Annotated in this window: 55 protein-coding genes (2 of these 55 cut by a window edge); 27 read left to right on the plus strand and 28 right to left on the minus strand. The window is 58.9% G+C overall.

Annotation, left to right across the window (positions count from 1 at the left end):
* The 3 genes from ACP15U_RS01715 to gloB all read right to left on the minus strand — a co-directional run.
* Positions 1 to 194: the start of a M23 family metallopeptidase gene (locus tag ACP15U_RS01715; protein ID WP_425043391.1), read on the minus strand. Its footprint begins 772 nt before the window's first position; only the first 194 of its 966 coding nucleotides appear in the window; the start codon lies at positions 192 to 194; its stop codon lies off the left edge, out of view.
* Positions 194 to 2,518 carry an ATP-dependent Clp protease ATP-binding subunit ClpA gene (clpA, locus tag ACP15U_RS01720; protein WP_425043392.1) on the minus strand — a complete coding sequence of 775 codons (2,325 nt, stop codon included), beginning with the start codon at positions 2,516 to 2,518 and terminating at the stop codon, positions 194 to 196. The genes ACP15U_RS01715 and clpA overlap by 1 nt, the downstream gene beginning before the upstream one ends.
* Before the next feature lie 166 nt (positions 2,519 to 2,684).
* Positions 2,685 to 3,452, minus strand: a complete 768-nt coding sequence (gene gloB, locus ACP15U_RS01725) for a hydroxyacylglutathione hydrolase (protein ID WP_425043393.1) — start codon at positions 3,450 to 3,452, stop codon at positions 2,685 to 2,687.
* Between the two features lie 61 nt (positions 3,453 to 3,513).
* On the opposite strand from gloB, the gene ACP15U_RS01730 reads away from it, so the two are divergent.
* The 7 genes from ACP15U_RS01730 to ACP15U_RS01760 all read left to right on the plus strand — a co-directional run bounded on the left by ACP15U_RS01730 (position 3,514) and on the right by ACP15U_RS01760 (position 9,988).
* A complete protein-coding gene (locus ACP15U_RS01730; protein WP_425043394.1) occupies positions 3,514 to 4,293 on the plus strand; it encodes a class I SAM-dependent methyltransferase in 780 nt (259 codons plus the stop codon).
* 343 nt (positions 4,294 to 4,636) lie between these two features.
* Positions 4,637 to 5,197, plus strand: a complete 561-nt coding sequence (locus ACP15U_RS01735) for a F0F1 ATP synthase subunit delta (protein ID WP_425043395.1) — start codon at positions 4,637 to 4,639, stop codon at positions 5,195 to 5,197.
* Positions 5,198 to 6,736, plus strand: a complete 1,539-nt coding sequence (gene atpA, locus ACP15U_RS01740) for a F0F1 ATP synthase subunit alpha (RefSeq protein WP_425043396.1) — start codon at positions 5,198 to 5,200, stop codon at positions 6,734 to 6,736.
* Between the two features lie 12 nt (positions 6,737 to 6,748).
* Positions 6,749 to 7,624: a F0F1 ATP synthase subunit gamma gene (locus ACP15U_RS01745; protein ID WP_425043397.1), complete on the plus strand. Its 876-nt coding sequence runs from the start codon at positions 6,749 to 6,751 to the stop codon at positions 7,622 to 7,624.
* Positions 7,625 to 7,642: 18 nt separating this feature from the next.
* Positions 7,643 to 9,067: a F0F1 ATP synthase subunit beta gene (gene atpD, locus ACP15U_RS01750; protein WP_425043398.1), complete on the plus strand. Its 1,425-nt coding sequence runs from the start codon at positions 7,643 to 7,645 to the stop codon at positions 9,065 to 9,067.
* A gap of 12 nt (positions 9,068 to 9,079) precedes the next feature.
* Entirely contained in the window at positions 9,080 to 9,493 is a 414-nt protein-coding gene (locus ACP15U_RS01755) for a F0F1 ATP synthase subunit epsilon (RefSeq protein WP_425043399.1), read from the plus strand.
* Positions 9,494 to 9,637: 144 nt separating this feature from the next.
* Positions 9,638 to 9,988, plus strand: a complete 351-nt coding sequence (locus tag ACP15U_RS01760) for an H-type lectin domain-containing protein (protein WP_425043400.1) — start codon at positions 9,638 to 9,640, stop codon at positions 9,986 to 9,988.
* Between the two features lie 142 nt (positions 9,989 to 10,130).
* Here ACP15U_RS01760 and ACP15U_RS01765 read toward each other — a convergent pair whose 3' ends face one another.
* Together ACP15U_RS01765 and ACP15U_RS01770 are read right to left on the minus strand one after the other, a co-directional pair.
* Positions 10,131 to 12,110, minus strand: a complete 1,980-nt coding sequence (locus tag ACP15U_RS01765) for a bifunctional 2',3'-cyclic-nucleotide 2'-phosphodiesterase/3'-nucleotidase (protein WP_425043401.1) — start codon at positions 12,108 to 12,110, stop codon at positions 10,131 to 10,133.
* Between the two features lie 312 nt (positions 12,111 to 12,422).
* The gene (locus tag ACP15U_RS01770) at positions 12,423 to 13,442 is read right to left on the minus strand and encodes a ribose-phosphate pyrophosphokinase (RefSeq protein ID WP_425043402.1); all 1,020 of its coding nucleotides are present in this window, start codon (positions 13,440 to 13,442) and stop codon (positions 12,423 to 12,425) included.
* Positions 13,443 to 13,549: 107 nt separating this feature from the next.
* Between ACP15U_RS01770 and ACP15U_RS01775 the strand changes: the two genes are divergently transcribed.
* Together ACP15U_RS01775 and ACP15U_RS01780 are read left to right on the plus strand one after the other, a co-directional pair.
* Complete coding sequence (locus ACP15U_RS01775; protein WP_425043403.1) at positions 13,550 to 14,152, plus strand: 2-hydroxychromene-2-carboxylate isomerase; 603 nt, start codon at positions 13,550 to 13,552, stop codon at positions 14,150 to 14,152.
* Positions 14,149 to 14,982, plus strand: coding sequence for an alpha/beta fold hydrolase (locus ACP15U_RS01780; RefSeq protein WP_425043404.1), 834 nt, complete (start codon positions 14,149 to 14,151; stop codon positions 14,980 to 14,982). The genes ACP15U_RS01775 and ACP15U_RS01780 overlap by 4 nt, the downstream gene beginning before the upstream one ends.
* A gap of 75 nt (positions 14,983 to 15,057) precedes the next feature.
* Here the strand turns inward: ACP15U_RS01780 and ACP15U_RS01785 are convergent, their stop codons facing one another.
* From ACP15U_RS01785 to ACP15U_RS01815, 7 genes are all read right to left on the minus strand, one after another.
* Positions 15,058 to 16,095 (minus strand): threonine aldolase family protein, encoded by a 1,038-nt coding sequence (locus ACP15U_RS01785; protein WP_425043405.1) that lies wholly within the window; start codon positions 16,093 to 16,095, stop codon positions 15,058 to 15,060.
* Between the two features lie 13 nt (positions 16,096 to 16,108).
* On the minus strand, positions 16,109 to 16,579 hold the full coding sequence (locus tag ACP15U_RS01790; protein ID WP_425043406.1) for a YcgN family cysteine cluster protein: 471 nt from the start codon (positions 16,577 to 16,579) through the stop codon (positions 16,109 to 16,111).
* Positions 16,576 to 17,553: a bifunctional riboflavin kinase/FAD synthetase gene (locus ACP15U_RS01795; protein ID WP_425043407.1), complete on the minus strand. Its 978-nt coding sequence runs from the start codon at positions 17,551 to 17,553 to the stop codon at positions 16,576 to 16,578. The genes ACP15U_RS01790 and ACP15U_RS01795 overlap by 4 nt, the downstream gene beginning before the upstream one ends.
* Before the next feature lie 146 nt (positions 17,554 to 17,699).
* On the minus strand, positions 17,700 to 18,143 hold the full coding sequence (locus tag ACP15U_RS01800; protein ID WP_425043408.1) for a MaoC family dehydratase: 444 nt from the start codon (positions 18,141 to 18,143) through the stop codon (positions 17,700 to 17,702).
* Between the two features lie 114 nt (positions 18,144 to 18,257).
* Positions 18,258 to 19,133, minus strand: coding sequence for a TIGR01459 family HAD-type hydrolase (locus ACP15U_RS01805; RefSeq protein ID WP_425043409.1), 876 nt, complete (start codon positions 19,131 to 19,133; stop codon positions 18,258 to 18,260).
* An 89-nt stretch (positions 19,134 to 19,222) separates the two neighbouring features.
* Entirely contained in the window at positions 19,223 to 20,146 is a 924-nt protein-coding gene (locus tag ACP15U_RS01810; RefSeq protein ID WP_425043410.1) for a PLP-dependent cysteine synthase family protein, read from the minus strand.
* A 158-nt stretch (positions 20,147 to 20,304) separates the two neighbouring features.
* Complete coding sequence (locus ACP15U_RS01815) at positions 20,305 to 21,225, minus strand: manganese-dependent inorganic pyrophosphatase (RefSeq protein WP_425043411.1); 921 nt, start codon at positions 21,223 to 21,225, stop codon at positions 20,305 to 20,307.
* A 141-nt stretch (positions 21,226 to 21,366) separates the two neighbouring features.
* Between ACP15U_RS01815 and ACP15U_RS01820 the strand changes: the two genes are divergently transcribed.
* The 3 genes from ACP15U_RS01820 to groL all read left to right on the plus strand — a co-directional run bounded on the left by ACP15U_RS01820 (position 21,367) and on the right by groL (position 24,176).
* Entirely contained in the window at positions 21,367 to 22,038 is a 672-nt protein-coding gene (locus tag ACP15U_RS01820; protein ID WP_425043412.1) for a DUF2161 domain-containing phosphodiesterase, read from the plus strand.
* A gap of 154 nt (positions 22,039 to 22,192) precedes the next feature.
* Positions 22,193 to 22,480 carry a co-chaperone GroES gene (locus ACP15U_RS01825; protein WP_425043413.1) on the plus strand — a complete coding sequence of 96 codons (288 nt, stop codon included), beginning with the start codon at positions 22,193 to 22,195 and terminating at the stop codon, positions 22,478 to 22,480.
* 55 nt (positions 22,481 to 22,535) lie between these two features.
* Positions 22,536 to 24,176: a chaperonin GroEL gene (gene groL, locus ACP15U_RS01830; protein WP_425043414.1), complete on the plus strand. Its 1,641-nt coding sequence runs from the start codon at positions 22,536 to 22,538 to the stop codon at positions 24,174 to 24,176.
* 152 nt (positions 24,177 to 24,328) lie between these two features.
* Here the strand turns inward: groL and ACP15U_RS01835 are convergent, their stop codons facing one another.
* On the minus strand, positions 24,329 to 25,240 hold the full coding sequence (locus tag ACP15U_RS01835; protein ID WP_425043415.1) for a hydrogen peroxide-inducible genes activator: 912 nt from the start codon (positions 25,238 to 25,240) through the stop codon (positions 24,329 to 24,331).
* Positions 25,241 to 25,505: 265 nt separating this feature from the next.
* On the opposite strand from ACP15U_RS01835, the gene katG reads away from it, so the two are divergent.
* The 4 genes from katG (at position 25,506) to ACP15U_RS01855 (ending at position 30,621) form a co-directional block, all read left to right on the plus strand.
* Positions 25,506 to 27,692, plus strand: coding sequence for a catalase/peroxidase HPI (gene katG / locus ACP15U_RS01840; protein ID WP_425043416.1), 2,187 nt, complete (start codon positions 25,506 to 25,508; stop codon positions 27,690 to 27,692).
* A 130-nt stretch (positions 27,693 to 27,822) separates the two neighbouring features.
* Positions 27,823 to 28,671, plus strand: coding sequence for a DMT family transporter (locus ACP15U_RS01845; protein WP_425043417.1), 849 nt, complete (start codon positions 27,823 to 27,825; stop codon positions 28,669 to 28,671).
* Positions 28,672 to 28,702: 31 nt separating this feature from the next.
* Positions 28,703 to 29,476: an esterase/lipase family protein gene (locus tag ACP15U_RS01850; protein WP_425043418.1), complete on the plus strand. Its 774-nt coding sequence runs from the start codon at positions 28,703 to 28,705 to the stop codon at positions 29,474 to 29,476.
* Entirely contained in the window at positions 29,473 to 30,621 is a 1,149-nt protein-coding gene (locus ACP15U_RS01855) for an alpha-D-ribose 1-methylphosphonate 5-triphosphate diphosphatase (RefSeq protein WP_425043419.1), read from the plus strand. Before ACP15U_RS01850 ends, ACP15U_RS01855 begins: the two co-directional genes overlap by 4 nt.
* Before the next feature lie 40 nt (positions 30,622 to 30,661).
* Here ACP15U_RS01855 and ACP15U_RS01860 read toward each other — a convergent pair whose 3' ends face one another.
* The 3 genes from ACP15U_RS01860 to ACP15U_RS01870 form a co-directional block, all read right to left on the minus strand.
* A complete protein-coding gene (locus ACP15U_RS01860; protein ID WP_425043420.1) occupies positions 30,662 to 31,732 on the minus strand; it encodes a 5-(carboxyamino)imidazole ribonucleotide synthase in 1,071 nt (356 codons plus the stop codon).
* The gene (gene purE, locus ACP15U_RS01865) at positions 31,725 to 32,213 is read right to left on the minus strand and encodes a 5-(carboxyamino)imidazole ribonucleotide mutase (RefSeq protein ID WP_425043421.1); all 489 of its coding nucleotides are present in this window, start codon (positions 32,211 to 32,213) and stop codon (positions 31,725 to 31,727) included. The genes ACP15U_RS01860 and purE overlap by 8 nt, the downstream gene beginning before the upstream one ends.
* 193 nt (positions 32,214 to 32,406) lie before the next feature.
* On the minus strand, positions 32,407 to 32,631 hold the full coding sequence (locus ACP15U_RS01870; protein ID WP_425043422.1) for a YdcH family protein: 225 nt from the start codon (positions 32,629 to 32,631) through the stop codon (positions 32,407 to 32,409).
* Positions 32,632 to 32,796: 165 nt separating this feature from the next.
* Here ACP15U_RS01870 and ACP15U_RS01875 point away from each other — a divergent pair, with 165 nt between their 5' ends.
* From ACP15U_RS01875 to ACP15U_RS01885, 3 genes are all read left to right on the plus strand, one after another.
* Positions 32,797 to 33,210 carry an Hsp20 family protein gene (locus ACP15U_RS01875; protein ID WP_425043423.1) on the plus strand — a complete coding sequence of 138 codons (414 nt, stop codon included), beginning with the start codon at positions 32,797 to 32,799 and terminating at the stop codon, positions 33,208 to 33,210.
* A 6-nt stretch (positions 33,211 to 33,216) separates the two neighbouring features.
* Complete coding sequence (locus ACP15U_RS01880) at positions 33,217 to 33,441, plus strand: DUF1150 family protein (protein WP_425043424.1); 225 nt, start codon at positions 33,217 to 33,219, stop codon at positions 33,439 to 33,441.
* Between the two features lie 90 nt (positions 33,442 to 33,531).
* Positions 33,532 to 34,392 (plus strand): hypothetical protein, encoded by an 861-nt coding sequence (locus ACP15U_RS01885; RefSeq protein WP_425043425.1) that lies wholly within the window; start codon positions 33,532 to 33,534, stop codon positions 34,390 to 34,392.
* A 127-nt stretch (positions 34,393 to 34,519) separates the two neighbouring features.
* Here the strand turns inward: ACP15U_RS01885 and ACP15U_RS01890 are convergent, their stop codons facing one another.
* The 3 genes from ACP15U_RS01890 to trxB form a co-directional block, all read right to left on the minus strand.
* Positions 34,520 to 36,235, minus strand: a complete 1,716-nt coding sequence (locus ACP15U_RS01890) for a bifunctional sulfate adenylyltransferase/adenylylsulfate kinase (protein ID WP_425043426.1) — start codon at positions 36,233 to 36,235, stop codon at positions 34,520 to 34,522.
* Between the two features lie 221 nt (positions 36,236 to 36,456).
* A complete protein-coding gene (locus ACP15U_RS01895) occupies positions 36,457 to 38,142 on the minus strand; it encodes an adenylate/guanylate cyclase domain-containing protein (RefSeq protein WP_425043427.1) in 1,686 nt (561 codons plus the stop codon).
* Between the two features lie 218 nt (positions 38,143 to 38,360).
* Positions 38,361 to 39,305, minus strand: a complete 945-nt coding sequence (gene trxB, locus ACP15U_RS01900; protein ID WP_425043428.1) for a thioredoxin-disulfide reductase — start codon at positions 39,303 to 39,305, stop codon at positions 38,361 to 38,363.
* 213 nt (positions 39,306 to 39,518) lie between these two features.
* On the opposite strand from trxB, the gene ACP15U_RS01905 reads away from it, so the two are divergent.
* Positions 39,519 to 40,019, plus strand: coding sequence for an Lrp/AsnC family transcriptional regulator (locus ACP15U_RS01905; protein ID WP_425043429.1), 501 nt, complete (start codon positions 39,519 to 39,521; stop codon positions 40,017 to 40,019).
* Here the strand turns inward: ACP15U_RS01905 and ACP15U_RS01910 are convergent.
* The 5 genes from ACP15U_RS01910 to lgt all read right to left on the minus strand — a co-directional run bounded on the left by ACP15U_RS01910 (position 40,016) and on the right by lgt (position 44,314).
* A complete protein-coding gene (locus ACP15U_RS01910; RefSeq protein WP_425043430.1) occupies positions 40,016 to 40,798 on the minus strand; it encodes a Hint domain-containing protein in 783 nt (260 codons plus the stop codon). The two genes, ACP15U_RS01905 and ACP15U_RS01910, sit on opposite strands and share 4 nt — an antisense overlap.
* Positions 40,799 to 41,162: 364 nt before the next feature.
* Entirely contained in the window at positions 41,163 to 41,306 is a 144-nt protein-coding gene (locus ACP15U_RS01915) for a hypothetical protein (protein ID WP_425043431.1), read from the minus strand.
* A 290-nt stretch (positions 41,307 to 41,596) separates the two neighbouring features.
* The gene (pgeF, locus tag ACP15U_RS01920; RefSeq protein ID WP_425043432.1) at positions 41,597 to 42,352 is read right to left on the minus strand and encodes a peptidoglycan editing factor PgeF; all 756 of its coding nucleotides are present in this window, start codon (positions 42,350 to 42,352) and stop codon (positions 41,597 to 41,599) included.
* Complete coding sequence (locus ACP15U_RS01925) at positions 42,349 to 43,416, minus strand: class I SAM-dependent methyltransferase (RefSeq protein WP_425043433.1); 1,068 nt, start codon at positions 43,414 to 43,416, stop codon at positions 42,349 to 42,351. Before ACP15U_RS01925 ends, pgeF begins: the two co-directional genes overlap by 4 nt.
* A 1-nt stretch (position 43,417) precedes the next feature.
* Complete coding sequence (gene lgt, locus ACP15U_RS01930; protein WP_425043434.1) at positions 43,418 to 44,314, minus strand: prolipoprotein diacylglyceryl transferase; 897 nt, start codon at positions 44,312 to 44,314, stop codon at positions 43,418 to 43,420.
* 96 nt (positions 44,315 to 44,410) lie between these two features.
* Here lgt and ACP15U_RS01935 point away from each other — a divergent pair, with 96 nt between their 5' ends.
* The 5 genes from ACP15U_RS01935 to ACP15U_RS01955 all read left to right on the plus strand — a co-directional run bounded on the left by ACP15U_RS01935 (position 44,411) and on the right by ACP15U_RS01955 (position 47,597).
* The gene (locus ACP15U_RS01935) at positions 44,411 to 44,659 is read left to right on the plus strand and encodes an accessory factor UbiK family protein (RefSeq protein WP_425043435.1); all 249 of its coding nucleotides are present in this window, start codon (positions 44,411 to 44,413) and stop codon (positions 44,657 to 44,659) included.
* 302 nt (positions 44,660 to 44,961) lie between these two features.
* Positions 44,962 to 45,462 (plus strand): YbjN domain-containing protein, encoded by a 501-nt coding sequence (locus ACP15U_RS01940; RefSeq protein WP_425043436.1) that lies wholly within the window; start codon positions 44,962 to 44,964, stop codon positions 45,460 to 45,462.
* Between the two features lie 41 nt (positions 45,463 to 45,503).
* Complete coding sequence (proC, locus tag ACP15U_RS01945; protein WP_425043437.1) at positions 45,504 to 46,319, plus strand: pyrroline-5-carboxylate reductase; 816 nt, start codon at positions 45,504 to 45,506, stop codon at positions 46,317 to 46,319.
* Positions 46,312 to 46,650 carry a tRNA-binding protein gene (locus ACP15U_RS01950; protein WP_425043438.1) on the plus strand — a complete coding sequence of 113 codons (339 nt, stop codon included), beginning with the start codon at positions 46,312 to 46,314 and terminating at the stop codon, positions 46,648 to 46,650. Before proC ends, ACP15U_RS01950 begins: the two co-directional genes overlap by 8 nt.
* Complete coding sequence (locus ACP15U_RS01955) at positions 46,650 to 47,597, plus strand: 2-hydroxyacid dehydrogenase (RefSeq protein WP_425043439.1); 948 nt, start codon at positions 46,650 to 46,652, stop codon at positions 47,595 to 47,597. The genes ACP15U_RS01950 and ACP15U_RS01955 overlap by 1 nt, the downstream gene beginning before the upstream one ends.
* Positions 47,598 to 47,600: 3 nt before the next feature.
* Here ACP15U_RS01955 and ACP15U_RS01960 read toward each other — a convergent pair whose 3' ends face one another.
* Positions 47,601 to 48,188: a thymidine kinase gene (locus tag ACP15U_RS01960; protein ID WP_425043440.1), complete on the minus strand. Its 588-nt coding sequence runs from the start codon at positions 48,186 to 48,188 to the stop codon at positions 47,601 to 47,603.
* Positions 48,189 to 48,582: 394 nt separating this feature from the next.
* Between ACP15U_RS01960 and ACP15U_RS01965 the strand changes: the two genes are divergently transcribed.
* Positions 48,583 to 49,041 carry a hypothetical protein gene (locus tag ACP15U_RS01965; RefSeq protein ID WP_425043441.1) on the plus strand — a complete coding sequence of 153 codons (459 nt, stop codon included), beginning with the start codon at positions 48,583 to 48,585 and terminating at the stop codon, positions 49,039 to 49,041.
* 99 nt (positions 49,042 to 49,140) lie between these two features.
* Here ACP15U_RS01965 and ACP15U_RS01970 read toward each other — a convergent pair whose 3' ends face one another.
* Positions 49,141 to 50,265: a beta-ketoacyl-ACP synthase III gene (locus tag ACP15U_RS01970; protein WP_425043442.1), complete on the minus strand. Its 1,125-nt coding sequence runs from the start codon at positions 50,263 to 50,265 to the stop codon at positions 49,141 to 49,143.
* Positions 50,266 to 50,451: 186 nt separating this feature from the next.
* A complete protein-coding gene (carB, locus tag ACP15U_RS01975) occupies positions 50,452 to 53,796 on the minus strand; it encodes a carbamoyl-phosphate synthase large subunit (protein WP_425043443.1) in 3,345 nt (1,114 codons plus the stop codon).
* A 542-nt stretch (positions 53,797 to 54,338) separates the two neighbouring features.
* Here carB and aspS point away from each other — a divergent pair.
* Positions 54,339 to 56,117 carry an aspartate--tRNA ligase gene (gene aspS, locus ACP15U_RS01980; protein WP_425043444.1) on the plus strand — a complete coding sequence of 593 codons (1,779 nt, stop codon included), beginning with the start codon at positions 54,339 to 54,341 and terminating at the stop codon, positions 56,115 to 56,117.
* A 119-nt stretch (positions 56,118 to 56,236) separates the two neighbouring features.
* On the opposite strand, the gene ACP15U_RS01985 is transcribed toward aspS, so the two are convergent.
* Positions 56,237 to 56,362, minus strand: partial view of a hypothetical protein gene (locus ACP15U_RS01985; protein ID WP_425043445.1) — the 3' portion only. The gene runs 24 nt beyond the window's last position; the window shows 126 of its 150 coding nt (coding positions 25-150); the start codon falls outside the window, past its right edge; it ends in the stop codon at positions 56,237 to 56,239.

Consider the following 56,362-nt stretch of genomic DNA (forward strand, 5'->3'; position numbering starts at 1 on the left):
CCCTTGTGCCCATCATATGAAAGTGGGCCGCATGTGTGGTCCCGGTAGCCGCTGCCGGGATCCCGGTCGACATAATTCTGGATGTGACAGGTTTCTCCCAATGTGCAGTCGATGGGCAGGCTCAGCACGGGTTCGCCCGCCGCAGGAAGCGCGGCGAGCGCCAGAATGCTTTGCAGCAATAGGGCAGGGCGCATCAATCAGCCGTCAGCAATGGCGGCTTGTCACCCGGTATGCGCGGATTCCCGGGGCCTTCGATACGCAGATCCAGTTCACCATTCTTGACGCCGACCTTGACCACACCACCCTTAGCGAGCTTGCCAAACAGCAGTTCTTCGGCCAGCGGTTTCTTGATGTTCTCCTGAATGACGCGCCCCAGAGGACGTGCGCCCATCTTGTCATCATACCCCTTGTCGGCGATCCACTCTGCCGCCGGTCGGGTGAGCTCGATCGACACGCCACGGTCCAGAAGCTGGGCTTCGAGTTGGAGAACGAACTTCTCAACCACCTGAAGAATAACCTCCTTCGGAAGCGGTGCGAACGAGATCACGGCGTCCAGCCTGTTGCGGAACTCCGGAGTGAAGGTGCGCTCGATGGCGGCGGTATCCTCACCCTCGCGGCGGTCACGGCCAAAGCCTATAGCCGCTTTGGCCTGTTCCTGCGCGCCGGCGTTCGACGTCATGATCAGCACCACATTGCGGAAATTGACGGTGCGACCATTGTGGTCTGTCAGCTCGCCGTGGTCCATGACCTGCAGCAGGATGTTAAAAACATCCGGGTGGGCCTTTTCGATCTCGTCAAGGAGCAGCACGCAATGCGGATGCTGGTCGACGCCATCTGTCAGCATGCCGCCCTGATCAAAGCCGACATAGCCCGGCGGTGCGCCGATCAGGCGGGAAACCGCATGTTTCTCCATGTATTCAGACATGTCGAAGCGTAGAAGCTCAACACCCAGCTGATCTGCCAGTTGCTTGGCCACCTCGGTTTTGCCAACACCAGTCGGGCCTGCAAACAGGTAGTTGCCGATAGGTTTCTCAGGTTCGCGGAGCCCCGCCCGGGCCAGTTTGATCGCAGACGACAGGGCTTCGATAGCATCGTCCTGCCCGAACACGACGCGCTTGAGGCTGGCTTCGAGATCCTTGAGCACCTCGGCGTCGTCCTTGGACACACTCTTGGGAGGAATTCGGGCGATTTTGGCAACCACCGCTTCGATTTCCTTGACGCCAATGGTCTTGCGGCGTTTGCTTTCCGCAACGAGGTGTTGTGCCGCCCCCGCTTCATCGATCACGTCAATTGCTTTGTCGGGCAATTTCCGGTCGTTGATGTAGCGTGCCGACAATTCCACAGCCGTCTTGATCGCGTCGGCGGTGTATTTGATGTCGTGGTGCTTTTCGAAATACGGTTTCAGACCGCGCAGGATCTTGACAGAATCTTCGACCGTTGGCTCGTTCACATCGATTTTCTGGAACCGGCGCGACAGGGCCCGATCCTTTTCGAAATGCTGGCGGAACTCTTTGTAAGTGGTTGATCCCATTGTACGCAGCTTGCCGCCCTGAAGCGCGGGTTTCAGCAGGTTCGACGCATCCATCGCGCCGCCAGAGGTTGCACCGGCACCGATCACCGTGTGAATCTCGTCGATGAACAGCACCGCGTCCGGATGGTCCTCCAGCTCGGTTACAACAGCCTTAAGCCGCTCCTCGAAATCCCCGCGATACCGGGTGCCGGCAAGCAGCGCGCCCATGTCGAGGGAATAGATCGTGGTTTCACGCAGAACCTCGGGCGTTTCACCGGCCACGATTTTGCGGGCCAGTCCTTCGGCGATTGCGGTCTTGCCGACACCGGGGTCACCAACCAGCAGCGGGTTGTTCTTGCGTCGACGGCACAGAACCTGAATGCAGCGTTCCACCTCGGAATCGCGGCCGATAAGCGGATCGATATCGCCGTCGCGCGATTTGGCGTTCAGGTCGATGCAATACTTGGCAAGCGCGCTTTCCTTCTGCTCTGCTTCAGGAGCGCTTGACTGTGTTTCCTCTTCGGCCTGCTCGGCACCCGAAATCGGGCGGTTCTCACCATAGGCCGGGTCCTTGGCCACGCCGTGGGCAATGAAGTTCACAGCGTCATAACGCGTCATGTCCTGTTCCTGAAGGAAGTAGGCCGCGTTGCTTTCACGTTCAGCGAAAATGGCAACCAGAACATTGGCGCCGGTCACTTCGGTTCGACCCGAACTCTGAACGTGGATCGCAGCGCGCTGGATCACACGCTGGAAGGCAGCGGTTGGCACAGCCTCGGAGCCATCGATATCCGTTACTAGGTTAGACAGGTCTTCGTCGATGAACTCGAGCAGAGTGCTGCGAAGTTCGTCCAAATCGACGCTGCATGCTTTCATGACCCGCGTTGCATCGGGTTCGTCCAGCAACGCCAGCAGCAGATGCTCCAGCGTTGCGAATTCGTGACGCCTTTCGTTGGCAGCCGCAAGGGCCGCGTGGATAGCGTGTTCCAGTGTGCTCGAGAATGAAGGCACGCGCGTGCTCCTCTGTCTTGGGGCGGAAGGGGGGAGCGTGTTGGGGTGCACCCCCGGACCAACCATGTCCTCATAGTATTAGAGTTTGGTTGATCGATCCGGGGCTTCAAGGCTTTTCTTTGGTTTTTGGGTCATATTTCCCAAAACCGTGACATCCGGTGAGGCATCAGAACCTGTCTTTGCGGCCACGTATCTCTGCGAACACCTCGGCAGCAGCGGCCTGTTCCAAACCCAGATTTCGTCTTATGTTCGCGTCATTTGCCCTCAAAAACGGATTTGTGGCCTTTTCCAGCGACAGGAGCGAGGGAACGGTCGGGCGGCCGGCAGCGCGGTCATCGGCAATTTCAGCTATTCTTGTTTTCAATGCTGGGTTGTTCGGGTCAATTGTTTCCGCAAACTGGCCGTTCGCCTGTGTGTATTCATGTCCTGAGCACACCAGAGTGTCGTCTGGCAGCGCAGCAAGCTTGCTCAGAGAGGCCCACATCTGCGGCGCAGTTCCCTCAAACAACCGCCCGCATCCGAGCGCCATCAGGCTGTCAGCGGTGAACACGGCCTTGCTGAGCGGGAAATGAAAGGCCACATGACCGACGGTATGGCCGGACACATCGAGAACGTCGCACTGTTCGCCGCAGATGGTCAGGTTGTCGCCGTCACGAACCTTATCATCCAGAGGCGGAAGGCGATGGGCGTCCGCCGCGGCGCCGATCACCCTGGCAGGGTGGGCCTCGAGAATTTCTGGCACCGCGTCGATATGATCACCGTGGTGATGGGTCAGCAGAATGTGGCTAAGCTTCCAGCCACGCTGCGACAGATCTTTGAGTATTGGGGCGGCTTCGGGGGCGTCCACCAGTGCCGTCTCTCCGCTTTGGGCGTTATGGACGAGAAAGGCATAATTGTCTGAAAGACATGGAATGGTTACGATTTCAAGAGGCATGGTCTTTTGAACCTTGATTGCTAGACTGTCCTCAGATTGGCCGATCGGACGGGCAGCTGCAATGCATCTTGATGTGCAGGATCTTCGCAACTTCTATTATCGCAGCACGCTGGGGCGGGCGGCGCAGGCGGCTATTCGCGGACGGATGCTTGGCCTTTGGCCTGAAGCCAAGGGATTGACAGTCGCCGGTTTCGGTTTCGCTGTGCCGCTGCTCAGGCCCTATCTGAAGGATGCCCGTCGGGTAATCGGTGTGATGCCCGGCCCGCAGGGCGTTATGGCGTGGCCTGCGGGAATGCCCAACGTGTCGGTCCTGGCCGAAGAAACCTTGTGGCCAATTGAGACAGGCCAGTTGGACCGGCTGGTGGTCATGCACGGGTTGGAGACGTCTGAGCGACCGTCGCAATTGCTTCGGGAGTGTTGGCGGGTTCTTGGTCCGGGGGGCAAGGCGATGTTCATCGTACCGAACCGGGCCGGGCTCTGGTCACGGTCGGACAAGACCCCGTTCGGCTTTGGCCGGCCCTATACGCTCGGGCAGTTGGAGAACCAGCTGCGCGAGCATGACTTTACCACAGAAAGTCATTGCGCGGCTTTGTATCAGCCACCGTCGTCACGAAGGTTCTGGCTAAAATCTGGCACATTGATGGAGCGTGCCGGAACGCGACTGCCGGCAATTTTGGCCGGCGGCGTCTTCATGGTCGAGGTTTCAAAGCGCGTGCACCCGCAGAATGGGCAGAAGAGCCGCGAAGCGCCGCCTAAGCGGATCCGCGTTCTCGAAGGGCTGTCGAACCCACGTCCCGAGCCTGCATGGCGGGCGGGCCGACAGGGGGACAGCGCGATATGACCGGCGTCTGGCGACGGCACCTTTTTAGCATTGGTTGCTTACCGCCGCGTAAGCCGGAATGCGGGCTGATTTGCCGAATTGTGCTTCAAGGAATCGCTAAAAACCACGAACCCGTAACATTTTTCGACCGGCAATTCGGGTGCAAAGGGTCGCAGTTCTTCTAGTGCGTTGAAATCAATATATTTTAGATGAGACCTGTTACCGTTATACTATATTGCGGGGTCGCACCTGCTCTGCTACATCCCCGGTGATTTTGATGGCCTGCCGTCCTGGCGGGTCTTCTTCACGCCCCCCGCACGCGCCAACCGGCGTAAACCGGGGCCAAAATATCGGAAGGGTGGACGTGTCCGAACCAGCTTCGATTTCCGCAGGCATCGCCGAGCGATATGCCACCGCGATCTTTGATATCGCAAAAGAGAACAAGAACCTTGATGGGCTGGAAACCAGCATCAACGATCTCTCGGCTGCGTTGGCCGAAAGCGATGATCTGAAAAGCCTGATTGCGTCCCCGCTTGTGTCGCGGACCGAGCAGGAAGCAGCGATCACCGCCATCGCTGAAAAAATTAACTTGGCACCGGTGATGCGCAATTCGCTGGGTCTGATGGCGCAGAAGCGCCGCCTGTTTGTTGTGCCGCAGCTGCTGGCCGCCCTCCGTGAGGCGCTGGCCGACGAGCGCGGTGAAGTGACTGCCGAGGTGGCCTCGGCCAAGGCGCTGACCAAAACGCAGGTCGAAAAGCTTTCCAAAACGCTGACAAAACGTGTTGGCAAAACCGTTACGATTAATGCGACCGTTGATGAAAGCCTCATCGGCGGTCTTGTTGTCAAAGTGGGCTCGAAGATGATCGACAGCTCGATCCGCTCCAAGCTCAACTCCCTCCAGAATGCAATGAAAGAGGTCGGATAAATGGGTATCCAAGCTGCAGAGATTTCTGCAATCCTGAAGGACCAGATCAAGAATTTTGGTCAGGAAGCAGAAGTGGCCGAAATCGGCCGCGTGCTGAGTGTCGGCGACGGTATCGCCCGTGTCTATGGTCTCGACAATGTTCAGGCCGGTGAGATGGTCGAATTCCCCGGCGGTATCATGGGCATGGCGCTGAACCTGGAAAGCGACAACGTCGGCGTCGTGATCTTCGGCTCGGACCGGGACATTAAAGAAGGCGACACCGTCAAGCGCACCAACTCGATCGTGGACGTGCCGATCGGTGACGAACTGCTGGGCCGCGTTGTTGACGGTCTGGGCAACCCGATCGACGGCAAGGGTCCGATCAAAGCCAAGGCGCGCGGCGTGGCCGACGTCAAGGCACCGGGCATCATTCCGCGTAAGTCGGTGCACGAACCGATGGCGACTGGCCTGAAGTCGGTTGACGCGATGATCCCGATCGGCCGTGGCCAGCGGGAATTGATCATTGGTGACCGTCAGACGGGTAAAACTGCCGTCGCTCTGGACACCATCCTGAACCAGAAGTCGGTTAACGATGCGGCAGGTGACGACGAATCCAAGAAACTCTACTGCGTCTACGTAGCGGTTGGTCAGAAGCGGTCGACTGTTGCCCAGTTGGTGAAAAAGCTCGAAGAGTCCGGCGCCATCGAATACTCGATCGTCGTGGCCGCAACTGCCTCCGACCCGGCACCGATGCAGTTCCTTGCACCCTATGCCGCAACCGCGATGGCTGAATTCTTCCGCGACAACGGTCGCCATGCTCTGATCATCTATGATGACCTGTCCAAGCAGGCCGTGTCCTATCGTCAGATGTCGCTGCTGCTGCGCCGCCCGCCGGGACGTGAAGCCTATCCGGGCGACGTTTTCTATCTTCACTCGCGCCTGCTGGAGCGTTCGGCCAAGCTGAACGAAGATTTCGGCGCTGGCTCGCTGACCGCTCTGCCGGTCATCGAAACTCAGGGCGGCGACGTGTCGGCCTTTATTCCGACCAACGTGATCTCGATCACCGACGGCCAGATCTTCCTCGAAACCGAACTGTTCTACCAGGGTATCCGCCCCGCCGTGAACACCGGTCTGTCGGTTTCGCGTGTGGGCTCCTCGGCTCAGACCGACTCGATGAAATCGGTTGCTGGTCCAGTTAAACTGGAATTGGCCCAGTATCGCGAGATGGCGGCCTTTGCCCAGTTCGGTTCAGACCTTGATGCCGCGACCCAGCAGCTGCTGAACCGTGGTGCGCGCCTGACCGAGCTGATGAAGCAGCCGCAGTATTCGCCGCTGACCAACGCCGAGATCGTCTGCGTCATCTTCGCCGGCACCAACGGTTATCTCGACAAGATCGAGGTCACAGAAGTGGGCCGTTACGAAGCCGGCCTGCTGGCGCATTTGCGCGGCAAGCACGCCGACCTTCTTCAGTGGATCACTAACGAAGATCCCAAGATCAAGGGCGAGGCTTCGGACAAGATCAAGGCTGCGCTGGACGAATACGCCGCAACCTTCGCTTAAGGAGACGCGGCAATGCCAAGTCTTAAGGACCTAAAAAACAGGATCGAGTCGGTCAAATCGACCCGCAAGATCACCAAGGCCATGCAGATGGTCGCGGCCGCGAAACTGCGCCGCGCCCAGGAATCTGCCGAAGCCTCCCGGCCTTATGCCGAACGGTTCAATGCCGTGATGGCGGGGCTGGCTGCCGCGGTCGAGGGGAGCGATAGCGCCCCCCTCCTGCTCCGCGGGACGGGGAGCGATCAGGTTCAGTTGCTGATCGTCATGACGGCCGAACGTGGTCTTTGTGGTGGCTTCAACTCGAACATCGCCAAGCTGGCCCGTCAAAAGGCTGACGCGCTCAAGGCCCAAGGCAAGACGGTCAAAATTCTGACCGTCGGTAAGAAGGGCCGGGACGCGATGAAGCGTGAATACGGCGATCTTTTCGTCGGTCACGTGGATCTGAGCGAAGTAAAGTCGCTGGGCTACTCGAATGCTCAGGACATCGCCAAGGACATCTTGTCCCGTTTCGACGGCGGTGAGTTTGACGTGGCGACGATCTTCTACGCGAAGTTCCAGAACGTCGTGACCCAGATCCCGACTGCCCAGCAGGTCATCCCGGCTTCGTTCGGGGAGGTCGAAGCTGATACCGGGGGCGCGGTCTATGACTACGAGCCCGGCGAAGAACAGATCCTGGCCGACCTGCTGCCTCGCGGCGTGGCGACCCAGATCTTTTCGGCCCTGCTTGAGAATGGCGCATCCGAACAGGGTGCCCGGATGAGCGCGATGGACAACGCGACCCGCAACGCTGGTGAAATGATCGACAAGCTGACGATTCAGTTCAACCGCTCGCGTCAGGCCGTGATCACCAACGAGCTGATTGAAATTATTTCCGGCGCCGAAGCGCTGTAAGAAAACCGGAGACGAAACATGGCGAATGCAAAAGGCAAAGTCACACAGATCATCGGCGCCGTCGTGGACGTGCAGTTCGATGATGCGCTGCCTGAAATTCTGAACGCGCTGGAAACCGAAAACAACGGCAAGCGCCTCGTGCTTGAGGTTGCCCAGCACCTTGGTGAAAGCACTGTCCGCACCATCGCGATGGACGCGACCGAAGGTCTCGTTCGAGGTGCCAAGGTGACCGATACCGGCGGCCCGATCTCGGTGCCGGTCGGCAATGCCACCCTGGGCCGGATCCTGAACGTTGTCGGCGAGCCGATCGACGAAAAGGGAGACGTGAAAGCCACAGAAACCCGCGCCATCCACCAGGACGCGCCCGAGTTCGACGAACAGTCGACCGAAAGCGAAATCCTCGTGACCGGCATCAAGGTCGTCGACCTGCTGGCCCCCTACGCCAAAGGTGGTAAGATTGGCCTGTTCGGCGGCGCCGGCGTGGGTAAGACCGTTCTCATCATGGAACTGATCAACAACATCGCCAAAGTGCACTCGGGCTTCTCGGTGTTCGCGGGTGTTGGTGAACGGACCCGTGAGGGCAACGACCTTTACCACGAGATGATCGAATCCAACGTTATCAAGCCCAATAATCTGGAAGAATCGCAAGTGGCCCTGGTCTACGGCCAGATGAACGAACCTCCCGGAGCCCGTGCCCGTGTTGCTCTGACCGGTCTGACACTGGCCGAGCAGTTCCGCGATCAGTCCGGTACCGACGTTCTGTTCTTTGTCGACAACATTTTCCGCTTTACCCAGGCCGGCTCCGAAGTGTCCGCTCTCTTGGGTCGTATTCCTTCGGCTGTGGGCTACCAGCCGACGCTGGCGACCGACATGGGTGCCCTGCAGGAACGCATCACCTCGACCAAGTCGGGCTCGATCACCTCGGTGCAGGCGATCTACGTGCCTGCGGACGACCTTACCGACCCCGCGCCGGCAACCTCGTTTGCGCACCTCGACGCGACAACCGTTCTTAACCGTGCGATCTCGGAAAAGGGTATCTACCCGGCTGTTGACCCGCTCGACTCGACCTCGCGTCTGCTCGACCCGGCCATCGTCGGCGAAGAGCACTACAAGGTTGCAACCGACGTTCAGCAGATCCTCCAGCGCTACAAGTCGCTGCAGGACATCATCGCCATTCTCGGCATGGACGAACTGTCGGAAGAGGACAAGCTGACCGTGGCCCGCGCCCGTAAGATCGAGCGTTTCATGTCGCAGCCGTTCGACGTGGCCCAGGTGTTCACCGGTTCGCCCGGTGTGCAGGTTCCGCTCGATGAAACCATCTCGTCGTTCAAGGCGGTTGTGGCCGGCGAATATGACCACCTGCCCGAAGCGGCCTTCCTGATGGTTGGCGGCATTGACGAGGTGATCGCCAAGGCCGAAAAGATGGCCGCGGAAGCAGCCTAAGGAGCAAGCCTGATGGCAGATACCATGCAATTTGACCTTGTTTCGCCGGAACGGAGGCTTGCCTCTGTTCCCGCAAACTTGGTCCAGATTCCAGGGGCGGACGGGGACATGACGGCAATGCCTGATCATGCGCCGACCATCACCACCCTGCGGCCCGGTCTGCTGCGTGTCGAAGGCCCGGACGGGCAGTCGGAATACGTGGTTACCGGCGGTTTCGCGGAAATCGGGGCAGGGGCGATTACGGTGCTCGCTGAGAAGGCCATCCCGGTCAACGAAGTGACACGTGCCCATCTGGACGAATTGATCGCAGATGCGCGCGCTGCGCACGATGCAGCCAAGGACTCGACCGATGCGAATAGCATCGTGGACGACGCCGCCAAGCTGCTGGCCGATATGGAAGCCCTCGGCGATCACATGAGCCTCTGATTTCCTGTCAGGAAACTGGATGCGACAACAATTTGACCGGCCGTTCTTGTGAGCGGCCGGTTTTCCCTTTCCCCGGCGCGTTTTCGTCGGTGGTTTTGGGGCACTCCTGCGGTATAGAAGTGCGAATGCTGGACGAATTGCACGATGAAACGATTTTTGACCCATCCCATCGGAATTGAGCAGGGCGATGTGCCGCTGTTTGCCGACTTTGAGAATGACGGACCCATGTGGACCGGATCCGGGCCGCGTGAGGCTCGAAAGAGGGTCAAGTTCTCAGAACCCTTTCGCGGTGTTCCCGCGGTTCAAGTTTCGATCTCTCTCTGGGACGTGGACACGGCAACTGCGGTGCGAGCCGAGGTTCTGACTGACAGGATTTCCACCGAAGGGTTTGAAATCGTGTTCCGAACATGGCTCGACACCCGATTTGCACGCCTGCGCGTCGCATGGACCGCGATCGGTGAAATTGCGCATGAGGATGATTGGGACATTCCCTAAATAGGGCATGCCTCGCCGGACGGTCGGTGGCCAAGGGCCAACGGCGGTTGACCGCCTGCCAGCGCCGCAGACCGGGCCGGTCGCCGCATTGCCCGCACTGGTGTGGTGGCGGGCAACTTAGGCCAAATTAAGATCCTTCGACCTAAAGTTTGATGCGGAACATCGCGAAGCCGTCGGCGCCGTCGCCGGCATCTTCAATGCTTACTCCCTTGACGTCGTTCATATAATCACGGGCTTTCGGCCCGGTTTCAAACAGAACTGTCGTGTCATCCAGCGGTGCAAATGACCAGTTTGAATCCGCTTTCGGATCAATCGTGCCTTGTTCGACGATGTAGCGAACGATGACGTCGCGGTTCGTGTCCGGAGCTTCAAAAACGATTGTGTCTCCTTTTGCCCCGGGGAACGATCCACCGCCGGACGCGCGATAGTTATTGGTCGCAATAATGAAATCCATATCGTCGGTCACTGGTGCGCCATTGAATTCCAGATTGACAATCCGAGCCGCGTTTGGGTTTTCGTCTTCACCCTTGGGGCCAAATCTGGACGGCTGGGACAAATCGATCTGGTAGGTCACACCATCCACGACGTCGAAATTGTAAGACGGGAAGGACGGGTTGAGCAGCAGAGCGTCTTTTGAACCGACGTCTACCTGATTGAACATGCCCGCAGATCGCTCGAGCCAGCCGCGAAGCTGAGCGCCATTGATCCGCACAGCCCGGACAGTATTCGGATACAGGTACAGATCCGCCACGTTCTTGATCGCGACATCGCCAATTGGCACGTCGGTATAATATTCTGGCCCGCCGCGTCCCCCCGCCTTGAACGGAGCTGCCGCCGACAGGATCGGCAGGCCTTCGTGCTCGGTGCCTTTCAGCATCTCTTCGACATACCATTTTTGCGCAATCGACACGATCTGCACCGAGGGGTCATCAGCGACCAGCGCAAAGTAGCTGTGCAGCGGGGCCGACGTTTTGCCGACGGCACGACGAACATAGGCCAGTGTTTCGTTGTGTTCGTTGGCCACCGAATCCAAGACCTTTTGATCATCGTCGACAAGAGCGGTGATCGAGCGATCTTCGTTGCGTTTCGAGATTGGACGCGCCTCGGACATGGTAGAAACGACGCGCCATTCGTTTCCATCGCGCTCGAGCAAGAGATCGAGAAGGCCGAGATGTGAACCCCAGAACCCGCCCATTACAGCCGGTTTGCCCTGAAGAGTTCCCTTGTCGACGTCGATCCCGGGCCGGTCTGCAAAGGTTGGAGATGGGAACACCAAGTGGTTGTGGCCCGTTACCAACGCATCGATGCCATCGACCCCGGCCAAAGCGACCGAAGCGTTCTCCATGCCGTCAGTATGGTCGGCCTCGCCGATTCCGGAATGTGACAATGCAAGGATCAGGTCGCAGCCCTGTTCTTTCATTTCAGGCACGTATGCCCGTGCTGTTTCCACGATATCGCGGGCGTGAACATTGCCTTCGAGATGCCTGCGATCCCAGTTCATGATCTGCGGAGGTGTAAAGCCGATGACACCGATCTTGATCGGGTGCTTGCTTCCATCGCCCAATTCGATTTCGCGTTCGAGGATCACATAAGGTGCGACCAGCGTTTTGTCCGCGCGCGGATCAGCCCCTTTTTCTTTGGCGATATTGGCCAAAACCACCGGGAATTCGGCACCTGCAAGCGCTTTGTCGAGGAAATCCAGGCCATAGTTGAACTCGTGATTGCCCAAAGTCGCAACATCAAAGCCGACCGTGTTGAAGGCGTTGATGATCGGGTGGCTGTCGCCTTCCTTCATGCCGCGCTCATAGGCGATATAATCGCCCATGGGGTTGCCCTGCAGAAAATCGCCATTGTCGACCAGCATTGAATTGGTCGCCTCGGCCCGGATTTCATTGATGATCGACGCAGTTCGCGACAGACCCACCGTGTCGCGCGGTTTGTCAGAGTAGTAATCGTATGGAAAAACATGAACATGGATATCCGTCGTTTCCATTATTCTGAGATGGGCCTGGTTGTTGGACGCTCTGGCGGAGAAGGGGTGCAACATTATTGCAGCCGCGCTGGCCGAAGAGGTTGCAAGAAACTGGCGACGTGAAATCAGATTTGCGCAGGAAAAGGACATTGGACACCTTTCGAGGTTGAATGGTAGATGCGTCTTTGATTCCTATGGCACTGAATTTGCGTAGTACCGGCTGAAGTTCGCACATCTCATGCCGAAACATGGGTAGCAATTGCGCCATAGCGACCAGCCTATATGCGTCAGATTTGGCTGGCAACACGGCTGAAAGTCAGCCGGCTGTTGCGCAGTGCCGGGTATTGTTGGAACTACAAACGGTAACTTGGCCCGCAACGCGGACGAAACCAAGGCTGTCTCTACAGCGGTCTGGTCAGGGACATTTCGAGAACGCCCCTCACCTGGTTGACGGTTCCGCGATCAGTCGCGACGGTAGAGTGACTCGTAGAGCGGGTTCAGGGTCCGGTCTTCGAACAGCGAGGACACGCTGGTTCCGTGCCAGATGTTCAGGATCGCCTGCGTGAACAAGGGCGCGGTGGGAACGATGCGGATATTCGGTGCGTTCAACACTGGTTCCGTGGGCTGAATCGTGTCAGTCAAAACCAGAGACTTCATTACCGAACTGGTCACACGCTCGACCGCCGGGCCGCTCATCACACCGTGCGAGATATAGGAATGCACTTCCTTGGCGCCATTATCCATCAGCACCTGAGCGGCCTTGCAGAGTGTGCCGGCAGTGTCGCAGATATCGTCGACAATCAGGCAGATCTTGTCGGTTACATCGCCGATCACCGTCATTTCGGCGACTTCTCCGGGTTTCTCCCGGCGCTTGTCCACGATCGAGAGCGGAGCGTTGATCCGTTTGGCCAATTCACGCGCGCGCGCCACGCCGCCCACGTCCGGGGATACGACCATCAGGTCAGACATCTGGTTCTTGAACTGGTTTTTTACATCAAAGGCAAAAATCGGTGAGGCATACAGGTTGTCGACCGGGATATCAAAAAAGCCCTGAATCTGGGCTGCGTGCAGGTCCATTGTCAAAACCCGCTCGATCCCTGCACCGGCAATCATATTGGCAACCAGCTTAGCCGTGATCGGTGTCCGTGCCTTGGTGCGCCGGTCCTGCCGCGCATAGCCGAAATAAGGGATTACCGCGGTAACCCGGCGTGCGGAGGATCTCCGCATCGCGTCGGCAATGATCAGCAACTCCATCAGGTTGTCATTGGCCGGGTTCGATGTCGGCTGGATGATGAACATGTCCTCGCCCCGGACATTTTCGAACACTTCGACGAAGATCTCGCCGTCGTTGAATCGCTCGACCCGGGCGTCCACGAGTTCCTGATCCACACCGCGGTGCAGGCTCATGCGTCGGGTGATTGCTTCGGCGAGCGGAAGATTGGCGTTCCCAGCAATAAGCTTGGGTTCGTTCAAGGTCGGCATTGGCTGATATCCCCAGGTAGCAACGGCAATGTGACAGATTCGTGATGTTGACACCGCTTAGCATGGGCTTACCGTCCCGCAAAGGTTACTGGGGAGAGAAAAGACACATGGCCGACATTGACTACTTCTTTGCGACAATTTCGCCCTACAGCTATCTGGCTGGAGCGCAACTGGAGGAGGTTGCGAGCAAACACGGCGCCACTATTGCGTACAAGCCCCTCGATATCGCGGCGCTGTTCAGTCGGACCGGTGGGTTGCCTCCCAAGGATCGCCATCCCTCGCGGATCGAGTACCGCGCACAGGATCTGGCCCGGCGCGCCAAAAAACTGGATATGGATTTCAACCTGCAGCCTGCGCATTTCCCAACCAATATGGCGCCGTCTTCTTATGCGATCATCGCGGCGGCAAAGGCCGGAGGCGGGGACGTGGGAAAGCTCTGCCAGACTATCTTGCGGGCTTGCTGGGCCGAGGAAAAGGATGTGGCCGACGACGCCGTGATCCGGGATTGCCTTGAGCAGGCAGGGTTCGACCCGGCGCTGTCGGATAGCGGCCTTCTGGTCGGGGCGGAAACCTATGCCGCCAATCTTGAAGAAGCCGTCGAACGCGGCGTGTTTGGCGCGCCGTTTTATGTGACACAGGACGGTCAAAGATTCTGGGGGCAGGACCGGTTGGAAGATCTCGACGCGCATCTGGCGGACATGCAAGGGTGAAGGGCCGTTTGCCGGACATGGAACGGATAGGGGACGGGCTGCCACAGCCCGTCCATGTTCGCAGTCTGGGCTCAGGTCCTAGACGCGTTCTGGCGATTCACTGCACCATTGCCCATTCCGGCGCGTGGAAGGGGCTGGCAGCCGCACTGGACCAAGAGGCTACGCTGACCGCCTTTGATCTGCTTTCCCATGGTCCAAGCCCGGATTGGGACGGGCGGGGCGACTTTCAGGATCGCAATGTTGCTGCCGCCGAAACCCTGCTGGGGGAACCGATGGATCTGATTGGTCATTCCTTTGGCGCAACTGTTGCCTTGCGACTGGCCATTGAACATCCTGATCGCGTTCGCAGCCTGACAATGATTGAACCGGTCTTTTTTGCCGTTGCCCGTCAGGACGCCCCCGATCTGTTCGGGCTGCACGAGCACGATGCGATTCCTTTTCGTGAAGCGCTGGAGGCCGGGGATGCCGCGCTTGCGGCCCGGCTGTTCAATCGAATGTGGAGCACGGACGCGAGCCCCCGCTGGCCTCGGCTGCCAGAGGCAACACGCGCCGCCATGACCCGTGGGATTCACGTTGTGCCCGCTTGCCACCCCTCGTTGTATCTGGACAGATCAGGAATACTTTCGTCTGGCCAGCTTGAGCAGGCGACAACGCCCGCGCTGCTCTTGCGCGGCAGTCTGACCCATCCGGTCATCAGAGCCGTCAACGACGGGCTGGCCCGTCGCATGCAGAACGCAAAAAACGTTGTGATCGACAACTCGGGACACATGCTTCCGATCAGCCACCCGAACGAGACAGCTGAAGAGATCCGAACGCTGTGGTCTCAATGACGTTGACGCCGAACCCGGTCAGCTGACGCGAGTTCCAATCAAAACCCGCCCTGCCGCTCAGAGGGCGCCCGGCCCTCAAAGCAACGACAGGAACCTGTCAATTTCCGCCTCTGGCAGCGACCAGTCGCAAACCATACGGCACGTCACGTGCTCGGCTTCGTCTGTTCCGTCAAGCTCCCCGTCCCAAAGGTGGTAGATCACTCCGGCGTCGTGAAGTTTGCGATGCAAATGCCGCGGGAAGCTGGCAAAAACCATGTTGGCCTGTGGTTCGTGCTTGAACCGGGCGCCAGCGGCTCTCAGCCCATCCGCCAGTCGCGCGCAGTTTGCGTTGGCCTGTCGAGCCGATCGCAACCACAGATCATCCTTGAGATAGGCCGCCATCTGCGCCGACAGGTATCTGTGCTTTGAAATCAGATGTGCGCCGCGCTTGCGCCGCAGTTCGAACTCCCACTCGCGCGCCTCGTCAAAAAAGATGACAGCTTCGACCCCCATGCACCCGTTCTTTGTTCCGCCGAAACTCACGGCATCAACACCGGCTTTCCATGTCATTTCGGCCGGAGAACAATTCAGCGCCACCAGTGCATTTGCAAATCGCGCACCGTCCATGTGAACCGGCAGGCCAAATTCCATCGCCAGATTACACAGCGCCTCAATTTCGGCGAGCGAATAGACTGAACCGCGTTCGGTCACCTGTGTCAGCGAAACCGGCCCCCGCTGCGGACCATGAACCCCGCGGGTTTCTTCCTTTTCGATCGCCGCCCGCAACGCGTCGGGGACCATCTTGTCGTTCTGGCCTACAAGCGTGAGCTTGGCGCCGCCAGAAAAGAACTCGGGCGCATTGCACTCATCCTCGTGAATATGCGCGACGGGAGAACAGAAAACAGTCTGCCACGGCGACCCGAGGGTCGACAGCGCCAGAGAGTTGGCCGCGGTTCCGGTGGTGACCAGATAGACGGCCGCGCCGGGCGCTTCGAAAACCGCGCGCAGTCGGTCGCGCACTTCGTTCATCAGGCTGTCGGCGCCATAGGCCATCGCATAGCCCTGATTGGCAGCAGCCAGTGCGTCCAGAACCTCGCCGTGAACCGGCCCCGAATTATCAGATGCAAAGTGCATTTTCAGCCCCTCCCTACAGCGGCTCCTCGATGATGTGGTCTTCCCATTCGTCTTCGGGTGTTTCGAATTCGGACACCGTGCGACCGCGGACCGAGACTCCCGCCGAATGCACCGTTTCCGCAGAGCCCGAAATCAATGGGTGCCAGTCATAGAGCGGTTTGCCTTCCCACAGCAGGCGATATGCGCAGGTTTGAGGCATCCAATAGGCATGGCTGTCCAGGTTATCGGGTTTCAGCACGATGCATTCAGGCACGAACTGATGGCGGATGTCATATTGGGTGCAGCGGCAACTTTCGTCGTCCAGCAACCGGCACGCAACACAGGTCAGAGCCACTTCGCCGCTGTCTTCGTCTTCGAGTTTGTTCAGGCAACATTTGCCGCAACCATCGCATAGGGCTTCCCATTCCTGTTGGTTCAACTTGTTCAGCCGCTTGCGCTCCCAGAACCGGGGCGCCAGTCCTTTGCGCTGGATCGGATCGTTCATGTTGTTTTGGTGGTCAGCGGCCCGGATGCCGGGCGGCGCTGGCAGTGTCCGGAGAGGATGTCACGCGACTGTGCGCAGTCTATCTGCATCTGGGCAGTCAACTCATCGACGCTGTCGAATTTCTGCTCGCCGCGCAGGTATTCCACCAACCCAACAGAAAGAGTGGCGCCATAGAGGTCGCCAGAGAAATCGAACAGGAACGTTTCCAGATTGGCGCGGTTCTCGCCAAACATGGGGCGCACACCCAGAGAAGCCGCTCCGTGATAGCTGCCGGCATGCGGCCCGTCGAGAACATCGACCAGAACGGCGTAGACACCGAAACGAGGTGGGTGAAGCCCCTCGATGGACATGTTTGCAGTGGGAAAGCCGAGCTCGCGACCGCGTTGTTCGCCGCCAATGACTTCTCCCTCGATCCGATGCCAGTGACCCAGCATCCCGGCGGCGTCACTTGGGCGCCCTTCGCTAAGCGCATTGCGGATCGCTGTCGACGACACAACGTCAGCGGAATGGGCCATCAGTGGCGCAATGGTGACGCCAAACCCCATCTCCTCGCCGAACCGCACAAGATCCAGCGCGTCACCGCTGCGGCCCTTTCCGAAGCAGAAGTCGGCCCCGACCACCACATGGGCAAGTCCCAGCCCTTCGGCAATGACCGAGCGAGCGAACTCTTCCGGCATCAGGCTGGCCAGACCGGAGTTAAAGTTCAATTCGTACAGCTTCTCGACGCCAAGCTTGGCCAGTCGATGCGCCCGCGCTTCGGAACGCATCAGACGAAAAGGCGGAGCGGATGGCGCGAAAAACTCGCGGGGGTGCGGCTCAAAGGTCATCACGCCCAGCGGTGCCTCCGGCGCGGCGGTCCGCGCCAGTTCGATGACCGACTGATGCCCCAGATGCACGCCGTCAAAGTTACCGATGGCGGCACTTGCCCCCCGGTCCTGTTCTTCGACGAATTGATGATCCCGAATTACTCGCATGGAGGCATGCCTAACTGCCCTGAACCGGCTGTTCAAGCGACCACTGTGGGGCTATGTGCAGCGAAGGGTGAAACAGGACGTGACGGAATCGCGCTTGAGTTGAAGTCGGGGGAGGCGACTGGCTGTTCCGGAACCTTGGGGGCGGGTCAGTCGAACTTGCGCGACGGGGCCAGCACCATCGCTTCGCCGATCAGAACCTTCTTGCCATCGACTGAGCAGTGACAATCGAGCTTTACGCGACGCTTGCCGACGTCGATATCGACGACCTTGACCTCGGCATAGACCATGTCACCCGGGCGCACCGGGGCCAGAAACTTCAGCGACTGACCCATATAGACCGTTCCGTGACCCGGCAGTTGTTCGCCAATGACTGCCGAGATCAACCCGGCTGTCAGCATCCCGTGCGCAATACGCCCTTCAAAGATCGTGTCACGGGCATAATCGTCATCAAGATGCACCGGGTTCCGGTCTGTCGAGACCTGCGCGAACATCTCGATATCTTCATCGGTCACCACTTTTCTGAGGTAGCGACTCATACCCATTTCGATGTCTTCGATGCAGATCGTTCCGCGCGGCAGGTTGTCCAACATGATGCCCTCTCAGTTCATCGCCAAATGGACGGGTGAGTAATATTGCGTCGCCCTCTTGGTGCATTCTGGCAACTTTATTACTTCGCAGGCGCAGAAAATCAAGCTCTAATTGCACTACCGCAACTGGCCGATTGTATATGTCGGATTTGATTTTTCCTCGTCCAGATAGGCGCTTAAGGCAGCTGCATCCGGGTCTGTCGCGGTTTTTGTTTCCGCAGCGGCCAATCCTCCGGAAATGAACAGGGAATCGATACCTTCGCCCATGCCTCCGGCAATGTCGGTATGAATGCCGTCCCCGATGGCAAGAATCTCGCCGTCGCCGATATCCACGCCGAGGCTCGACAGCCGACGCCGGGCTAGATCGTAGATTGGGGGATGCGGCTTGCCAAAAAAAAGGCTCTCACCACCCATCTCCGTATAAAGGCGCGCTAGGGCACCGGCGCACCATTCCCGTGTTTCACCTCGGTCAACGACGATGTCAGGATTTGCGCAAAGCAACTTGAGGCCCTTCTGCTTTGCATAGAGAAAATCGGCCCGGTTCACGTCGGGATCCGCCATCGGATCGAACGGCCCGCAACAGACGATGCCTTCGGCTTCCTGCAGGGGAACACGCGTGATTTCAACCGGGTCTTCCAGAATGTGCAGCGGTTCGAAAAAGCCGGCGTCGCGATCCCATTCGCCCATGAAATAGACGTTGGTGCCGACAGCGCCCCGGAACATGGCCGAACGCGCGCTGTCGCCACTGGTGGCGATCGTGTCATAGGCATCTTCGGGCACGCCGAACTGCACGAGCTGGGTGGCGACACCGGCGCGCGGCTTGGGCGAATTGGTCACCAGCACCACGATTCCGCCGTTGGCGCGATAGGTCTGCAAGGCCGAAACCGCCTCGGGAAAGGCCTGAACGCCATTGTGAACACAGCCCCAGAGATCGACGAACAGGGCGCGGTAACTGGTGGAAATCTCTGCGAGGGAAGAAACGATCTGGGTCATGGTTCGGTCCGAAAATCAGTGAATACAGTCCGCAGTGGTATGGCAAAGCATAACCGGCTGCACCAGAGATATCCCGTGAGTAGGCCCTTTCAGCCAAAAATATGCCCGCCGAGATACTTGGATCCGCTGTCGCAGCCCAGCGTCACAACCCGTTTTCCACGCCCCAGCTGCCTTGCATAGCCGATCGCGGCCACGACGTTCAGACCGGTGGACCCGCCGCAGAACAGCCCCTCTTCTCTGGCCAGCCTGCGGCACACGTCAAACGCGTCTTCCTGATCTATGGCCCGTGTTTCGCTGAGCAGGTTTCGGTCCAGGAACGGAGGGTAGAACCCGACCCCGACACCTTCGACCTTGTGCGGACCGCCGGTTCCCGTGGTCAGCAGCGGAGACTGCAGCGGCTCTAGCGCCACGACGTCAGGGCGGCACCCGGCGGCCACCAAACCGTCCAGCGCGCCCATCAGGGCGGCGCCGGTGCCGACCGCGGAACAGAACAGGTCGATTTCGGAATCGAGCGAATCGGCGATCTCGCGTCCCATGGGATTGTAACCGGCGCGCACGTCCGGCGACCCGAACTGGTCGGCATAGAAGCTGCCCGGCTTTGCGGCCAATGCGTAGGCGCGGGATTTCATGCGCTGAATCAGCTCGGGCGTGATTGTTCCGTCGCTGGGTTCGACAAGAACTTCGGCGCCATAGGCTACCATCGACTTTCGTTTGCTTTCGGAAAACGCATCGGAGAACACGGCCGTGAACTTCAGGCCAAGCACGGCTGCTGCAAAGGCCAAAGCGGTTCCTGTGCTGCCGCCCGTGTATTCAACGACCCGATCACCGGGCTTAACTGCGCCGCGTTCCAGTGCCCGGGTCAGGACCGACACGGCCATCCTGTCTTTGTAGGACCCTGTGGGGTTTCCGGATTCAAGCTTGACCCAGACTTCTGCCGCATCGTCTGGCACGACCTGTTCAAGGCGAATGATCGGGGTGTTTCCCACGGCCGATAACATGTTTGCGCGAGACATGGCGGTGCTCCTGCAATCCTGTCTGGCACCATCTTAGACCGGCGAAACTGTCTGAGCAAAATCGTGGCTTGCTCGCGCGGAAATTCGCCTTGCAAGGCGATCCACCAAAAAAGAGGGCGCCAATATTGGCGCCCTTGTCGTCGGAGTTGCGTGGGCAATCAGACCTTGAGGTTCGGAATGATCTGTTTCTTCCGGCTGACCACGCCCGGCAGGACAACGGTGTCACCGCCTGCATCGGCATCAAAGCTCTTTTTTGCCACGGCTTTAACAAGGTCGTTCGGCACCAGAAGTGTCGATTCCTCGTTGAGAATGTCCACGACGAAGAGCAGAACCTGATCAACACCGTCCTCGGAGGCCACGGTGGTCATGGCTTCGGCCAGCGCGGCCTTGCGGTCCAGCACGGTTGCAGGAGAGGTGGTCTCCAGAACCGAAACCCGGAACTTGGTTCCGTCCACTTCGTATTCTTTCGAATCCATGCGCAGCAGTTCGGCGTCCGAAAAGGCCGACACGTCGGACTTGGCCGCGAACATTTCGGCGGCGTAGTCGGGAATCGAAATTCCGAGTTCGGCCGCCAGACCTTCGGCGACCTTGCGATCGTGGTCTGTCGTGGTAGGCGAGCGGAATTCAAGCGTATCGCTTAGAATACAGGTCAGCATGGCGCATTTTACCGCGTCTGGCATCTTGGCCACATCTCCACCAATCAGGTCATACATGATGGTTGCAGTGCAAGCCACGGGCCGGATGGTGATGTCGATCGGCCCCTTCGTCTCGAGGCCGCCAACGAGCTTGTGGTGGTCAATGATGGCCTGAACGTCCGCGCCGTTGATGTTGGCAGGCAGTTCGGCTGGGTTGTTGGTATCCACTACGACGCAGGGCTGGCCGTCGGCCACATCTGAAATGATCTCGGGCTTGTCGAGGTTCCAGCGCTCCAGCATGAAGGTGGCTTCGGTGTTGGGTTCACCCAGCAGCTTGGGTTCGGCCGCGATGCCTTTGACCTCGTTCAGGTACCATGCCCAGATGATCGGCGAGCCGGTCGAGTCGGTGTCGGGGGATTTATGTCCGAAGACTTGCATCGTCATGTCAGTTTCCTGCGTTCAGAGAATTTTGCGCGCGTTATAGGGTGGGCTACTGGCGTTGTCACCGGCAGCTATGGTGTCAAATAGACGCGATGGTCGGTATTCGCTAGGTTTCCGAAACGGCAGGCAGGACGGACCATTGAAATGGACAGAGAGCAGGACCTCTACCCCCCGGTAAAAGCACTTCTCGAAGGACAGGGGTATACGGTCAAGGGAGAGATCGGAGCGGCCGATGTGGTCGCCCGCCGCGCAGATGAGCCGCCGGTTATTGTCGAACTGAAATTGCGCTTTTCGCTGACGCTTTTTCATCAGGCCATCGCGCGCATGAGCGTCTCAGATCTGGTTTATGTCGCTGTGCTGCGGCCAAAGGGGCGCAGTGCCCGGCGGTCGCTCAAGGACAATCTTTCGCTGTGCCGACGGCTGGGGCTCGGGCTGATGACAGTCAGACCCGATGGCCGGGTCGACGTGCATTGCGACCCCGGCCCGTACCGGCCGCGCAAGTCAAAAGTTCGCCAGACCAGACTGCTGCGGGAATTTGACCGGCTGGAAGGCGACCCGAATGCAGGTGGGGCGACGCGACATGGGATCGTGACAGCCTATCGGCAGGATGCTTTGCGCTGCGCGGCGCATCTGGCCGGCGCCGGCCCATGCAAGGGGGCGGACGTCGCCGCCGCCACCGGAGTGGCAACGGCCACACGGCTCATGCGGGACAACCACTATGGCTGGTTTCACAAGGTTTCGACCGGCGTCTATGACCTGTCTGAAACAGGGCAGGAGGGCCTGAAACACTGGGCCTATAGCTGGGATCACGAATGAGTGAAATTTTTGTGCGATGAGGCGTTGACAGATGCCGGATCTGTCCCTAGCTATTCGCCGTTGGCACTCGCCTCGAGTGAGTGCTAATGATCCTCGGGCTGGGAGAGCCGGGATCTAAATGGAAATCAAACTTTGAGCCCAAGGAGCTGCAAAGATGGCATTGAAACCGCTTCATGACCGTGTGCTGGTTCGTCGCGTAGAAAGCGACGAAAAAACCGCAGGCGGACTGATCATTCCTGACAGCGCAAAAGAAAAGCCCAGCGAAGGCGAAGTCGTCTCAACCGGCGAAGGCGCGCGCAAGGACAGCGGCGAGCTGATCGCGATGGCTGTCAAAGCCGGTGACAAGATCCTGTTCGGCAAATGGTCGGGCACCGAGGTCCAAGTCGACGGCGAAGAGCTGCTGATGATGAAAGAAAGCGACATCATGGGGATCATCGAGTAAGCGAGAACGCTTTTTCTGATCTTCATTCTCAACAAATTTCTCAAGGAGAAACGACATGTCTGCAAAGGACGTCAAGTTCGATACCGATGCCCGTAACCGTATGCTGGCAGGTGTGAACATCCTGGCCGATGCTGTTAAAGTGACCCTCGGCCCCAAAGGCCGCAACGTGGTTCTGGACAAATCCTTCGGCGCACCGCGCATCACCAAGGACGGTGTCTCGGTAGCCAAGGAAATCGAACTGGAAGACAAGTTCGAAAACATGGGCGCGCAGATGGTGAAAGAAGTCGCCAGCCGCACCAATGACGAAGCCGGCGACGGCACCACCACTGCCACCGTTCTGGCTCAGGCCATCGTTCGCGAAGGTCTCAAGCAGGTTGCAGCGGGCCTGAACCCGATGGACCTGAAGCGCGGCATCGACCTGGCAACGGCCAAGGTTGTCGAAGGTATCAAGTCGGCCTCGCGTGAAGTCAAAGACTCCGCAGAAGTTGCTCAGGTTGGCACCATCTCCGCCAATGGCGAAGCAGAAATCGGCCAGCAGATCGCAGACGCGATGCAGAAGGTTGGCAACGAAGGCGTCATCACCGTCGAAGAGAACAAGGGTCTGGAAACCGAGACCGATGTTGTCGAAGGCATGCAGTTCGATCGCGGCTACCTGTCGCCTTACTTCGTGACCAACGCAGACAAGATGATTGCAGAGCTCGACGACTGCATGGTCCTGCTGCACGAAAAGAAACTGTCCTCGCTGCAGCCGATGGTTCCGCTGCTCGAGCAGGTGATCCAGTCGCAAAAGCCGCTGCTGATCATTGCCGAAGACGTCGAAGGCGAAGCGCTGGCGACTCTGGTCGTCAACAAGTTGCGCGGCGGTCTGAAAATTGCTGCTGTCAAGGCACCGGGCTTCGGCGATCGCCGTAAGGCCATGCTGCAGGACATCGCAATCCTGACCGGCGGTCAGGTCATCAGCGAAGATCTGGGCATGAAGCTCGAGTCCGTGACCATGGACATGCTGGGCACCGCCAAGAAAATCGAAATCACCAAAGACGAGACCACTATCGTCGACGGTGCTGGCGAGAAAGCCGAGATCGAAGCACGTGTTGCGCAGATCCGCACTCAGATCGAAGAAACTTCGTCGGACTACGACCGTGAGAAGCTGCAGGAACGCGTTGCCAAACTGGCAGGCGGTGTTGCCGTTATCCGCGTCGGCGGCATGACCGAAGTTGAAGTGAAAGAGCGTAAGGACCGTGTGGACGATGCTCTGAACGCAACTCGTGCTGCCGTTCAGGAAGGCGTTGTTGTGGGTGGTGGTGTTGCTCTGGTTCAGGGCGGTAAAGCACTGGACACTCTGGAAGGCGAAAACGCTGACCAGAATGCAGGTATCAACATCGTTCGTAAGGCAATCGAAGCGCCGCTGCGCCAGATCGCCGAGAACGCGGGTGTCGACGGCGCAGTTGTTGCTGGCAAAGTCCGCGAAAGCGACGAGGCTGCATTCGGCTTCAATGCTCAGACCGAAGAATATGGCGACATGTTCTCGTTTGGTGTCATCGACCCGGCCAAGGTTGTCCGGACCGCTCTGGAAGACGCGGCATCGGTTGCCGGCCTGCTGGTTACCACCGAAGCAATGGTTGCCGACAAGCCCGCCAAAGAAGGCGCTGCTGCACCGGCAATGCCCGACATGGGCGGCATGGGCGGCATGATGTAATCAGGTTTCCTGCGGGAAATCTGGTGCAGGTGGCAAGCGCCGGATGGCGAGTTGCCAAGCCCGATAAGTTCACTGCCGAACACGGCAGAGCAAAGGCGCCCTTTGGGGCGCCTTTGTCGTTTCAGCGAGCGCTGCCATGATCGCAGACCGGATCAGATTCTTTCTTTCGGAGCTGAAGGCGGAGCTTCGGCCCTGATCACTTCCGACAAGGTTTCAAGCTGCGGTGCGAGCGGACTGCTCCGGCGCCAGACCATCCCGACGCTGCGCGTGGGTTGGGGATCGGCAAATCTGGCAACCGTTACCGCCGCAGACCGGGTTTCCACCTCGGTGGCCATCTCAGGTATCAGTGTCACGCCGAGACCGGCCCCGACCATCTGCACCAGCGTTGACAGCGAACTTCCGTCCAGACCATCGCGTGGGCGGGCGCTGGGTATGTTGCAGAACGACAGAGCCTGATCGCGGAAGCAATGGCCTTCTTCGAGCAACAGGAGCCGCATGTCGCGCAGTGAATCGCGGTCGGGCAACGGATTGGCGGCCTCGGTTTCCGGGCGCACCAGTAGGAAACTCTCGCTGAACAGTTCCACCTCGGTCAGGTCGGACTCCGAAACGGGCAGGGCCAGAATGGCCGTGTCGAGGCGGCCGTCCGAAAGCTCTTCCAGCAATCTGGATGTCTGAGTTTCGCGGACATGGATGTCGAGCCCGTTGTAACACCGGTCCAGAATCCGGATCAGACGGGGCAGAAGGTAGGGGGCAATCGTCGGAATAACGCCCAAACGCAACCGGCCGGTCAGCGTATTGTCTGCAGTGCGGGCCAATTCGCCCAACTCGTCAATCGAGCGCAGGATTCCGCGAACCCGGCGGGCGCATTTTTCGCCGAAGGGTGTCAGGCCGACTTGTCTTGCGTTTCGCTCGAAAAGCTGTTGGCCCAACGTTTCCTCCAATTCGCGGATCTGGACTGACAAGGCTGGTTGCGAAATCGAACAGGCCTCGGCGGCGCGTCCAAAATGGCGATAGCGTGACAGGGTTTCAAAATATCTCAGCTGTCGGAGAGTCAGATTGCTCATAAGAAAAAACTATTGATTGGATCAGAAAATGCAACTTAATCCAATGGCGACCATTTGTTAGAGTCATTCTAGGATGAGCCCAAGGAGGAGAGGGCCGAGCCGAATACTATTCTTGGAAACAAGGGTTTTGGGTCGATACTCATCCAACAGAATCATGCCGAAGGGCGCCTGACTGCGCCCTTTGCCAGCAACAGATGATCCAACAGAACTGCCGGAGATCGCCACCAGATGGGGTTTTCGGTTTCAATAACAGCGGGAGACAATAATGGACGGCAACGATATCGGAAAATGTCCGGTCATGCATGGTGCGACAGCGATGGGCGCCAATTCGAACCGGGACTGGTGGCCGAACCAGCTGAACCTGAAAATCTTGCATCAGCATACAACAAAGTCCGACCCGATGGATGCGGAGTTCGACTATGCGGACGAATTTGCCAAGCTTGATCTCGATGCGCTCAAGGCGGACCTTACGGCTCTGATGACGGACAGTCAGGAATGGTGGCCTGCAGATTACGGGCATTACGGCGGACTGTTCATCCGGATGACATGGCACGCTGCCGGGACGTATCGCACGGCTGATGGTCGGGGCGGGGCAGGGACGGGAAACCAGCGGTTTGCGCCACTCAACAGCTGGCCGGACAACGGCAACCTCGACAAGGCGCGGCGCCTGCTTTGGCCGATCAAGCAGAAATACGGCAACCAGATCTCGTGGGCAGACCTTCTGGTTCTCGCCGGAAACGTGGCCATCGAATCCATGGGCGGTCCGGTCTTCGGCTTTGGCGGCGGTCGCGCGGATATCTGGTCGCCCGAAGAGGACATCTATTGGGGTGTCGAGGCGGACTGGCTCGGCGAAGCCCGCTACTCGGGAGACCGGGAGCTGGAAAATCCGCTGGCGGCGGTTCAGATGGGTCTGATCTATGTCAACCCCGAAGGGCCGAACGGGGATCCCGACATTCTTGCCTCGGGGCGTGACATTCGCGAGACTTTTGGCCGGATGGCCATGAATGACGAAGAGACCGTGGCGCTTGTTGCCGGCGGCCACACCTTTGGCAAGGCCCATGGTGCGGGAGATCCCGGACTGGTCGGGCCCGAGCCCGAAGCGGCCCCGCTTGAGGCCATGGGTCTGGGCTGGATCAATCAGCACGGTTCAGGCAAGGGCGATGACACCACCACCAGCGGTGTTGAAGGTGCTTGGACAGCCAACCCTATCAAATGGGACAATGGCTATTTCGACCTGCTGTTCGGATATGACTGGAATCTGACAAAGTCGCCTTCCGGCGCATGGATCTGGGAACCCGTCGGGGTTTCCGACGATGACATGGCCCCACAGGCCCATGATGGTTCGAAGAAGGTCAAGACCATGATGACCACGGCAGACATGGCGATGCGGATGGACCCGATCTATGGCCCGATCTCCCGCAGGTTCCATGAAAACCCGAACCAGTTCGCTGACGCCTTCGCCCGTGCCTGGTTCAAGCTGACCCACCGCGACATGGGCCCGCGCTCCCGGTATCTCGGCGCAGACGTTCCCGAGGAAGAGCTGATCTGGCAGGATAACGTGCCTGCTGTGGATCATGATCTTATCGACGACACCGATATTGCCGTTCTCAAGGATCGTATTCTCGCATCCGGGCTGTCTGTCGGAGAGCTTGTTTCGACGGCCTGGGCATCGGCCTCGACCTATAGGGGCTCGGATCACCGTGGTGGCGCCAATGGCGCACGGGTTCGTCTTGCTCCGCAGAACGGGTGGGCAGTCAACGAGCCGGAAAAGCTGAACATGGTTCTGGGGGCGCTGGAAGGGATTCAGGCCGAATTCAACAGCGCACAGCAGGGTAGCAAACGTGTGTCGTTGGCTGACCTGATCGTTCTGGCCGGCGGCTCGGCGATCGAAAAGGCCGCCAAGGCCGCTGGGCAGGACGTAACAGTTCCCTTTGCGCCCGGTCGCACCGATGCCACCGAAGGTCAGACCGATGCCGACAGCTTTGCGCCGCTTGAGCCGCAGGCTGACGGTTTCCGCAACTACCAGAGCAAGGAGTTCAGTGTTTCGGCCGAGGAGATGCTGGTTGATCGCGCACAGCTTCTGACCCTGACAGCTCCGGAAATGACCGTTCTAATCGGCGGATTGCGTGTTCTGGGCGCCAATCACGACGGATCGTCTCATGGTGTCCTGACCGACCGTCCGGGCCACCTGAGCAACGACTTTTTCGTCAATTTGCTGGACATGGGAACCGAGTGGTTGCCGTCAGGAGACGGCACCTACGAGGGGCGTGACCGGTCTTCGGGCGCGGTGAAATGGACCGGGACCCGGGTTGATCTGGTGTTTGGTTCGAATTCGGAACTGCGCGCCTTGGCCGAGGTCTATGCCCAGAACGACAATGCAGGCAAATTTGTTTGCGATTTCGTGTCAGCATGGAACAAGGTGATGAACGCGGATCGGTTCGACCTCGCTTGATCCGTTTTTTGAGATGTAGAATGGCGTCCCGATCCAACGGGGCGCCTTTTCTATTGGGTGCGACAGGTGCCGGATACTTGCGCTCGAAAAATCCATTGGCCCGTTAGCGTGCTCGGGATATTCCGGTCCCATGCGTCTGTTTCTTCTGGTCTCGCTGACAATGGCGGCTTTTGCCGCAAACTCCCTGCTGACTCGTGTGGCAGTCGAAAGCGGGGCTGCTGATCCGGGTGCTTTTGCCGTAATCCGCGTGGCCACAGGCGCCATCGCCCTCGTTCTGCTGGTTCGGGCAAAGGGGCAGACCGTCCCGTTGCGGGCTAAGGACCGTATGTGGGGGGCGGCGACACTGAGCCTCTATATGGTCGGGTTTTCGCTGGCTTACCGCACTCTTGATGCGGGGCTTGGCGCACTGGTTCTGTTTGGTGTCGTTCAGATTTCGATGTTTGCTTATGCGGCCAGTCGCGGTCCGATTGGTTCCCGGCGGGCGATCGGCGCCGGAACAGCGTTTGCAGGTTTGAGCTGGGTGCTCTGGCCGACAGGAGGTGCAGCGCCGGATCCGACGGGGGCAGTTTTGATGGCGCTGGCCGGATTGGGGTGGGGCGGGTATTCCCTGCTGGGGCGGAAAGAGCCCGCTGCGCTAGCAGCGACTGCCGCCAATTTCTGCATCGCGCTGCCCATCACGGGTATTGTGCTGATGTTTGCCGGGCAGGAAATGGCCTTGCCCACTCTGTCCGGATGGCTGCTGGCCGCAACGTCCGGGGCGATCACTTCGGGATTGGGCTATGCGTTGTGGTACAGCCTGCTGCCGCGCCTGTCGCCGACTGTGGCCGCAACCGTGCAGCTTAGCGTTCCGATCATTGCCCTCGTGGCCGGAGCAATGCTGTTGGGAGAGATAATCGGGCCGAGGTTGATTGTCGGAGCCATTCTGGTGGTGGGCGGAATTGCACTTGCCGTGACAGGTCAGAACCGTTCGCGGCTTTAACTGAAGCCGGATTTGTCTTATCTGGCGAAGAATGAGATCCATTGTTGCCGCCCTGTTCCTGTTGCCCGCCGCCGCGCAGGCCGATTGCGTCGTGCTGCTGCACGGACTAGCCCGGACCGAGGCCTCATTTACCGTGATGGAACAGGTGCTTCGCGGCCTCGACTACGATGTTGTCCGTCCCGGTTATCCGTCGACCGACCTGCCAATCAGCGAATTGGCCAACCAGACGCTTCCGACCGCGATGGAGGCATGTGGCGACGAGACAACCCATTTCATCGCCCATTCGATGGGCGGGATCCTGATCCGATACTGGCTCAAAGACCATCATCCCGAGAATCTGGGAAGGGTGGTCATGCTTGGCCCGCCAAATCAGGGCAGCCAATTGGTTGATGCCATGAGCGACATTGAAATGTTTGGTTTGCTCAATGGTCCGGCTGGTATCCAGCTGGGGACAGGTCCGGACAGCCTGCCGCTCGGGCTGCCTCCGGTGGATTTCGAGCTTGGGGTGATCGCAGGCACGCAAACGTTGAACCCGGTGTTCTCATCGATCATTGAAGGCGCGGACGACGGCAAGGTTTCGGTTGCGTCGACCCGTGTGGAGGGCATGGCCGACCACATAACGCTGCCGGTTACCCACACATTCATGATGAACAATCCGCTCGTGATGGCGCAGGCGGTGCACTTTCTGGAAAATGGCGAATTCGACCACGACCTCACATGGGGCGAGTCGATTTTTGGGCCGGTAGATCCCGAGTGTCTAGAACTGCCCTGCGAAGGGCCTGATGGTGCCGGAGCGGGTGAATGACCCCACTCTCGCTTGATTTTGTGTCCGGGCAGGTTCTGACGCCTGACGGGCTGATTGAAGCACGACTTTCGCTGGCCGATGGCATGGTTTCCAATGCCGCGACCGGGCATGAGGTCGATCTGAGTGGATACCTGATCCTGCCCGGAATTGTCGACCTGCACGGCGATGGGTTCGAGCGGCATCTGGCACCGCGGCGCGGCGCCATGACCAACATGAACGAAGGCGTGATCGCGGCAGAGGCAGAGCTGGCCGCCAATGGCATCACAACTGCGGTCATGGCTCAGTTCTACAGCTGGGAGGGCGGACTGCGCAGCCCCGAGTTTGCCGCACGTGTCATGGCCGCCATCCGCGAGGCGCGCCCGCAGGTCGTGACGGACCTGCTGCCGCAATTACGGTTCGAGACGCATATGCTGGATCACTACACCGGTTTGCCGGCCCTGTTGCAGGACTGGGACGTGCGCTATCTCGTATTCAACGATCACCTGCCGCATGACCGGCTGGCGCAGGGCAAAAAACCACCGCGCTTGACCGGGCAGGCGCTGAAGGCCGGACGCAATCCGGATCGCCACTTCGAGATGCTTCTGGATCTGCACGCAAACAGTGCCGAGGTTCCGGATGCGCTCGACCGTTTGTGCGAACGGCTAAGCGGTCAGGGATTGCATCTGGGCAGCCATGACGACCGGGACGCTCTGACGCGCAGCTTGTGGCGCGACCGCGGCGTCTCGATCGCTGAGTTCCCCGAAACACTGGAGGTCGCCGAGGCCGCCCACGCTGCTGGAGATGGTATTATCATGGGGTCGCCAAATCTGGTTCGCGGGGGCTCTCACAAGGGGAATGTCAGCGCGCTGGACGTGGTTGCGATGGGCCATTGCGACGCGTTGGCATCGGATTATCACTATCCCAGTCCACGACGCGCAGCGCTGATGCTGGCGCAAACAGGTGTGATGGATCTGGCCGGGGCGTGGGCGCTGATTTCCCAAGGGCCGGCGCGCGTTTTGGGATTGAACGACCGCGGAACGCTCACGCCGGGCAAACGGGCGGATGTGGTGATCCTCGACAACGACACCAAGCGGGTCGCGGCGACCCTGTCGGGTGGTCGGGTCAGCTTCATGTCTGGCGATATCGCCGGCAGGTTCCTGAACTGATCTTCGGCTGAAAAAGAAAGACCGCCCCCGAGATTTTCTTTCAGCCCCGAATGATCCGGTTGAAATGCCCCATCTTGCGCCCGGGCTTCACGTCGGCCTTGCCATAGAGATGGATCGCCACGTCACTTTCCCGCGCAAGCTCGGGCACGCGGTCCATGTCACGTCCGATCAGGTTTTCCATCACCACGTCCGTGTGCCGCTGACCGTCCCCCAGCGGCCATCCGGCGACGGCACGGATATGCTGTTCGAATTGGTCCACGGCACAGCCGTTTTGGGTCCAGTGGCCGGAATTGTGAACACGAGGTGCGATTTCGTTGACGATCAATCCTTGCGGCGTGACGAACAGCTCGACCCCGAGGACGCCGACATAGTCCAGTGCGTTGAGGATACTGGCCGCCAGCAGAACCGCGTCCATCCGCTGCGCGGCGGACAGGCGGGCGGGAACGGTTGTCGTATGCAGGATGCCGTCACGATGCACGTTCTCACCGGGATCGAAACAGGCCACCTGACCATCTATGCCGCGGGCCGCAATGACCGAAACCTCGTGCGAAAAATCCACAAACCCTTCGAGGATCGACGGAGAACCCTCCATCTCGGAATACCCGGTTGCGGCGTCTTCCGGCGTCTTCAGGCGGGCTTGCCCCTTGCCATCATACCCGAATCTGCGAGTCTTCAGGATCGCCGGCGTGCCGATGTCCATGACCGCGGCCTCAAGACTGTCCTGGTCGGTGATGTCTGCGAAGGGAGCTGTTTTCAGGCCGATCCCTTGCAAGAACGTCTTTTCGGTCAACCGGTCCTGGCTAACACGCAACGCTTCGCGCCCCGGTCGTATGGGGCGATGTTTTTCGAGCAGGTCCAGCGCAGCGGTGGGAATGTTTTCGAACTCGTAGGTGATGACGTCGACGGATGCGGCGAAGCGTTCCAGTGCTTCGACGTCATCGTAGGCCGCTGTGGAGACCTGATCGGCAACTTGCCCGGCGGGCGGGTTGGCTCCGGGCTCAAAGATATGGGTGAAAAACCCGAGGCGGGCTGCCGCCACCGACAGCATGCGGCCGAGTTGGCCGCCGCCGAGAATGCCAATTGTCGCGCCGGGTGTCAGGGCCTCAGTCATTGCTGGGCTCCTGCGGGATGGATGCCGAAAGGGCCTCGCGCCATGCGTCCAGCCGGTTTGCCAGGTCCGGATCCTGCAAGGCAAGGATCCCGGCCGCCATCAATCCGGCATTCGCGGCGCCGGCCGCTCCGATTGCCATTGTGGCAACCGGGTATCCCTTGGGCATCTGCACGATGGAGTAAAGGCTGTCGACCCCGGACAGGGCACGGGTTTGAACCGGCACACCAATCACCGGAACCCGGGTCTTTGACGCCATCATGCCGGGCAGATGCGCGGCCCCCCCGGCTCCGGCGATAATCACCTGCAAACCGCGCCCAGCTGCCGTCTTTCCGTATTCCCAAAGCCGGTCCGGCGTGCGGTGAGCCGATACGATCTTGGCTTCGTGGCTCACGTCCAGTTCGGTCAGTATGTCCGCGGCCTCTTTCATGGTCGGCCAGTCGGACTGGCTGCCCATGATGATCCCTACCTTGATGTCACCCATCTGATTTCATCCTGCGCTTGCCTGTCGGCTGAAAATGAGCGCGCACTATAGCCAAATCAGGCCATGTGGCAATGCGGCATGGTCAGGTTTCAGAATGAGGTAAAACCGGCGCCACGCACTGTCACATGACCACAGGTACAAGGACCCAAAGACGGGGTTCATGTCAGGATCCGGCAGGTCTCGATTTTGCGGATCAGGCAATGATGTCCGGTGTCAGGCGATCTTCGATCAGAGCAATGATATCCTTGAGGCGCAATTTCTGCTTTTTCAGGCGCCGGATCGTCAACTGATCCCCGGTGCCTTTTTCCTGCAGCGCGCCGATTGCCTCGTCCAGATCCCTGTGCTGTCGGCGGAACACCTCAAGTTCAACCCGCAAGACGTCATCCGATTTCATGGACAGATCGATGGGAATGTTCATGGCGGCGACTCAGGTCCCGTTGTTCTTGATTGCTGTAAGAATACGCTTTCGTGATGTTTTCGCCTAGACCTTGTGGAAGCCATTATTTCTCCCCATATTCGTTGTAGCACGGTTGCCGAAACGGGGCCGTGCGACCCGTCGCTTTGTGAAATAAGGACGATCAACGTGTCGAAACTTACTCTTGGCTCCTACCCGCACATGCTGGGGTTTGAGCAACTGGAACGCCTCTTGGAACGTTCGGCCAAATCTGGCAACGAAGGCTATCCACCTTACAATATCGAACAGACCTCGGATCACTCCTATCGGATTACACTGGCCGTGGCCGGATTTGCCGAAGAGGATCTGTCTATAACCGTCGAGGACCGCCAGTTGGTGATCCGGGGGCGGCAACGTGACGACAGCGAGGGACGTGTCTTTCTGCACAGAGGCATTGCCGCGCGCCAGTTCCAACGAATGTTCGTGCTGGCCGATGGTGTCGAAGTGGGCGAAGCAGTAATGGAAAACGGTCTCTTGCATGTAGACCTGACCCGCGCGCGCCCTGAAACCGTGGTGCAGACCATCAATATCAGGAAAGGGTAGGAAACGATGCGTACTCCATTTGAATTCAAGGATGACGGCCCCCGGATTGTCTATGTAAAGACAGTGGACGTGGCCGATCTGCCCGATGAAATCCGCGCCAGCGCCGGTGATCGGGAGCATCTCTATGCAGTTCACGACGCGGACGGGCAGCAACTGGCACTGGTTGCCGACCGCAAGCTGGCCTTTGTTCTGGCCCGCGAGAACGATTTCTCGCCGGTTCCGGTGCACTGACGGCGAACTTGCGCCATCCGATTCGTCGGTTCGACCCGACGGTCTGATGCATTGATCCGCCCAATTGATCGGCTGACCCGGGAGGGGATGATGCGTGCACCAGCTATCGGCGTTCTGCCCTACGGCATGGATATCGGCCCCGATCTGGCCCTTTGTCCGCTGTCGCGAATCCGGTTCCCGCTAGGGCTACCTGACGCGCTTGCGGGCGGTTCTGTCGCCGATTTGGGCTCAGACGACCATCTGGTGCTTTTTCCACGGGTTGCGTCCCATTTGAGAATGCGCAGGGGGACACATGCAAAGATTTCCCTGATGCAGGGGGAGCCATCGGTATTTTTTCGCAAGCACATGTCGATGCTTCACCTGTCTCACCGGCGGTTCTTTCGCGTTCTGAGTTTCAACGAAGATTTGCTGGCCCGGATCCCGAACGGGATCTTCTTTCCTTACGGAACCACCTGGATCCCGGACTGGCGCGACCTCGACATTGAGAAGGCGGGAATGTGCTCGCTCGTGGCGTCAGCCAAACGGGATAGCACAGGTCACAAGCTGCGGCATGAGATCGTGCAATGGGCGCAGAACAACAATCAAGACGTCAAAGTTCTGGGACGGGGATATGCCCCGTTCGAAGACAAGGCGGACGGGCTTGCCCCCTACCGCTATTCCGTAGTGATCGAAAATGTCCGGGAGCCGAACTACTTTTCGGAAAAGCTCTTGGATACCGTGTTTTGTGGGGCTGTGCCGATTTATTGGGGATGTCCCAACCTTGATCGTTTCTGCGATCCGACCGGCATCATTCAGTGCAATTCGGCAGAAGAAATCCGCAATGCCGTCAGTTCGATGTCCCAGACCGATTTTTCCGAACGGGGCTCGGATCTGATGCGTTTGCAGCAGGAGTTGGGCAAGTTTGCTGATTTGCCTTTGCGCGCCGCGACGGCCATTCGTGACAGCCTTTAGCGCAATTCGGTGATCTCAGGTCATAGGGCCAGTCGCTTGGTACGGGCATCAATCGACTTCCGGATACTCAAAACAAGAACCCCGCCGCTGGGCGACGGGGTTCGATCTTGATTGGATGGCGGTGGGATTAACCCGCGATCAGCCCCATGTTCTCCAGCTTCAGCAGAACCTGATGGGCGCAGTTGTCGACATCGACATTTTCGGTTTCAACCCGCAGTTCCGGGTTCTCCGGGACATCGTAAGGATCAGAAATTCCAGTGAATTCTTTGATCTTCCCTTCGCGAGCCAGCTTGTAGAGACCTTTGCGGTCGCGACGCTCGCATTCCTCGATAGAGGTGGCGACATGCACCTCCATGAAGGCTCCGAACGCCTCGATATCCTCGCGCACTGCACGCCGCGTGGTGGCATAAGGCGCGATCGGGGCGCAGATGGCGATGCCGCCGTTCTTGGTGATCTCACTGGCAACATAACCGATCCGGCGGATGTTGAGATCGCGGTGCTCTTTCGAAAAGCCAAGTTCGCTCGACAGGTTCTTCCGCACAATGTCGCCATCGAGCAGGGTCACCGGGCGGCCACCCATCTCCATCAGCTTGACCATAAGCGCGTTTGCAATGGTCGATTTGCCAGAGCCAGAGAAACCGGTGAAGAACACGGTAAAGCCCTGCTTGGATCGCGGCGGCGAGGTGCGGCGCAATTCCTTGACCACCTCGGGGAAAGAGAACCATTCCGGAATCTCGAGCCCTTCACGCAGACGACGGCGCAGTTCGGTTCCCGAGATATTCAGGATGGTGACGTTTTCCTTGTCCTTGATCTCGTCATTGGGTTCGTACTGAGCCCGTTCCTGCACATAGACCATGTGTTTGAAATCAACCATCTCAAGGCCGATTTCATCCTGATATTTGCGGAACAGATCCTGTGCGTCGTAAGGCCCGTAAAAGTCCTCACCCTGGCTGTTCTTGCCCGGTCCGGCGTGGTCACGGCCGACGATGAAATGGGTGCAACCGTGGTTTTTGCGGATCAGACCGTGCCAGACGGCTTCGCGCGGGCCGGCCATGCGCATCGCAAGGTTCAGCAGGCTCATTGTAGTCGTGGCAGCAGGGTATTTGTCCAGCACTGCTTCGTAGCAACGAACGCGGGTGAAGTGATCGACATCGCCCGGTTTGGTCATGCCAACCACCGGATGAATCAGCAGGTTGGCCTGCGCCTCTTTGGCGGCGCGGAAGGTCAGTTCCTGATGCGCGCGATGCAGCGGGTTGCGGGTCTGGAAGGCCACAATGCGGCGCCAGCCCAGCTTGCGGAAATAGGCGCGCAGTTCGTTCGGCGTGTCGCGACGGCCGCGGAAATCATAGTGAATCGGCTGCTGAATGCCAGTGATCGGGCCGCCCAGGTAGATCTTGCCCGCCACGTTGTGGAGGTAATTCACAGCCGGGTGCGCATCGTCATCCGCGCCAAAGACCTTCTCAGCTTCGTTGGCCTTGTTCGGCTCCCAGCGGTCTGTCACGGTCATGGTGGCGAGGATGACGCCTTCCTGATCGCGCAGGGCAATGTCCTGACCCAGTTCGATGCCTTCGGCAAATTTCTCATCGACATCCAGTGTGATCGGCATTGGCCAGAGCGTGCCATCTGTCAGCCGCAGGTCTTCAACGACCGAATTATAATCCGCCTCGCTCAGGAAGCCTTTGAGCGGATTGAAGCCCCCGTTCATCAGCAGTTCCAGATCGCAGATCTGCCGCGGGCTGAGATCCCACGAGGTCAGGTCTGCGGCTTCGACCTTCAGTTTCTGGGCGGACTCATAGGAGACATACAGCTCCGGGATCGGGGCCAGATTGCTCAGCATCGTCATTTGAAAACTCTCGGATACAAGGTGGTGTCGTGGCCAAAAAGCGGCCGGGTCGCGGGTCGCATAGACCCTGAGCCGGGGAAAAGTCCAGTTCCCGTGAACGGATTTCGCAGGATTAAGGCAAATTGCCGGGGTGGCGATGCATTTTCGGAACAATTTTCCTGAACTGCAGAGCTATCCCGAACATCTCGTAGCCGAATTCCCCGGAAACATTGCTTTGCCGGTCAGATTGTTTTGTCCGCCAACGGCGCCATCCCGGGCAGGTTCAATGCCTGATCGACGGCCAGAGCGGGCAGGGGCCTGTCCACGCCGCGTAATGTCAGAACGGTCAGGTCAAGATTGCGGGTTTCGACGCCCGCGACCTCCAGCAATGGTTGTGACACCAGCAGTTCCACGCCAAGCGTTTTGGTTTCGGCCTCCAGCCGGCTCGCCGCGTTGACCGTGTCGCCGATGATGGTTCGCGGAGCATGGCCGGCGGCTCCGATCTCGCCGAGAACAAGATTTCCAAGATGCAGCCCGATGCCGATCCGGACCTCGGGCGCCCCTTCGGCCTTGAGGGTCTGGTTGAAGGTCCTCAGCGCACCTCCGATCCCGATCGCCGCCTGCATGGCCGCACGGGCTGAGCTTTTCTCGTCAGCGGTTTCGAAGATCGCCAACAACCCATCGCCAAGATACTTGTCGACAACGCCACCGGATCCGATAATCGAGGGCACGATGGCGTCAAAGAACCGGTTGAGGAGAAACACGACGTCGTAGGGCAATTGCCCTGTTGTGCGCGCGGTGAACCCACGCATGTCCAGAAACAGGACGGCAAGACGGCGTTCCTGCCCCTGACTGGCATGCGCCCGGCTGCGGCCGCCTTCGGGACGGAAGATCCGGAAAACGGTCATCGGCGAATTTGGTCGGATCTGGCAGGCAAGCCGCGCATTGGGCGGCGCCTTGGCCGCTTCGAGACTGCGTTGTTCGATCTTGTCAGGCGGGTGCAGCAACTCGGCACCTTGTTCGACAATCACTCGGCAAGTCGTGCAGCGCCCCTTACCACCGCATAATGCGGTATGTGGCACCCCGTTGGTGCGGGAAATGTCCAGTAGAGTCATTCCCTGTTCCGAAGTGACCTCGGGGCCATCAATGTATCGGATCCGCACAGAGCGCCGCCGCCTAAGCAGTTTGCGTCCGAAGTAAGCAGCCGCGACGAGACCCAACAGCGAAAGGAACGTGACCAGTGCCAGCGTTCGGGTCTCAAAAAGCGCAGAAATAGTGTCGCCCGACGGCCAGTTGTAGATCTCCATGTAAGCCGCCTGAGCGGCTTCGTCTTGGAAGGCTGCAGAGATCCGCCGACCCTCCACCAACAGCCCGGCCAGCGCGAAGGCAGGAACCAGCACGGCGACCCCGATCAGATAGGGGATCCAGTTTTGCCACCATTGTGTAAGGCGCAGCCAGAAATGCAGGCCGATGCAGCCATGCGTCCATACCACGAGCAACAGGGCGACCTGCTGCCAGAGGGCCGCTGAACCCCACATGATCAGGATCACATAGCTCATCTCGTCATTCACGCCGAAGACCGCGTTGGAAAAGCGGGTGAACACGAGGTGGGTCAACAATTGCAGCGGGATCAGAAGCCCCAGAATGATCTGCAGGGCCTCAGTGAAACGCATTCGCAGGGTTCGCCGCAGGGCAAGCCGCCACAGGGCAAGACCGGAATGCAGAACCAGTGCCAGATAAAGCAACGTGGTTCCGACTTTGCTGCGGGTGAAGACTTGTCGCCCGTCCTGCATCGCCTCCATCCAATCCGGCGAGAGCAGGCCGAGGCCGATATTGGTGAAATGAAAGAACGCATAGACGAACAGGAACAAGCCCGAGCCGATGCGCGTGCGCGTCACCCAGTTTCCCTGCCACAGTCTTCCGGCCACATCTGCCTCCGCGCTTCCGACCTCAGATTGGCTTCGGGGGTCGTGGCGGTCAAGTCAGAGGCCGCGCAGGATGCCTGTGCGGATCTAAACGGTGGCGCATCCGGACCGGTCCGCTGCGCGTTTCGGGGTCAATCAAAACGGGCGGAGCGGGAGGCCCCGGCTTTACGGCGCGACAGGCAACCGGTTTCCGATCCGAATTGGCGATGCGCCAGCTGAAATCAGTCGTCCTGTTCCGCGAGGAACCGTTCGGCGTCCAGCGCGGCCATGCATCCCATCCCTGCGGAGGTAACAGCCTGGCGGTAGATATGGTCGGTCAGATCACCGGCCGCAAAAACACCGGGAACCGAGGTTCCCGTGCTGCCGGGTTTGGTGACAACATAGCCGCCATTGTGCATTTCCAGCGTGTCTTTCACCAGTTCGTTTGCCGGCGCGTGGCCAATGGCCACAAAAACGCCCTTGCAGGGAATCTCGGTGATTTCGCCAGTCTGAACGTTTTCCACCTTCACGGCTTCGACGCCCAGAGGGCTATCGGTGCCGACGACCTCTTTCAGCGTGTGGAACCACAATGGTTCGATCTTGGGATTCTTGAAGAGGCGGTCCTGAAGGATCTTTTCTGCGCGCAGCTCGTCCCGACGGTGAATCAGCGTGACCTTGGAGGCAAAGTTCGTCAGGAACAATGCCTCTTCGACGGCAGTGTTGCCGCCACCGATGACCACAATCTCTTGGCCACGATAGAAAAAGCCGTCGCAGGTGGCACAGGCGGACACGCCGAACCCTTTGAACTTTTCCTCGCTTTCAAGGCCCAGCCATTTGGCCCGTGCGCCGGTGGCAAGAATCACCGCGTCAGCAACATAAATTGTTCCGCTGTCTCCCTTCGCGACAAAGGGGCGCTTGGACATGTCGAGATCCGAGATGATGTCGCCGATGATCTCGCAGCCCATAGCCGCCGCATGCTCCTGCATCTTGACCATCAGGTCCGGCCCCTGCACCTCGGTGAAACCGGGATAGTTTTCCACTTCGGTTGTGGTGGTCAACTGGCCTCCGGGTTCGATGCCCTGCACCAGAATCGGCTCCAGCATCGCCCGGCTTGCATAAACGCCAGCGGTATATCCCGCCGGTCCCGAACCAATGATCAGAACCTTGGTGTGACGCGTTTCGGCCATTTCCATCCCCCAAAATCAATCTGGCAGCCAATGCTGCCGCTTCGGAGGAGGGATATAGTCGCGCGGCCCGAACTGTTAAACCCCTCAATCACGCCTGTGACGATCCAGTTGGTCGCCGAAACGGCCGAAGGAACGGAAAATCCTGCAATCGCGAAACATTATTGCGCGTGCGACGGGCGCTGTTATAAGAAACGCAATATCAAGGAGCGTTTTATGGTCGCGACACGACTCGACCCGATTGATCGCAAGATTCTTTCGGAACTACAGGCCGACGGCAGAATGACCAATGTTGAACTGGCGAAACGGGTGGGCATATCTGCGCCACCCTGCCTGCGGCGGGTGCGTTCGCTCGAAGAAATGGGGTTTATTCGCGGCTACCATGCAGAGGTCAATGCGCGGGAACTGGGTTTCGAAGTTCAGGTTTTTGCGATGGTCGGGCTGGACAGTCAGGCCGAATCCGAACTGAGCCTGTTCGAGGAACGCTGCCGGGCCTGGCCGCTGGTCCGGGAGTGTCACATGCTGAACGGAGAAGTTGATTTCATCCTGAAATGCGTAGCCCCCGATCTCAGCACGTTTCAGAGCTTTCTGACCGAAGACCTTCTGACCACCCCGAACGTGGCCAGCGTAAAAACCTCACTGGTTATTCGGGGCGCCAAAGATGAACCCGGCGTCCCTTTCGATGTTCTCGAAGAACGGCTTAGCCGGTCCGCCTAAGCCGACAGCGCATCGATTTCCCCGTCACCGGCACGAGGATAGGCTTGCGGGCCAAAGTCCGTAAGCTTGTCGATATGCGAAAAAAGCGTCAGATACAGCGACCGCATTGCATGGCTGAGGGTGCGCAGCGCCGTAACGCCTGGGTGATAGGTCTCAAATTCCAAACCGTCGACGCGAATAACGGCGTGTTGGCTCAGGCAGACATGGAACAACTCGACCGGCGTGGGCGGAGCAGTTTCGACCACGTTCATACCGTCAACAAATTCACCAACCGGGGTCAGCAGTGGTTCTCCGGACGACAAGGCGCGAAGATGGCCGGGTGTTGCCAGCAATCGTGCCGAGGGGCCGGCGATCACACCTGACATCGGCCGCTGCATTCCAAAGCTGTCTGCCATGATTCGGGTCAGGTGATGGGTTCGTCCCTTTGCGTCCGGGCGACCGGGGATCAGCATAGTGCAGCCTTTCCACAAGACGGTCTGGGTTCCGTGGTCGCGTGTCATGACGCGATCACCTGGCAGGAGGTCTTCGATGGCAATGGGTCCGGATTCGGTTTCAACCAGTGAGCCACGCGACAGAGCGCAAAATGCGTTCTCGAACAGCGGCAGGGCCGGCGCAATGTGACGCGTACTGACGATGTTGCCGTTCTCCAGAAGGGACGTGACTTCGTAGCGACGAAGCTGCGGACGAGATCTTGCACGCAGGGCGGCGGGATCGCTCAGGATGGGGCTTGTCTCAACCGCGCGCTGTGCCGCGCGGGCTAGAGAGTGGGGGATCGTCATATGTCGGCCCTTTCCTTCTCGGGTCGCATCTGTGTCGGCCCCCACCGACAACAACAGATGCACAAACTGGTTACTTGATCATGCTCTGTAGTGGGGGAGAGGATGACCCGGCTTTGGCGAATTTGTCAAAAATTCCTAACGAATTGGCGTTCATGGCTTCTCCAATCCCGCAAGACCCCGCTTTTTGTTTCCGGAAAGCTATGCAATCCGGGAGAATCCCCTGCCAAATTGCAAGGGCGGCGGTGTCCGGTCCGCCCGGCCTCAAGGCGGGGCGGACCGAGGTGCCCGGCCGGCTATGGGCAGCGTCCGGCAGCGGGTCAGAGGCGTCACGCGGTTCGAAAGAACCTGTCGTCGACGCGTATGTTCAAGCCGTCTTGACGCGCAAAGCGGGTGCCGTCCGGCGCGCGATGGTTGCCGCACGACGATTGCCGCGGGTCCAAGGCAGATCGGTATCGCATTTACGTGCGGTCTCGATGACGGATTTGATAAAGCGTGCCTTCGGTTTCATCTGTCTCTCCTGCCTTTCCGGAGTGGCCCCGTGGGGCTCTTTCGTTCCTGCTATGGTGCCAATCTGCCGTCAGTTTGGGGCAGGGATTTGGCCGTTTGGGGGAAAATCAGGTGCAAATGCATTTAGGCGCGCGGTTTGGCTTCCGCGAGAGCATTTTCTCGTAAGATGCTGCAAAGGAATGATTTATTACAATATTTCTATCGCGGTTCTCCGGAGAAACTCTACCGGGCCGGGAAAATTGGGCAGAATTGGTTCGAATTGCGCCACAATCGCCCGGTTGACTGCCGTGTTTACAACCGAATTGCCGAGATCAGGCGGCCATAGTCTGCCTCGCCGGTATGGGTGCTTCGGCGGTAGGAATAGAATCGGTCTGCATCAGAATAGGTGCAATGCCGAATCCAATCGGCAGATCTGACACCGGCTTCGCGCAGTCGGTGCAACCCGTAGGACGGCAAATCGAAATGCATCCGGTCGCCCTGTCCATTGGCAAAAAACCGGATGTTCTCCATGTCCTGCATAAGGAAGTCGTCTAGGAACTCTGGTCCGACTTCATATGCACGCTGGCTGATCGATGGTCCGATGACGGCCGCGATGTTCTCGCGCCTTGCCCCGATTGCCACCATTGCGTCCACCGTTGCTTCGAGCACTCCGTCAAGCGCGCCGCGCCAACCTGCATGAGCTGCTCCGATAACACCCGCCTGCAAGTCTGCAAACAGAACCGGCTGACAATCAGCTGTCAGCACAGACAGAACAATGCCCGGCGTGGCAGTCACCAGAGCGTCGGCGCGGGGCTTTTCCGCCGAAGGCTCTACCACAGTCACGACATCGGCCGAATGAACCTGATGCACCCCGACGAGATCCTCGGGCGCGACATCCATCGCGCTGGCGACGCGGGCCCGATTGATCGAAACCGCCTCGGACAAGTCCGACGAACCGGTTCCGCAGTTCAGGCCGGAAAACACACCGGATGATGCGCCGCCCTTGCGGGTGAAGAAACCATGGCGCGCGGGCGCCAACTGATCGGAGGTCAGAATTTCCAGCGTCATCGGTCCAGGCCAGGGGGTGGGTTGGCAGATTCCGGGAAGAGCCCGAGAACTTTGAACAGGTTTCCCATTTCCTCGGGATGCGTCAACCGTCGATGCGCGGCAACAAGGTTTTCCACTTTGCCACCTGTCATGCCCTTGGCCAGTGTCTGCGCGCGTTGCGTAATACCAAGACGTTCCAGAAAAACTCCCTGAGGTGTCAGACGGGTATGCGCGCAACCTGCGTGTCGGGCGGCCAGCGCCAAGGCTTCGAAATCCACATGCGCGGTCAGGTCGGCGGCGCCGGGCGTCATCAACGGATCTGTCATTTTATGCCCGACGAGCGCCTGAAACGTGTCGCCGAGCGAACGCCAGTCGCCATAATCCACGATCAGGGCAGCGCCACCATGCGCACTGATTCGGGTGGCAATTTCATCCAGGATCGGCAGGGCCGGGCCACAAATCTCTACCAGATCACCATCTCGGGTGTCCTCAAGGCGATGGCTCAGGCTGGCCTGTGGCGCGGAGGGTCCGGCACCAAAGGTCAGTTGTCCCTCGACGATCCCGACCAGCCGCTCGCGCCAGCTGTCACCGTCGCGTATAAACTGCCGGATCGGGAGCGCGTCAAAAAACTCGTTTGCAATCAGGAAGAGCGGTTGCTTGGGCAATTCAGAAACTTCGGAGACCCATTGGGGTTGAAACTCCGCCAGCGTGATCTCCTGACGTGTGCGCAAGGCCGGTGACGCTTCGACCAGCAGGATTTCGGCTGCGTCGTGAAATCCGGGAACACCTCGCGTGGCACGCAACAGGTCTGCCATCAGTGTGCCGCGCCCTGGCCCCAGTTCTGCAAGGGTAAAGCGGGCAGGACGATCCTGATCCAACCAGCCTTGGGCAAGCGACAGGCCCACCAGTTCCCCGAACATCTGGGATATCTCGGGCGCGGTGGTGAAATCTCCATCAGCGCCCAAAGGGTCACGGGTCGTGTAGTAACCGAATTCCGGGTTCAGGAGGCACTCGGCCATATAGTCGGCGACAGGTATCGGCCCCTCGATGGCGATACGCTCCTGCAACCGGTCAAGCAAGCTCATGTCACGCTCGGTTCCGGGCAGTTTGTCGGGCCTGCCAAACAAACCAGAGCCCCAGCGCGATCATCGGCAAAGACAGGATCTGCCCCATGGTCAGGCCATAACCGCCAATGTGAACAGCCAGACCCAAAGGGTTGCCGGGGGCAATGAACTGCGCGTCCGGTTGGCGGAAGAATTCGACAATGAAACGGGACGCGCCATAACCGGCGAGAAAAACGCCCGCGACCAGACCCGGCGATTTGAAGGCGCCGCGCCGATACACCAGCCAGATCAGCAGGCTTCCAAGGATCAACCCCTCCAGAGCGGCCTCGTAGAGCTGGGACGGATGCCGGGCGCACAAGCCCCCTATGCTGGCACAGGATTGCGCCTCTTGTCCGGGAAAGATCACGGCCCAGGGCAGGGTCGACGGACGGCCCCAAAGCTCGGCGTTGATAAAATTTGCGAGCCGTCCCAGCAGCAGTCCCGGTGGCACTGTATGCGACACCAGATCGGTCAGGCTCATCTTGGGAATCTCGTGGCGAACCGCATAGATCCACGCGGCGATCACCACGCCGAGAAGGCCGCCGTGAAAGGCCATGCCCCCTTGCCAGACCTTCAGGATTTCCGCCGGATTACTCAGATAATAGGCTGGTTGGTAGAACAGAACGAAACCAAGCCGCCCCCCGACAATGACGCCGATGATGATCCATGTCAGCAGGTCTTCCAGCTGCTTCTCGGACAGCGGTGCGATATCATTTGGCCAGAGCGTTGCCCGGCGGATTGCCACAACCGCCATCCTCCACGCGATCAGGATGCCCGCGATATAGGCCAGTGCATACCACCTCAGCGCAAACTCCATGCCAAACAGCGAGATCGAAAAGATCTCGGGCGAAAAATTGGGAAATCGGATCACTGCCTGCATATGCGCCTCAATGCCCCTGTCTTTCCAGACAAGTCAACCTTGAGCCCGGCGCTGATGTTGCCCATATAGAGAGGAACTTCGAACCGGAGAAAACAGATGCAGACCCGCAACAAGATCCTCGACGATATTTCGCAGCTGATGACGAATGCCATGGGAGTGGCGCAAGGCGCGCGGGAAGAGGCTGAAACAGCGATGAAATCCATGCTCGACCGATGGTTGGCTGACCGCGATTTCGTCACCCGTGAAGAATTCGATGCCGTGCGCGCCATGGCGCAAAAGGCCCGCGAAGAGAACGCCGCGCTCGAAGCGCGGATTGCTGAACTGGAAGGCAAGGCGAAATCCTGAGCCAATAGGCGCAGATCATTTTCTTTTACGCCGCGCGGATCGCAGGCCGATCCGCGCGGCATATTGTTTTCGGAAAAGCCGGCCGTCGGCAAAATCAGGAAAATCGCAGCCGAGATTTTGGGTGGCGAATTGGTCTGTCCACAACTTATTGCTGTTTTCCACAAAATTAGGGGTTGCCAGAAGGGGAATGACGCAGCACCATATCTGGTATGGGCACGGGGGATCGCCCCGGTCTGTAGAGCAGGCACCTAGCGTTGGGGCGCCATAAGCCCCGACCCGCTAGAGATCAGTGAGGTGGCATCATGGCACTTTCCGAGCAGTATCTGGAAGAGGACATCCATCCGATTGATATCGTGGAGCATATCGCCACGTATCATGATTGGGATTTTGATCGTATTGGCGACGATCAGATCGCGATGGCGGTGGAAGGGCAATGGAGGACCTACTCGATCACCCTTGCTTGGTCGGGTTATGACGAAACGCTTCGCATGGTCTGCACCTTCGAGATGGAACCGCCAGAGGAAAAGCTGGGGTCTGTCTACGAACTGTTGAACGCGATCAACGATCAATGCTGGGCCGGGTCCTTTACCTACTGGAAAAGCCAAAAGCTGATGGTCTATCGCTACGGTCTTGTTTTGAGCGGTGGCCAGGTGGCCAGCCCCGAACAGGTCGACACCATGATCAATGCGGCCGTGCTGAGCGCGGAACGCTATTATCCGGCGATCCAACTGGCCGTCTGGGGCAACCGGCGCCCGGAAGACGCACTGCAGGTGGCCATTGCAGAGGCCTACGGTCGGGCGTAAATCTGAGCCCCTAACCAGAGAATTCGGGGAGGGGTTTACTCATGGACATCTCGCGTGTGGCCGAACAGGGGCTGGTGCTTCTGGGATGCGGCAAGATGGGCTCGGCGATGCTTGCCGGGTGGATCGACAACGGCCTGCCGCCTGCGTCGGTCTGGGTCATGGACCCAAACCCGTCTGAGTGGTTGAAGGCGCGGGGCGTGCACATCAACGCGGAGCTGCCGCAGAACCCCGCAATCGTTCTGATTGCCGTTAAACCTCAGATGATGGGCGATGCCTTGCCGTGCATTCGCAACTTTGGAGGCGGGAGCACGCTCTTTGTCTCGGTTGCCGCCGGAACCCCAATCTCTGCATTCGAAGAGGCATTCGGTACCAACTCGCCCATCGTGCGTGCGATGCCTAACACGCCCGCGGCCATCGGCCGTGGAATCACCGCCTTGATCGGAAATGAAGCTTCGTCTTCTGCAGATCTCGATTTGGCGGAAGCATTGTTGTCTGCCGTTGGGCAGACCGTTCGGTTGGACAGCGAGGGGCAGATGGATGCCGTGACCGGCGTGAGCGGGTCCGGGCCAGCCTATGTCTTTCACCTGATCGAAACACTGGCGGCGGCGGGCCAAGCTCAGGGCCTTCCGGCCGATTTGTCTATGAAACTTGCCAAGGCAACGGTCGGGGGTGCGGGAACACTGGCCGAAGAGGCCGATGAATCGCCCGCGCAACTGAGGATCAATGTAACCTCACCAAATGGAACGACGCAGGCCGCGCTCGAGGTGTTGATGGATTCTGAAAACGGTTTTCCGGATTTGTTGAAAAGGGCGGTGACGGCCGCGACGGATCGGTCAAAGGAGTTATCGCTTGGCTGAAATCTCGTTTGACGAATTTCTGAATGTCGACATTCGCGTCGGAACTGTGACGCGGGCCGAGCCCTATCCCGAAGCCCGTAAACCCGCGATCAAGATCTGGATCGATTTCGGGCCTGAGATTGGCGAAAAGAAAAGCTCGGCCCAAGTGACCACACATTACACACCCGACAGCCTTGTCGGCCAGCAGGTGATGGCTGTGGTGAATTTCCCTCCGCGCCAGATTGGCAAGTTCATGTCCGAGGTCCTTGTTCTGGGATTGCCGGATTCGGCGGGTGAAATCGTATTGATCGGCCCAAATGGTCCGGTTCCCGATGGCGGAAGGATGCACTGATGCGCCTGCTATTGGCCCGACCATTGCCGGAAACGGTCGAAAACAGGGCCCGGGCCTTTGACACGGAGTTCAGAAATTCCAATGCCCCGATGTCCAAGGCTGAGATGAAGCGGGCATTGACCGAGTTTGACGTGGTGATGCCGACCTTGGGTGACCTGTTCTCGTCCGAGATTTTCGATGCGGTACCAACGCCGCGCTGTAAGCTGCTGGCCAATTTCGGTGTAGGCTACAATCACATTGATGCCGTGGCCGCGCGTATGGCGGGAATTGACGTCACCAACACACCCGGCGCAGTTACCGATGCCACTGCCGATATCGCCATGACGCTGATCCTGATGTCGAACCGACGTGCGGGCGAAGGCGAGCGCATGGTTCGAGCAGGAAACTGGGACGGGTGGCACCCGACCCAGATGCTGGGTCAGCATGTTACCGGGCTCACGGTCGGCATTCTTGGCATGGGCCGGATCGGGCAGGCCATAGCAAGGCGATGCCACTTCGGGTTCGGAATGAAAATTCGCTATGTGGCGCGCTCACCGAAGACGCCGGATTTTCCGGCAGAGCGGGCCAGCGATCCCGTGGCATTGGCAAGCAGCGTCGATGTGCTCGTGGCTGCGGTGCCCGGAGGGGCCGACACCCGTCATCTGGTCGGTGATACGGTATTCAAGGCGATGAAACCCTCTGCACATTTCATCAACATCTCACGCGGTGATGTTGTGAACGAGGCCGCGCTTGTTGCAGCTTTGGAGGCCGGCGAAATCAGCGGCGCGGGCCTTGATGTCTATGAATTCGAACCCAAAGTTTCCCCGGCTCTGATCCAAAGGGAAAACGTTGTCCTGTTGCCGCACTTGGGAACTGCGGCCCTCAACGTCAGAACCGATATGGGCATGATGGTGATGGACAATGTCGAGGCATTTGCCGCAGGACACCTGCTGCCCAATCCGGTCTGAGTTTCAGGCCGGGCAGTCGCCCACGGCTTCGCGCCAATGTTTACGGCAAAGCGAGACATAGGTTTCGTTGCCACCGATCTGCACCTGTTCGCCTTCGGTCAGCACACGCCCCTCACCATCCTGACGGACCACCATCGTTGCCTTTTTTCCGCAGTGACAAATCGTACGCACCTCGCGCATTTCGTCGGCCAGGGCCAGAAGCGTGGCAGACCCCGGAAACAACTCGCCACGGAAATCGACCCGCAGCCCGTAGCAGATCACTGGCACTTTCAGATCATCCACGGCCCGGGCCAGTTGCCAGACCTGATCGGGTGACAGGAACTGAGCCTCGTCGACAAAAACACAGGCAATGTTGCCGTGAGTTTGCCGGTTCCGAATCATCGCAAAGAGATCTTCCTGGGGTCCGAAAGTGTCAGCCTCGGCGCTGATGCCAATACGTGACGCGATCTGGCCCACTCCGGCCCGCCCGTCGATCCTCGCGGTTAACAGGTAGGTTTCCATGTTATTTTCGCGATAGTTGTGCGACGCCTGAAGCAGGACGGTCGACTTCCCCGCATTCATTGTCGAGTAGTTGAAGTAGAGCTTGGCCATGAGCGAATGACTATTCCGGGTGCCGCTTGGGGGCAATCGAAAACCCGGGGAAACGGCGACCCAATTCAGGTCTGCTCAGATCGATAAAAAAGAAAGGGCCGCTGCGGCAGGGGGGAGGTTTAAGGGACGGAACAGCCCTTTGGGATGGATGAACCACCAACCTGTCGCAACGACACCTTGTGGCCGCTTTCACAGCCGAAACTCAGGGTCGGGCTGAATTTCCCTAACCTGACCACTCTTTACATGGTGCAAATGGCACCGGAACTCGTAACTCCCTGAAAACCTGAGGGATAGAAAAGGTATCGCATTTGCCTTAAAAGGCAGGAATGGGAAAAATTTCCGGCCGTTCCCCCTTTTCCTGGGTCCGGTTCGTTGGTGCAGGTAGGACAGCAGTATGGCAGACATCGGATCATATTTGAAAAGGCACACCGAAGCCTTGGTCAAGGACGTGGGAATCGAAACCGCGTGCCAGCTGACAGGAAAGTCCAAAGCAACGCTGGGCCGGTATTATTCTGACAATCCGGAGCATGCTGATCGATTCATGCCCGTCGACGCGGTAGCCAAGCTGGAAGCCGAGTCGACCTATCCGCATGTGACAAGCGCGCTGGCCGAGCTGAAGAACATCACGTTGTCATATGATGACCGAAAACCGAATGCCGCGCGGACAGGCGGGGTCAATGCGGATGTTATCGCCTTGAGTCAGAGGTTTGCGATGCTGATGACCGAGTATCAAGCGGCCATCGAAGACAACATTATCACGGTGAACGAGGCCAAGCGCCTGTTGCGGGAAACGGTCATGCTGCAGCAGGTACTGATCGACATGAAGCTGCACCTTGAAGAAGAACGCAGCTGATCCGCGAGAATTTTGGCCGGCTACGTCACCGGGCCCCGAACCGTTACGGGTGCAGTGCAACCCAGCAACAGACGCAACGGCGAGCCCGGCTTATCGAACCTAGATGTGACGCCGGACCAACACGGAACCTACGGAATACCCAGCTCCGAACGAACAGATCAGCCCATGGTCACCTTCCCCGAGATCATCCGAGTTTTGTGAGAACGCGATGATGGAACCCGCCGAAGAGGTGTTGGCGTAGTCCTGAAGGATGTTCGGTTGCTCTTCGGGTTCCGGTGTCCGGCCAAGCACCTTTTTGCCGATGAAATCGTTCATTGTCTTGTTGGCTTGATGCAACCACAGGCGTTTCAGGTCGCTGTTGGAAACGCCTTCGTCCTGCATGTGCTCACTGATATGCTGGCTCACCATCGGCAGGACTTCCTTGAAGACTTTGCGCCCGTTTTGCATGAACTGCATGTCGCGTCGATCCGTCATCCCATCCGGGCGGGACCGGCGTAAGAACCCGTTGTTGTTGCGGATATTGTTCGAAAACTGCGTCGCGCATCGCGTCGACAGGATTTCGAAATGTGGCCCCTTGGCGTCTTCGATCCGTTCGATCAGCGTTGCCGTTGCCACGTCACCGAATATGAAATGGCAATCGCGATCCCGCCATTCCAGGTGAGCCGAGCAGATTTCCGGATTGACCACCAGAGCAGAGCGGATGCTGCCGGACCGGACCATGTCAGCGGCGGCCTGAATGCCAAAAGTGGCGGAAGAACAGGCGACATTCATGTCGAATGCGAACCCTCCGGTTCCCAACGCGTCCTGGATTTCGATAGCAACCGCAGGATAAGCCCGTTCGAGGTTGGAGGCCGCGCAAATCACCGCGTCAACGTCGGATGCCGCTTTGCCGGCCTGCGCAAGCGCCTTTTCGCAAGCGTCCACGGCCATTTCTGTCATAATACCTGGCTCGTCGTCGCTGCGCTGACGCAAGATTGGGTGCATGATTTCAGGGTCCAGAACGCCGGATTTGTCCATCACAAAACGGCTTTCGATGCCCGATGCTTTGACAATGAACTCTTCGGACGAATGCTCCATGGCCTCCATGTCGCCTGCCGCGATGGCGTCGGCATTGGCAGTGTTCATCTTGTCGGCATAGGCGTTGAAAGCCTCGACTAGCTCGGCGTTGGAGATGGTTTCGCTCGGGGTGAAGACACCGGTTCCGGTGATGGCAGGGGTATACATGCTGTGCTTCCTCAAGGGTGTCAGGATGTGGCCAAATTATCCCGAAAATTTCAAGTGGAATGGTCGAATTGCCCGGCTTCGTGCACGCGCAGGATTGCATGACTTTACGGAAACTCTTGGGGGATTCAGAGCGGAGGGTGGCTCAGGCGGTTTACCCGCAGCCACCCCCGGATTGGCTTGCCCAGTTCAGCCCTGAAGCGATTTCACGTCCAGATCGCCGCCGGTTTGCGCCTTGATCGCCAGAGCTGCGGCATGGCTGCCTGCGGCCGTGGTGAAATATGGGATCTTGTCATACAGCGCGATCGAGCGGATCGCTTTGCTGTCCTCAACCGCCTGAGCCCCTTCGGTGGTGTTCATCACCAGTTGCACCTGACCATCCTTGAGCATGTCGACGATGTTGGGGCGCCCTTCGTAGACTTTGTTCACCAGATCACAGGGCACATCATTCTCAGCGAGCCAGTCACGGGTGCCGTGCGTTGCAACAATCGAGAAGCCCTGTTCCACCAGAACCCGGGTCGCTTCCAGCATCGCATCGCCCTTGTCGGCGTCCTTGATCGAAACAAAGGCGCAGCCGGACGAAGGCAGCACCATGCCGGCCCCCATCTGCGCCTTGAGGAATGCGCGCGGGAAGTCGCGATCCCATCCCATGACCTCGCCGGTCGAGCGCATCTCAGGGCCAAGGATCGTATCAACGCCGGGGAAACGGGCAAAGGGCATAACGGCTTCTTTCACCGAGAACCACGGCATGTTCGGATCCGCCAGCGTCATCTGGTCCGCGATCTTGCTGTCTTGTCCCTCTTTGTAAGGGGGACGTTGCGGGAAGTTGGACAGTTTCTCACCCGCCATCACACGCGCTGCGATCGAGGCAATGGCCGAGTCGGTCGCCTTGGCGACGAATGGCACCGTCCGGGACGCGCGCGGGTTGACTTCGATCAGATAGATCTCGTTGTTCTTGATCGCGAACTGCACGTTCATAAGACCGACAACGTTCAGCGCCTTGGCGAGCGCGTTGGTCTGCTCTTTGATCCGGTCAATCACGTCTTGCGACAGCGAATAGGGGGGCAAAGAGCAGGCACTGTCACCGGAATGGACGCCTGCTTCTTCGATATGCTGCATGATGCCTGCAACGTGCACATCCGTGCCATCGCAGAGCGCGTCCACGTCCAGTTCCACCGCACCGGCAAGATAACTGTCGAGCAGGACCGGGCTGTCGCCCGAAACCACCACGGCCTCGGCGATGTAGCGTTCCAACTGGGCCATATCGCGCACGATTTCCATGGCACGCCCGCCTAGAACGTATGAGGGGCGGATTACCAACGGGAAACCGATCTCATCGGCAATTGCCAGCGCCTCGGCATCGGTGGAGGCAATGCCGTTTCTGGGCTGCTTAAGGCCCAGTTCGTTGACCAGCGCCTGAAACCGCTCGCGGTCTTCGGCCAAATCGATGGCATCGGGCGTGGTGCCGAGGATCGGTATGCCGGATTCTTCGAGCGCATTGGCCAGTTTCAGCGGGGTCTGGCCACCGAACTGCACGATCACCCCGTGCAGGGTGCCGTTTTCCTGTTCCTTAGTCAGGATTTCCATCACGTGCTCAAAGGTGAGCGGTTCAAAATACAACCGGTCCGAGGTGTCGTAGTCTGTCGAGACTGTCTCGGGGTTGCAGTTGATCATGATAGTTTCATAACCGGCTTCGGTCAGGGCGAAACAGGCGTGGCAGCAGCAATAGTCGAACTCGATACCCTGACCAATCCGGTTCGGGCCACCGCCAAGGATTACCACTTTCTTGCGATCCGACGGCCGGGCTTCGCATTCAACCTCGCCCATCATCGGGGCTTCGTATGTTGAATACATGTAAGGTGTTTGCGCCTCGAACTCGGCGGCGCAGGTGTCGATGCGTTTGAAAACCGCTGTCACACCCAGATTTTTCCGGGCCCGGCGCACGTTTTCTTCGTCCTGACCGGTCAGGAGGCCAAGCCGCGCATCCGAAAAACCCAGCATCTTGACGGCCCGCAGACCCTCTTCGGTCACCGGAAGACCGTTGGCCCGAAGGTCGCGCTCGGCATCGACGATTTCGCGTATGCGAGCAAGAAACCACGGGTCGAACTTGGTGACTGCCTGAATCTCGTCATCCGACAGGCCGTGCCGCATCGCCTGAGCGATGGTGCGCAGGCGGTCCGGTGTTTGCTGGCTGATTGCCTTCACCACCGCAGCCTTGTCATCAGCGGGGTCCCACAGCCCGACAGACAGGCCCGGTATCTCCACCTCGTCAAACCCGGTCAGGCCCGATTCCATCGAGGCCAGAGCTTTTTGCATCGACTCGTGAATGGTGCGGCCGATCGACATCGCTTCGCCCACGGATTTCATCGCGGTGGTCAAATAGGGTTCCGACCCGGGGAATTTCTCGAACGCGAATTTCGGGATCTTGGTGACCACATAATCGATGGTCGGCTCAAAGCTCGCGGGGGTCACCTTGGTGATATCGTTGTCGAGCTCGTCCAGCGTGTAGCCCACCGCAAGCTTGGCCGCGATTTTGGCGATCGGGAAACCGGTCGCCTTCGAGGCCAGCGCCGAGGACCGTGACACGCGCGGGTTCATTTCGATCACCACCATGCGACCGTCGTCGGGGTTGATCGCCCACTGCACGTTGGATCCGCCGGTTTCGACGCCAATCTCGCGCAGCACGGCGATCGAGCCGTTGCGCATGATCTGGTATTCCTTGTCCGTCAGCGTCAGGGCAGGGGCCACGGTGATCGAGTCGCCGGTATGCACACCCATCGGATCGACGTTTTCGATGGAACAGACGATGATAGCGTTGTCGGCAGTATCGCGCACCACCTCCATCTCGTATTCTTTCCAGCCCAGAAGGCTTTCATCTACAAGGATCTGGTTAACCGGCGACGCGTCCATGCCCGAGCGGCAGAAATGGATATAGTCTTCGCGGTTATAGGCCACACCGCCACCGGTGCCACCAAGTGTGAACGCTGGGCGGATGATGGCCGGAAGACCGATTTCTTCCAACTCGTCCAGCGCAATCTGAACACCTGCGTCGAGGTCGGTTGTCCCATTTTCGCGCTTGGGGGCGGTCACGATCGTGGCCTTGGGGTTTTCCAGCCCAAGCCGATCCATCGCTTCGCGGAACAGTTTGCGGTCCTCGGCCATCTCGATCGCGTCGCGCTTGGCGCCGATCATTTCGACGCCGAACTTGTCCAGCACACCCATCTCTTCGAGAGCCAGCGAAGTGTTCAGCCCGGTCTGTCCGCCCATCGTGGGCAGCAGCGCGTCTGGGCGTTCCTTTTCGATGATCTTGGCCACGATCTCGGGGGTGATCGGTTCGATGTAAGTGGCGTCTGCCAGCTCGGGGTCGGTCATGATGGTCGCCGGGTTCGAGTTCACCAGAATGACCCGATACCCTTCCTCACGCAGAGCCTTGCAAGCCTGAGCGCCCGAATAGTCGAACTCGCAGGCCTGTCCGATGACGATCGGCCCCGCTCCAATGATCATGATCGACTGGATGTCGGTTCTCTTCGGCATGGCCCAAATCCCTATGTATCGTGAGTCGCAAGAGCGCCCCCATGCGCCCAAATTGTCGTGCGTTATAGGCAGTGCGGGAAAAGGTGCAAGTGGTATCGGAACCGACGGCGGAAATGCCCGGCCTGAATGATCATACCGAGCCCTTTGAGCGTAGATACAGCAACGGGCCATTCTCTGGGTCTTTGACCTGACTGACGTTCGTGCGGCGATCGCCCGGTGCGGGTCCCGAGAACAATACCCCAAAGCAGGTGGGACTGTCCGAAAAACACAGCCATAGATGTTTGACGCATCAGGAAATTTCAGCATTCAAAAACCACCAAAACCTAACCTGTTCCTGTCGGTACAGGCGTGTCGAACTGCGCAATTCCCCTGCTTGGCTAGGCGACCCTCCAGCAGATCGCGTTCAATCAGTGGCGATTGTTTGTATCTCCTTTGCGTGGTTTGGGTGGCATCGTCTTCGGCCTGACCTCCACGGGCCTTGACTTCCCGCCCCTATCGCGGTGTATCGGCGCGACGCTTTTTCGTCCGAAGGGATATGACTGATGCACGCCTATCGCAGCCACACCTGCGCAGACCTCACCGCCGCCAATGTCGGCGACACCGTCCGTCTATCGGGATGGGTTCACCGTGTCCGCGATCATGGCGGGGTGCTGTTTATCGACCTGCGCGATCACTATGGCATCACGCAGGTGCTGTGTGACGGCGACAGCGCTGCATTTGCCGAACTGGAAACTGTGCGCTCCGAATGGTGTATCCGCATCGATGGCAACGTAAAGGCCCGCGACCCGGAACTGGTCAACCCGAAACTGCCAACCGGCGAGATCGAAGTGTATATCCGCGATCTGGAAATACTCGGTCGGGCCGAGGAATTGCCGCTGATGGTTTTTGGCGATCAAGAGTATCCGGAGGAGACGCGCCTGCGCTACCGCTATCTGGATCTGCGGCGTGAGGTGATGCAGGACAACATGGCGCTGAGATCGGATGTGGTTGCATCTATGCGCCGTCGTATGTGGGACACGGGATTCCGTGAATACCAGACCCCGATCATCACCGCTTCGAGCCCCGAAGGCGCGCGGGATTTTCTTGTGCCTTCGCGTTTGCATCCGGGCAAGTTCTACGCCCTGCCGCAAGCCCCCCAGCAGTTCAAGCAGCTGATCATGGTTTCCGGCTTTGACAAGTATTTCCAGATTGCGCCCTGTTTCCGCGACGAAGACCCGCGTGCCGACCGCTCGCCGACGGATTTCTATCAGCTCGACATGGAGATGAGCTTTGTGACCCAGCAGGACGTATTCGATACGATCCAACCCGTCTTGCAGGGGATCTTCGAGGAATTCGGGAATGGCCGCACGGTCGACAAGGTCTGGCCGCAGATCTCCTACAAGGATGCGGCAATGTGGTATGGCACCGACAAACCGGATCTGCGCAACCCGATCAAGATGCAGGATTGCTCGGAGCACTTCCGCGGATCGGGCTTTGCCATCTTTGCCAAGCTGCTGGAGCAGGAAGGCACCGAGATCCGCGCCATTCCGGCGCCGAGTGGCGGGTCGCGGAAGTTCTGCGACCGCATGAACAAATTCGCGCAGGCCGAAGGGCTGCCGGGAATGGGATACATTTTCTGGCGCGACGGCGAAAACGGCATGGAAGCAGCCGGGCCCCTGGCCAAGAATATCGGCCCCGAACGGACCGAGGCGATCCGCGAGCAGCTGGGTCTGGGCAAAGGCGACGCGGCTTTCTTCCTTGGAGGCAAGCCAAAGGCGTTCGAAAAAGTGGCGGGCAAGGCTCGGGACGTGATCGGAGAGGAGCTCAAACTCACCGACAAGGATCGCTTTGCGTTTGCATGGATCGTCGACTTCCCGATCTACGAAAAAGATGAGGAAACCGGCGCTGTCGATTTCGAACACAACCCGTTTTCGATGCCGCAAGGCGGGATAGAAGCTCTGGAAGGTGATCCGCTGGAGGTTTTGGGCTATCAATACGACCTCGCCTGCAACGGCTATGAACTGGTGTCCGGTGCGATCCGGAACCACCGCCCTGAGATCATGTTTAAAGCCTTCGAAATCGCGGGCTATGGCAAGGACGAGGTGACCAAGCGATTTGGTGGTTTGGTCAATGCCTTCCAGTATGGCGCGCCTCCGCATGGCGGTTGTGCTGCCGGGATCGATCGGATCGTTATGCTGCTTGCCGACACGGCAAATATTCGCGAAGTGATCATGTTTCCGATGAACCAGCGTGCCGAAGACCTCATGATGTCGGGCCCGTCCGATCCAACGTCTGACCAGCTGATGGAGCTTGGGCTCAGGGTGATCCCGCAGGACCAATAGCAAGAGGCAACTTGCTGCCAAGCCGGGTCGGGCAGCAGCAACGTTCTCAAAAAAGGTCAGCCGGTGCAGTCAACCCGGCTGCACCGGTTCTTTTCTTTTCGGCCCCGGAGTGTTTGACCTCAATCCGGGCTGCGCCAACGGTCACTGCAGGACATTCTGTCAACCGTCAGGCGCCCTCGCTCGCGCCGGATCTCGCGGGCGGCAGAGCGGGCCTGCCAATAAAGAACGATAGACAATGTGATCAG

This window comes from Primorskyibacter sp. S87, assembly GCF_049801055.1.
GTDB lineage: Bacteria > Pseudomonadota > Alphaproteobacteria > Rhodobacterales > Rhodobacteraceae > JBNAGF01.

Coding starts and splice junctions, on each gene's coding strand:
- gloB (WP_425043393.1), bottom strand. CDS start 3,452: ATGCCTCTTGAAATCGTAACCATTCCATGTCTTTCAGACAATTATGCC.
- ACP15U_RS01730 (WP_425043394.1), top strand. CDS start 3,514: ATGCATCTTGATGTGCAGGATCTTCGCAACTTCTATTATCGCAGCACG.
- atpA (WP_425043396.1), top strand. CDS start 5,198: ATGGGTATCCAAGCTGCAGAGATTTCTGCAATCCTGAAGGACCAGATC.
- ACP15U_RS01745 (WP_425043397.1), top strand. CDS start 6,749: ATGCCAAGTCTTAAGGACCTAAAAAACAGGATCGAGTCGGTCAAATCG.
- atpD (WP_425043398.1), top strand. CDS start 7,643: ATGGCGAATGCAAAAGGCAAAGTCACACAGATCATCGGCGCCGTCGTG.
- ACP15U_RS01755 (WP_425043399.1), top strand. CDS start 9,080: ATGGCAGATACCATGCAATTTGACCTTGTTTCGCCGGAACGGAGGCTT.
- ACP15U_RS01760 (WP_425043400.1), top strand. CDS start 9,638: ATGAAACGATTTTTGACCCATCCCATCGGAATTGAGCAGGGCGATGTG.
- ACP15U_RS01765 (WP_425043401.1), bottom strand. CDS start 12,110: ATGTCCTTTTCCTGCGCAAATCTGATTTCACGTCGCCAGTTTCTTGCA.
- ACP15U_RS01770 (WP_425043402.1), bottom strand. CDS start 13,442: ATGCCGACCTTGAACGAACCCAAGCTTATTGCTGGGAACGCCAATCTT.
- ACP15U_RS01775 (WP_425043403.1), top strand. CDS start 13,550: ATGGCCGACATTGACTACTTCTTTGCGACAATTTCGCCCTACAGCTAT.
- ACP15U_RS01785 (WP_425043405.1), bottom strand. CDS start 16,095: ATGCACTTTGCATCTGATAATTCGGGGCCGGTTCACGGCGAGGTTCTG.
- ACP15U_RS01790 (WP_425043406.1), bottom strand. CDS start 16,579: ATGAACGATCCGATCCAGCGCAAAGGACTGGCGCCCCGGTTCTGGGAG.
- ACP15U_RS01795 (WP_425043407.1), bottom strand. CDS start 17,553: ATGCGAGTAATTCGGGATCATCAATTCGTCGAAGAACAGGACCGGGGG.
- ACP15U_RS01800 (WP_425043408.1), bottom strand. CDS start 18,143: ATGTTGGACAACCTGCCGCGCGGAACGATCTGCATCGAAGACATCGAA.
- ACP15U_RS01805 (WP_425043409.1), bottom strand. CDS start 19,133: ATGACCCAGATCGTTTCTTCCCTCGCAGAGATTTCCACCAGTTACCGC.
- ACP15U_RS01810 (WP_425043410.1), bottom strand. CDS start 20,146: ATGTCTCGCGCAAACATGTTATCGGCCGTGGGAAACACCCCGATCATT.
- ACP15U_RS01815 (WP_425043411.1), bottom strand. CDS start 21,225: ATGACGATGCAAGTCTTCGGACATAAATCCCCCGACACCGACTCGACC.
- ACP15U_RS01820 (WP_425043412.1), top strand. CDS start 21,367: ATGGACAGAGAGCAGGACCTCTACCCCCCGGTAAAAGCACTTCTCGAA.
- ACP15U_RS01825 (WP_425043413.1), top strand. CDS start 22,193: ATGGCATTGAAACCGCTTCATGACCGTGTGCTGGTTCGTCGCGTAGAA.
- groL (WP_425043414.1), top strand. CDS start 22,536: ATGTCTGCAAAGGACGTCAAGTTCGATACCGATGCCCGTAACCGTATG.
- ACP15U_RS01835 (WP_425043415.1), bottom strand. CDS start 25,240: ATGAGCAATCTGACTCTCCGACAGCTGAGATATTTTGAAACCCTGTCA.
- katG (WP_425043416.1), top strand. CDS start 25,506: ATGGACGGCAACGATATCGGAAAATGTCCGGTCATGCATGGTGCGACA.
- ACP15U_RS01845 (WP_425043417.1), top strand. CDS start 27,823: ATGCGTCTGTTTCTTCTGGTCTCGCTGACAATGGCGGCTTTTGCCGCA.
- ACP15U_RS01850 (WP_425043418.1), top strand. CDS start 28,703: ATGAGATCCATTGTTGCCGCCCTGTTCCTGTTGCCCGCCGCCGCGCAG.
- ACP15U_RS01855 (WP_425043419.1), top strand. CDS start 29,473: ATGACCCCACTCTCGCTTGATTTTGTGTCCGGGCAGGTTCTGACGCCT.
- ACP15U_RS01860 (WP_425043420.1), bottom strand. CDS start 31,732: ATGACTGAGGCCCTGACACCCGGCGCGACAATTGGCATTCTCGGCGGC.
- purE (WP_425043421.1), bottom strand. CDS start 32,213: ATGGGTGACATCAAGGTAGGGATCATCATGGGCAGCCAGTCCGACTGG.
- ACP15U_RS01870 (WP_425043422.1), bottom strand. CDS start 32,631: ATGAACATTCCCATCGATCTGTCCATGAAATCGGATGACGTCTTGCGG.
- ACP15U_RS01880 (WP_425043424.1), top strand. CDS start 33,217: ATGCGTACTCCATTTGAATTCAAGGATGACGGCCCCCGGATTGTCTAT.
- ACP15U_RS01885 (WP_425043425.1), top strand. CDS start 33,532: ATGCGTGCACCAGCTATCGGCGTTCTGCCCTACGGCATGGATATCGGC.
- ACP15U_RS01890 (WP_425043426.1), bottom strand. CDS start 36,235: ATGACGATGCTGAGCAATCTGGCCCCGATCCCGGAGCTGTATGTCTCC.
- trxB (WP_425043428.1), bottom strand. CDS start 39,305: ATGGCCGAAACGCGTCACACCAAGGTTCTGATCATTGGTTCGGGACCG.
- ACP15U_RS01905 (WP_425043429.1), top strand. CDS start 39,519: ATGGTCGCGACACGACTCGACCCGATTGATCGCAAGATTCTTTCGGAA.
- ACP15U_RS01910 (WP_425043430.1), bottom strand. CDS start 40,798: ATGACGATCCCCCACTCTCTAGCCCGCGCGGCACAGCGCGCGGTTGAG.
- ACP15U_RS01915 (WP_425043431.1), bottom strand. CDS start 41,306: ATGAAACCGAAGGCACGCTTTATCAAATCCGTCATCGAGACCGCACGT.
- pgeF (WP_425043432.1), bottom strand. CDS start 42,352: ATGACGCTGGAAATTCTGACCTCCGATCAGTTGGCGCCCGCGCGCCAT.
- ACP15U_RS01925 (WP_425043433.1), bottom strand. CDS start 43,416: ATGAGCTTGCTTGACCGGTTGCAGGAGCGTATCGCCATCGAGGGGCCG.
- lgt (WP_425043434.1), bottom strand. CDS start 44,314: ATGCAGGCAGTGATCCGATTTCCCAATTTTTCGCCCGAGATCTTTTCG.
- ACP15U_RS01935 (WP_425043435.1), top strand. CDS start 44,411: ATGCAGACCCGCAACAAGATCCTCGACGATATTTCGCAGCTGATGACG.
- ACP15U_RS01940 (WP_425043436.1), top strand. CDS start 44,962: ATGGCACTTTCCGAGCAGTATCTGGAAGAGGACATCCATCCGATTGAT.
- proC (WP_425043437.1), top strand. CDS start 45,504: ATGGACATCTCGCGTGTGGCCGAACAGGGGCTGGTGCTTCTGGGATGC.
- ACP15U_RS01955 (WP_425043439.1), top strand. CDS start 46,650: ATGCGCCTGCTATTGGCCCGACCATTGCCGGAAACGGTCGAAAACAGG.
- ACP15U_RS01960 (WP_425043440.1), bottom strand. CDS start 48,188: ATGGCCAAGCTCTACTTCAACTACTCGACAATGAATGCGGGGAAGTCG.
- ACP15U_RS01965 (WP_425043441.1), top strand. CDS start 48,583: ATGGCAGACATCGGATCATATTTGAAAAGGCACACCGAAGCCTTGGTC.
- ACP15U_RS01970 (WP_425043442.1), bottom strand. CDS start 50,265: ATGTATACCCCTGCCATCACCGGAACCGGTGTCTTCACCCCGAGCGAA.
- carB (WP_425043443.1), bottom strand. CDS start 53,796: ATGCCGAAGAGAACCGACATCCAGTCGATCATGATCATTGGAGCGGGG.
- aspS (WP_425043444.1), top strand. CDS start 54,339: ATGCACGCCTATCGCAGCCACACCTGCGCAGACCTCACCGCCGCCAAT.